This is a genomic window from Limoniibacter endophyticus, assembly GCF_014652835.1.
Taxonomy (GTDB): domain Bacteria; phylum Pseudomonadota; class Alphaproteobacteria; order Rhizobiales; family Rhizobiaceae; genus Limoniibacter; species Limoniibacter endophyticus.
Genome location: NZ_BMZO01000005.1, coordinates 172,508 through 230,178 on the forward strand (window position 1 = coordinate 172,508; position 57,671 = coordinate 230,178).

At 60.1% G+C, this 57,671-nt stretch carries 51 protein-coding genes and 1 pseudogene (2 of these 52 running past the window's edge); 27 read left to right on the forward strand and 25 right to left on the reverse strand.

What is annotated here, in order from left to right; translation table 11 throughout:
- The 3 genes in view from IE151_RS08810 to IE151_RS08820 are tightly spaced (at most 54 nt apart) and all read left to right on the forward strand, a layout consistent with a single transcriptional unit that may run on beyond the window.
- Nucleotides 1–1,032: the 3' portion of a site-specific DNA-methyltransferase gene (locus IE151_RS08810; protein WP_189489628.1), read on the forward strand. 984 nt of this gene lie to the left of the window's left edge; the window shows 1,032 of its 2,016 coding nt (coding positions 985–2,016); the start codon falls outside the window, past its left edge; it ends in the stop codon at nt 1,030–1,032.
- 7 nt (nt 1,033–1,039) lie between these two features.
- On the forward strand, nt 1,040–4,135 hold the full coding sequence (locus tag IE151_RS08815) for a type III restriction-modification system endonuclease (protein ID WP_189489629.1): 3,096 nt from the start codon (nt 1,040–1,042) through the stop codon (nt 4,133–4,135).
- 54 nt (nt 4,136–4,189) lie between these two features.
- The gene (locus tag IE151_RS08820) at nt 4,190–5,983 is read left to right on the forward strand and encodes a DEAD/DEAH box helicase (protein WP_189489630.1); all 1,794 of its coding nucleotides are present in this window, start codon (nt 4,190–4,192) and stop codon (nt 5,981–5,983) included.
- A gap of 39 nt (nt 5,984–6,022) precedes the next feature.
- On the opposite strand, the gene IE151_RS08825 is transcribed toward IE151_RS08820, so the two are convergent.
- Together IE151_RS08825 and IE151_RS08830 are read right to left on the reverse strand one after the other, a co-directional pair.
- Nucleotides 6,023–6,694, reverse strand: coding sequence for a HEPN domain-containing protein (locus IE151_RS08825; RefSeq protein WP_244636669.1), 672 nt, complete (start codon nt 6,692–6,694; stop codon nt 6,023–6,025).
- 20 nt (nt 6,695–6,714) lie between these two features.
- Nucleotides 6,715–7,698 carry a helix-turn-helix transcriptional regulator gene (locus tag IE151_RS08830; protein ID WP_189489631.1) on the reverse strand — a complete coding sequence of 328 codons (984 nt, stop codon included), beginning with the start codon at nt 7,696–7,698 and terminating at the stop codon, nt 6,715–6,717.
- 118 nt (nt 7,699–7,816) lie between these two features.
- Here IE151_RS08830 and IE151_RS08835 point away from each other — a divergent pair, with 118 nt between their 5' ends.
- The 6 genes from IE151_RS08835 (at nt 7,817) to IE151_RS08860 (ending at nt 18,229) form a co-directional block, all read left to right on the forward strand.
- Nucleotides 7,817–11,110 (forward strand): TM0106 family RecB-like putative nuclease, encoded by a 3,294-nt coding sequence (locus tag IE151_RS08835; protein WP_189489632.1) that lies wholly within the window; start codon nt 7,817–7,819, stop codon nt 11,108–11,110.
- Nucleotides 11,111–14,341, forward strand: coding sequence for an AAA family ATPase (locus tag IE151_RS08840; protein ID WP_244636670.1), 3,231 nt, complete (start codon nt 11,111–11,113; stop codon nt 14,339–14,341).
- Nucleotides 14,341–15,657, forward strand: coding sequence for an McrC family protein (locus IE151_RS08845; protein ID WP_189489633.1), 1,317 nt, complete (start codon nt 14,341–14,343; stop codon nt 15,655–15,657). Before IE151_RS08840 ends, IE151_RS08845 begins: the two co-directional genes overlap by 1 nt.
- Before the next feature lie 91 nt (nt 15,658–15,748).
- Nucleotides 15,749–16,837 (forward strand): hypothetical protein, encoded by a 1,089-nt coding sequence (locus IE151_RS08850; protein WP_189489634.1) that lies wholly within the window; start codon nt 15,749–15,751, stop codon nt 16,835–16,837.
- 22 nt (nt 16,838–16,859) lie between these two features.
- Entirely contained in the window at nt 16,860–17,357 is a 498-nt protein-coding gene (locus IE151_RS08855) for a TIR domain-containing protein (RefSeq protein ID WP_189489635.1), read from the forward strand.
- On the forward strand, nt 17,354–18,229 hold the full coding sequence (locus IE151_RS08860; RefSeq protein ID WP_189489636.1) for a DUF4231 domain-containing protein: 876 nt from the start codon (nt 17,354–17,356) through the stop codon (nt 18,227–18,229). The genes IE151_RS08855 and IE151_RS08860 overlap by 4 nt, the downstream gene beginning before the upstream one ends.
- A gap of 335 nt (nt 18,230–18,564) precedes the next feature.
- Here the strand turns inward: IE151_RS08860 and IE151_RS08865 are convergent, their stop codons facing one another.
- The 3 genes from IE151_RS08865 to IE151_RS08875 are packed head-to-tail and all read right to left on the reverse strand — an operon-like array spanning nt 18,565 to nt 21,903.
- Nucleotides 18,565–19,494, reverse strand: coding sequence for a plasmid partitioning protein RepB C-terminal domain-containing protein (locus IE151_RS08865; protein ID WP_210310877.1), 930 nt, complete (start codon nt 19,492–19,494; stop codon nt 18,565–18,567).
- Nucleotides 19,487–20,386, reverse strand: a complete 900-nt coding sequence (locus tag IE151_RS08870; protein WP_189489637.1) for a plasmid partitioning protein RepB C-terminal domain-containing protein — start codon at nt 20,384–20,386, stop codon at nt 19,487–19,489. The genes IE151_RS08865 and IE151_RS08870 overlap by 8 nt, the downstream gene beginning before the upstream one ends.
- A complete protein-coding gene (locus tag IE151_RS08875) occupies nt 20,386–21,903 on the reverse strand; it encodes a recombinase family protein (RefSeq protein ID WP_280517244.1) in 1,518 nt (505 codons plus the stop codon). The genes IE151_RS08870 and IE151_RS08875 overlap by 1 nt, the downstream gene beginning before the upstream one ends.
- A 169-nt stretch (nt 21,904–22,072) precedes the next feature.
- Between IE151_RS08875 and IE151_RS08880 the strand changes: the two genes are divergently transcribed.
- From IE151_RS08880 to IE151_RS08890, 3 genes are all read left to right on the forward strand, one after another.
- Nucleotides 22,073–22,714 carry a Fic family protein gene (locus IE151_RS08880; RefSeq protein ID WP_189489638.1) on the forward strand — a complete coding sequence of 214 codons (642 nt, stop codon included), beginning with the start codon at nt 22,073–22,075 and terminating at the stop codon, nt 22,712–22,714.
- Nucleotides 22,715–22,856: 142 nt separating this feature from the next.
- Nucleotides 22,857–23,771 (forward strand): AraC family transcriptional regulator, encoded by a 915-nt coding sequence (locus IE151_RS08885; RefSeq protein ID WP_189489639.1) that lies wholly within the window; start codon nt 22,857–22,859, stop codon nt 23,769–23,771.
- Nucleotides 23,772–23,969: 198 nt separating this feature from the next.
- A complete protein-coding gene (locus IE151_RS08890) occupies nt 23,970–24,713 on the forward strand; it encodes an SDR family oxidoreductase (RefSeq protein WP_189489640.1) in 744 nt (247 codons plus the stop codon).
- 259 nt (nt 24,714–24,972) lie between these two features.
- On the opposite strand, the gene IE151_RS08895 is transcribed toward IE151_RS08890, so the two are convergent.
- A complete protein-coding gene (locus tag IE151_RS08895) occupies nt 24,973–27,276 on the reverse strand; it encodes a UvrD-helicase domain-containing protein (protein WP_244636671.1) in 2,304 nt (767 codons plus the stop codon).
- A 21-nt stretch (nt 27,277–27,297) separates the two neighbouring features.
- On the opposite strand from IE151_RS08895, the gene IE151_RS17720 reads away from it, so the two are divergent.
- Nucleotides 27,298–27,654 (forward strand): hypothetical protein, encoded by a 357-nt coding sequence (locus IE151_RS17720; RefSeq protein ID WP_244636672.1) that lies wholly within the window; start codon nt 27,298–27,300, stop codon nt 27,652–27,654.
- 236 nt (nt 27,655–27,890) lie between these two features.
- Here the strand turns inward: IE151_RS17720 and IE151_RS08900 are convergent, their stop codons facing one another.
- From IE151_RS08900 to IE151_RS08925, 6 genes are all read right to left on the reverse strand, one after another.
- Complete coding sequence (locus IE151_RS08900) at nt 27,891–28,088, reverse strand: hypothetical protein (protein ID WP_189489641.1); 198 nt, start codon at nt 28,086–28,088, stop codon at nt 27,891–27,893.
- A gap of 10 nt (nt 28,089–28,098) precedes the next feature.
- A complete protein-coding gene (locus IE151_RS08905) occupies nt 28,099–28,296 on the reverse strand; it encodes a hypothetical protein (protein ID WP_136161880.1) in 198 nt (65 codons plus the stop codon).
- A 25-nt stretch (nt 28,297–28,321) separates the two neighbouring features.
- Nucleotides 28,322–29,122, reverse strand: a complete 801-nt coding sequence (locus IE151_RS08910; protein ID WP_189489642.1) for a DUF1883 domain-containing protein — start codon at nt 29,120–29,122, stop codon at nt 28,322–28,324.
- A gap of 167 nt (nt 29,123–29,289) precedes the next feature.
- Nucleotides 29,290–30,213, reverse strand: coding sequence for a PDDEXK family nuclease (locus IE151_RS08915; RefSeq protein ID WP_189489643.1), 924 nt, complete (start codon nt 30,211–30,213; stop codon nt 29,290–29,292).
- Nucleotides 30,214–30,294: 81 nt separating this feature from the next.
- On the reverse strand, nt 30,295–31,209 hold the full coding sequence (locus tag IE151_RS08920; protein WP_189489644.1) for a nucleotidyl transferase AbiEii/AbiGii toxin family protein: 915 nt from the start codon (nt 31,207–31,209) through the stop codon (nt 30,295–30,297).
- Entirely contained in the window at nt 31,209–32,057 is an 849-nt protein-coding gene (locus IE151_RS08925; protein WP_189489645.1) for a type IV toxin-antitoxin system AbiEi family antitoxin domain-containing protein, read from the reverse strand. Before IE151_RS08925 ends, IE151_RS08920 begins: the two co-directional genes overlap by 1 nt.
- A gap of 526 nt (nt 32,058–32,583) precedes the next feature.
- Here IE151_RS08925 and IE151_RS08930 point away from each other — a divergent pair.
- Nucleotides 32,584–32,751, forward strand: a pseudogene (locus IE151_RS08930) (tyrosine-type recombinase/integrase); the annotation flags it as partial.
- A 471-nt stretch (nt 32,752–33,222) separates the two neighbouring features.
- Here the strand turns inward: IE151_RS08930 and IE151_RS08935 are convergent.
- The 6 genes from IE151_RS08935 to IE151_RS08960 form a co-directional block, all read right to left on the reverse strand.
- A complete protein-coding gene (locus IE151_RS08935; protein WP_244636673.1) occupies nt 33,223–33,927 on the reverse strand; it encodes a GntR family transcriptional regulator in 705 nt (234 codons plus the stop codon).
- 82 nt (nt 33,928–34,009) lie between these two features.
- Nucleotides 34,010–34,843, reverse strand: a complete 834-nt coding sequence (locus IE151_RS08940) for an alpha/beta fold hydrolase (RefSeq protein ID WP_189489647.1) — start codon at nt 34,841–34,843, stop codon at nt 34,010–34,012.
- A 3-nt stretch (nt 34,844–34,846) separates the two neighbouring features.
- A complete protein-coding gene (locus tag IE151_RS08945) occupies nt 34,847–35,692 on the reverse strand; it encodes a carbohydrate ABC transporter permease (protein ID WP_189489648.1) in 846 nt (281 codons plus the stop codon).
- A 1-nt stretch (nt 35,693) separates the two neighbouring features.
- Complete coding sequence (locus IE151_RS08950; RefSeq protein ID WP_189489649.1) at nt 35,694–36,518, reverse strand: carbohydrate ABC transporter permease; 825 nt, start codon at nt 36,516–36,518, stop codon at nt 35,694–35,696.
- A 137-nt stretch (nt 36,519–36,655) separates the two neighbouring features.
- A complete protein-coding gene (locus tag IE151_RS08955) occupies nt 36,656–37,960 on the reverse strand; it encodes an ABC transporter substrate-binding protein (protein WP_189489650.1) in 1,305 nt (434 codons plus the stop codon).
- 49 nt (nt 37,961–38,009) lie between these two features.
- On the reverse strand, nt 38,010–39,092 hold the full coding sequence (locus tag IE151_RS08960) for an ABC transporter ATP-binding protein (RefSeq protein WP_189489651.1): 1,083 nt from the start codon (nt 39,090–39,092) through the stop codon (nt 38,010–38,012).
- A 315-nt stretch (nt 39,093–39,407) separates the two neighbouring features.
- Here IE151_RS08960 and IE151_RS08965 point away from each other — a divergent pair, with 315 nt between their 5' ends.
- The 13 genes from IE151_RS08965 (at nt 39,408) to IE151_RS09025 (ending at nt 51,886) form a co-directional block, all read left to right on the forward strand.
- Entirely contained in the window at nt 39,408–40,184 is a 777-nt protein-coding gene (locus tag IE151_RS08965; RefSeq protein ID WP_189489652.1) for an SDR family oxidoreductase, read from the forward strand.
- A 3-nt stretch (nt 40,185–40,187) separates the two neighbouring features.
- Nucleotides 40,188–41,324: a pyridoxal phosphate-dependent aminotransferase gene (locus IE151_RS08970; protein WP_189489653.1), complete on the forward strand. Its 1,137-nt coding sequence runs from the start codon at nt 40,188–40,190 to the stop codon at nt 41,322–41,324.
- Between the two features lie 39 nt (nt 41,325–41,363).
- Nucleotides 41,364–42,245, forward strand: coding sequence for an alpha/beta fold hydrolase (locus IE151_RS08975; protein ID WP_244636682.1), 882 nt, complete (start codon nt 41,364–41,366; stop codon nt 42,243–42,245).
- 4 nt (nt 42,246–42,249) lie between these two features.
- Entirely contained in the window at nt 42,250–43,503 is a 1,254-nt protein-coding gene (locus tag IE151_RS08980) for a hydantoinase/carbamoylase family amidase (protein WP_189489655.1), read from the forward strand.
- Nucleotides 43,503–44,432 (forward strand): cupin domain-containing protein, encoded by a 930-nt coding sequence (locus tag IE151_RS08985; RefSeq protein ID WP_189489656.1) that lies wholly within the window; start codon nt 43,503–43,505, stop codon nt 44,430–44,432. The genes IE151_RS08980 and IE151_RS08985 overlap by 1 nt, the downstream gene beginning before the upstream one ends.
- The gene (locus IE151_RS08990; protein ID WP_189489657.1) at nt 44,432–45,370 is read left to right on the forward strand and encodes a nucleoside hydrolase; all 939 of its coding nucleotides are present in this window, start codon (nt 44,432–44,434) and stop codon (nt 45,368–45,370) included. The genes IE151_RS08985 and IE151_RS08990 overlap by 1 nt, the downstream gene beginning before the upstream one ends.
- Before the next feature lie 347 nt (nt 45,371–45,717).
- Entirely contained in the window at nt 45,718–46,647 is a 930-nt protein-coding gene (locus IE151_RS08995) for an ABC transporter ATP-binding protein (RefSeq protein WP_189489658.1), read from the forward strand.
- A 19-nt stretch (nt 46,648–46,666) separates the two neighbouring features.
- Nucleotides 46,667–47,446: a class II aldolase/adducin family protein gene (locus tag IE151_RS09000; RefSeq protein WP_189489659.1), complete on the forward strand. Its 780-nt coding sequence runs from the start codon at nt 46,667–46,669 to the stop codon at nt 47,444–47,446.
- Nucleotides 47,447–47,493: 47 nt separating this feature from the next.
- Nucleotides 47,494–48,519 (forward strand): ABC transporter substrate-binding protein, encoded by a 1,026-nt coding sequence (locus IE151_RS09005; RefSeq protein ID WP_189489660.1) that lies wholly within the window; start codon nt 47,494–47,496, stop codon nt 48,517–48,519.
- The gene (locus IE151_RS09010; protein WP_189489661.1) at nt 48,516–49,313 is read left to right on the forward strand and encodes an ABC transporter permease; all 798 of its coding nucleotides are present in this window, start codon (nt 48,516–48,518) and stop codon (nt 49,311–49,313) included. The genes IE151_RS09005 and IE151_RS09010 overlap by 4 nt, the downstream gene beginning before the upstream one ends.
- Nucleotides 49,310–50,071, forward strand: coding sequence for an ABC transporter permease (locus tag IE151_RS09015; RefSeq protein ID WP_189489662.1), 762 nt, complete (start codon nt 49,310–49,312; stop codon nt 50,069–50,071). The genes IE151_RS09010 and IE151_RS09015 overlap by 4 nt, the downstream gene beginning before the upstream one ends.
- Before the next feature lie 7 nt (nt 50,072–50,078).
- Nucleotides 50,079–51,374 carry an LLM class flavin-dependent oxidoreductase gene (locus IE151_RS09020; protein ID WP_189489663.1) on the forward strand — a complete coding sequence of 432 codons (1,296 nt, stop codon included), beginning with the start codon at nt 50,079–50,081 and terminating at the stop codon, nt 51,372–51,374.
- 20 nt (nt 51,375–51,394) lie between these two features.
- The gene (locus IE151_RS09025; protein WP_244636683.1) at nt 51,395–51,886 is read left to right on the forward strand and encodes a flavin reductase; all 492 of its coding nucleotides are present in this window, start codon (nt 51,395–51,397) and stop codon (nt 51,884–51,886) included.
- Nucleotides 51,887–52,598: 712 nt separating this feature from the next.
- Here the strand turns inward: IE151_RS09025 and IE151_RS09030 are convergent.
- The 7 genes from IE151_RS09030 to nadE all read right to left on the reverse strand — a co-directional run.
- A complete protein-coding gene (locus IE151_RS09030; RefSeq protein WP_189489664.1) occupies nt 52,599–53,951 on the reverse strand; it encodes a GGDEF domain-containing protein in 1,353 nt (450 codons plus the stop codon).
- A 52-nt stretch (nt 53,952–54,003) separates the two neighbouring features.
- A complete protein-coding gene (locus IE151_RS17960) occupies nt 54,004–54,357 on the reverse strand; it encodes a DUF6636 domain-containing protein (protein ID WP_382344669.1) in 354 nt (117 codons plus the stop codon).
- A 123-nt stretch (nt 54,358–54,480) separates the two neighbouring features.
- Nucleotides 54,481–55,530 (reverse strand): ACR3 family arsenite efflux transporter, encoded by a 1,050-nt coding sequence (gene arsB / locus IE151_RS09035; RefSeq protein ID WP_189489665.1) that lies wholly within the window; start codon nt 55,528–55,530, stop codon nt 54,481–54,483.
- Between the two features lie 7 nt (nt 55,531–55,537).
- Nucleotides 55,538–55,963, reverse strand: coding sequence for an arsenate reductase (glutaredoxin) (gene arsC / locus IE151_RS09040; RefSeq protein WP_189489666.1), 426 nt, complete (start codon nt 55,961–55,963; stop codon nt 55,538–55,540).
- 69 nt (nt 55,964–56,032) lie between these two features.
- Nucleotides 56,033–56,395 carry an ArsR/SmtB family transcription factor gene (locus tag IE151_RS09045; RefSeq protein WP_189489770.1) on the reverse strand — a complete coding sequence of 121 codons (363 nt, stop codon included), beginning with the start codon at nt 56,393–56,395 and terminating at the stop codon, nt 56,033–56,035.
- A gap of 101 nt (nt 56,396–56,496) precedes the next feature.
- Entirely contained in the window at nt 56,497–57,078 is a 582-nt protein-coding gene (locus tag IE151_RS09050) for a cysteine hydrolase family protein (protein WP_189489667.1), read from the reverse strand.
- A gap of 48 nt (nt 57,079–57,126) precedes the next feature.
- On the reverse strand, nt 57,127–57,671 hold the 3' portion of the coding sequence (nadE, locus tag IE151_RS09055) for an NAD(+) synthase (RefSeq protein ID WP_244636675.1). It continues 292 nt past the right edge of the window; only the last 545 of its 837 coding nucleotides appear in the window; its start codon lies off the right edge, out of view; its stop codon occupies nt 57,127–57,129.

Consider the following 57,671-nt stretch of genomic DNA (forward strand, 5'->3'; position numbering starts at 1 on the left):
CTGTTGTCTGTATCTGATTCCGCAAAGGAATTCATAGAAAGCAACCTCGACAGGATCGCTCGTATCGACAGGCCGCCAGTCTCCGCCAGCAAACAATCTACTGAGGTTGGTTGCTGGATTGCCTTTGAAGCTGATCACCGCACCTATTACTTAACGACTTTGTCAAACGGGACGCTCCAAGCGCTAATGCCGCTATCCCTCAACTATCGCATGTCTGATGATTACAAGCCTCGGTTTGGGCGCACCGTAATTCGCGGTGATCTATGGAAGGGCTTTTATCAGGATATGGGAAATGTTGCGAAGGAAGGAGGCATTGCGTTTGCCAACGGGAAGAAGCCCGTACGACTGATAAAGCAGTTGTTGAAGTGGGCAAACAACACCAAGGATGGCATTGTTCTTGATTTCTTCGCTGGTTCAGGAACAACCGCTCATGCGGTTATGGAGGCAAATGCGGACGATGGTCAAAATAGAAAGTTCATACTGGTTCAGCTTGACGAAGTGCCAGATCAGAAATCAACGGCAGCAAAGGAAGGATTTGCGACCATAGCAGATTTGTCGGCGGAACGCATCCGCCGCTCTGGCAAGAAAATCCTCGAAGGCGAATGCCACCCAGATTGGAACCGCGATGTCGGCTTCCGGGTGCTGAAGGTCGACACCTCGAACATGAAGGACGTCTACTACCGCCCAGATGAGCTGCAGCAGTCCGACCTGCTCGACATGGTTGACAACGTGAAGGAGGGTCGCACGGCCGAGGACTTGCTGTTCCAGGTGCTGGTCGATTGGGGCGTGGACCTGACGCTGCCCATCCGTCGCGAGACGGTGCAGGGCAAGACCGTGTTCTTCGTCGACGACAACGCCCTCGTTGCCTGCTTCGACCGCGGCATCACCGAGGATCTGGTGAAGGAGCTGGCGGGCCACGAGCCCCTGCGCGTCGTCTTCCGTGACAACGGCTTTGTCTCGGACGCGGTGAAGATCAACGTCGAGCAGATCTTCCGCCAGCTCTCACCGACCACTGACGTCAAGTCGATCTGAGGCGGCCATGAAGCTCAAGTTCAAGGTCCAGCCCTATCAGACAAATGCCGTCAACGACGTGGTCGACTGCTTCGCCGGCCAGCCCATGACTTCTGGCCTAACCTACCGCATCGACCCCGGCCGCAAGGCGCAAGCCAGCGCCTTCGAGGAAGGTTTCAAGAACGCCGACCTCGCGCTGACCGATGCGCAGGTTCTGGAGAATATCCAGAAGGTGCAGAGGGGGCAGAACCTGCCCGTCTCGCAGTCCCTGACGGACTTCACGACCTTCAACGCCCGGGGTGAGCGGGTGCCTGTCACCGCGAACTACAAGCGCGACGCGCTAGCTGCGACCCGCGTTCACCTCGACGTGGAGATGGAGACCGGCACGGGCAAGACCTACTGCTACATCAAGTCGATTTTCGAGATGAACAAGCGGTACGGCTGGTCGAAGTTCATAATCATGGTGCCGTCGGTTGCCATTCGTGAAGGTGTCTACAAGTCGCTGCAAATTACGGCGGACCACTTCACCGAAAGCTACGGCAAGAAGGCGCGGTTCTTTATCTACAATTCCAAGCACCTGCATGAGCTGGAGAGCTTTTCGTCGGACGCCGGCATCAACGTGATGATCATTAACATCCAGGCGTTCGCCTCACGCGGTGCCGACAATCGTCGCATCTACGAGGAGCTGGACGACTTCCAGTCCCGCAAGCCCATCGACGTGATCGCCTCGAACCGGCCGATCCTAATCTTGGACGAACCGCAGAAAATGGAAGGCCCAGCCACGATGGAGGCGCTGCCAAAGTTCAAGCCACTGTTCATCCTGCGCTACTCGGCCACCCACCGGACCCAGCATAACCGCGTTCACCGGCTGGATGCGCTCGACGCCTATAACCAGAAGCTGGTCAAGAAGATCGCGGTGCGCGGCATCCAGACTCGCGGGCTCGCCGGCACCAACGCCTATCTCTACCTCGAAGGCATCGACATCTCGAAGAAGGCCCCCGTGGCCCGGATCGAGCTGGAAGTGAAGCTTAAGTCCGGCGAGATCAAACGCCAGCTCCGCCGGCTCGAGTTCCGCGACGACCTGTTCGTGGAGTCGGGCGAGCTGGACCAGTATCGCGGGTTCACGATCAGCCAGATCGATGCCGTCAACGACACGGTTGAGTTTACGAATGGCGTGGTGCTTGAGGCCGGCAAGGCTACGCGGGACCTTACCGAGCGCGATATCCGCCGCATCCAGATCCGCGAGACGATCAAGGCCCATCTCGACAAGGAAAAGCAGCTGTTTGCACAGGGCATCAAGGTCCTGTCGCTCTTCTTCATCGACGAGGTCGTGAAGTACCGGGACTACGGTCAGGCCGACGAGAAAGGCGAATACGCTCGTGTCTTCGAGGAAGAATATGAGCTGCTGAAGGATGAGTACCTCGCGGAACTCGCGATTGATAATGAGGCATACCGGACGTACCTTGCCGGGATCGATCCGGCCAAAACCCACAACGGCTATTTCTCGATCGACAAGAAAACGAACCGACTGAAAGATCCGGCGGTCGGCGCCAGGTCAGTCGATTCCGATGACGTCGATGCCTACGACCTGATCTTGAAGGACAAGGAACGGCTGCTGTCCTTCGCCGAACCCACGCGGTTCATCTTCTCGCATTCGGCGCTACGCGAGGGGTGGGACAATCCGAACGTCTTCGTCATGTGCATGCTCAAGCACAGTGACAACACCATTTCCCGCCGCCAGGAAGTCGGGCGCGGCCTTCGGCTGAGCGTTGACCAGCATGGAGACCGGATGGACCATCCGGCCGTCGTGCACGACATCAACGTGCTGACCGTGGTGGCGAGCGAAAGCTACAAGAATTTCGTTGCGGGCCTGCAGAAGGAGATTGCCGAAACCCTGTCGTCGCGTCCGCGGCAGGCGACGGAGGCTTATTTCACCGGCAAGACGATCACGACCGAACAAGGTCCGGTCGAGGTGAGCGCCGCAATGGCCAAGCAGATCTACCGCTATCTCGTGAAGAACGACTACACCGATGATGCCGACCAGATCGCCGACGCCTATCACGAGGCCAAAGCGGCTGGAACATTGGCTGAGCTACCCGACGAGCTGAAGCCTCACGCCGAGCAGGTATTCAGGCTCATCGATGGTGTCTTCAGCGACTCTCAGCTTCCGGACATCGGCGATGGCCGGAAGCCCAAGACCAATCCGCTCAATGCAAACTTCGAGAAGAAGGAATTCCAGGAGCTCTGGAAGCGGATCAATCGCAAGGCAGTCTATCGGGTCGAATTCGATTCCGCTGAGTTGATCCGCAAGTGCGTCAGCGCGCTGGATAGCCAGCTGCGGGTTACTCCGCTGCAATACACCGTTCAGGTTGGTGTGCAGAATGACGGTTTGACCGACGATCAGCTTCGCGGGGGCGACGGTTTTACCGTCACGAACACGACCACCCAGCAGGGGGACTCGATCCACTCGCTGGTGAAGTACGACCTCGTCGGGAAGCTGGCTGAAAATGCGCAGCTGACACGAGACACGGCCGCGACCATCCTTGGCCAAATCGAGGCTGCGATTTTCGGGCAGTTCAAGAGCAACCCCGAGCACTTCATCTCCGAGGCTTCGCGCATCATCGCCGAACAGAAGGCCGCCATGGTAATCGAGCGTCTGGCCTATGACGAAGTCGACGAAAGGTACGATATCGACATCTTCACCGCCAATCAGACCGGGCAGGATTTTTCGCGCGCCACGGCGAAGCTCAAGAATCATGTCTATGATTACGCGATCACGGACTCGAATGTGGAACGGGCGTTCGTCAAAGAGCTCGATACGAGCAGCGAAGTGGTCGTCTACGCTAAGTTGCCGCGCGGTTTCCTGATCCCGACCCCCGTTGGCGATTACAATCCTGACTGGGCCCTTTCGTTCAGGGCCGGCAGCGTCAGGCACATCTACTTCGTCGCGGAAACGAAGGGCACGATGTCGTCTATGAAGCTGCGGGAGATCGAGAACACGAAGATCGCGTGCGCCCGGAAGTTCTTCGATGAGATCAGCCGGCAGGTGACTGAAGATCGCGTCAAATATGACGTTGTTACCGACTATGGGAAGTTGATGGAGGTCGTGGGCGTTACTGCATGACAAATGGGGGCGGGGTGGGTTCTCGCGCATTGAAGTTGGTGGCCTGACCGACTCATGGCGATTACCCGACAATCCATACAGACTGCGTTGGAAGCAGAACGTCGTCTCACTCAGAAGGGCGGGGGCTTGGAGGTTGCCTCCGTTTTCTGGGAGGAGCACTATCTGGTTTTGAGCGTCAAGCCGCTCAAAGGCCGTAACCGTGTCGCCATTGACGAGGCCTTGGAAGGCGTGCGTGTTAAATGGGGTGCGGAACTCGAATATGCGGGCTTGATCAAGGTCGTCGATGCGGACCTCGAGCGCATCATTGTGTTGCCTGCGACCGGCGGGCAGCCCGACATTGGCGACACACTTTGGTTGTTCCCCGGAGATTTTCTTGGCCCGCTTATCGATATGTGGGGCGGGGAAATGGGCAAGCTGGCGGCGAAGCGATTGCGCCAGTCCAAGGAAGAAACCGAACCGCTTCAGCAAATTCGTCCGCTTGGTCCTGAATTCGACGAGCTGCGCGAGCGGCAGAAAACTGCCGTTCAAAATGCCGCATACCGGTGCTCGGTGGTAATTGGCCCGCCCGGAACCGGCAAGACGTTTACGGTTGGCGCGCTGGGCACTTATCTTCTGCGGCGGTTCAGCAAAGCGCGCATATTGGTCATTGGCCCGACCAACGTGGCGGTGGACACGGCTCTTCTGTCCATCGATGACTGGTTGGCCAAAGCCGGGCGCCCCGACATCGCCAAGCAGATGAAGCGGGTCGGCGCGCATTTCGATCCGCGCAAATATGTTGACCGTCCCCATCTTCTGGCCGCTGGTCTCGACCAGAAGGTCACGGAATTTCTGCTTTTGGAGGCATCCGAACCATCAAAAAGCAAGATTGCCGAGTATGTCAGATGGAAGGATCGCCTGGCGGCCGCACGCAAGGAGCTTGGTGCGGATATCGAAAGCGTCGCTCATAGCGCCCGTGTTGTCGGGATCACTGTCGCCACGGCGGTCAAGTGGCATCATGTCTTGAAGGCCGCAGGCCCATGGCCGTTCGTCATCTGCGACGAAGCCAGTCAGATAATCGGGCCGGCGGCCCTCATGGTTCCGGCGCTGGGGCAGCAAACGATTTTTGCCGGCGATCCCAAGCAGCTTTCGCCGATCGTCCAGTCTGACGGTCAGGTCCATCGGAATCTCCTCGCGAAGACTGCCTTTGATCTATTTGCCCACGTGCCCACTACATTTCTGAACGAACAGTCCCGTATGGCTATGGGGATTTGCCATGCGGTGAGCAGAACCTTCTACAATGGTGAGCTGACGGTTTGCCGCAAAGCTCGGCGGGACAAGGCCTGGAAGGTGTATCGCAGTCCATATTTTGTGAACGGCCGTGAAGTACCGCGCGTGTGTTTCGAGCAAGTGTCCGAGCCCTACCAGTACTCGCAGAATTACGGCGGCTTCATCCGTTTTCAGTCGGCCAAAATGGTTGAGACGATTATTGATCATCTCGCTGGCTCTTACATCGATGCGGATGACGTTCTGATCCTTACGCCTTTCCGTGCGCAACGGACCCTGATCAGGAGTTTCCTGAAACGCCGGCATCCGACGATCTCCGTCAGTACAGTCCATCGCGCGCAGGGTAGTGAGCGCAAGGTAATCATTTTTGATCCGGTCGACGCAACGTCCAGTTTTCTCCGTGGGAAGGAAGGTGATCGGCTGATCAATGTGGCGATCTCACGCGCCCAGGCCCACGTGATCATCCCCTATCATGCGTCCGAACTTACCAATCCAACGATTTCTCGCCTCCAGCATATTTCCTCAGGCATCTTCCAGGCCAGTGGCCGATATATGCGGCCGTTCTCCTTTGCGACTGCTGGATAAGGCTGCGAACGATCCGCTCCACCGATGCCTTGCTGGCTATCAAGGAACGACCGGATAGAAGGGCTTGCCCCAATCCTTCTCGGGATTGTCCATCATCAGGTCGGTGAAGACGGGCATCAGGAAGCCGAGGATCGCCGCGCCATCGCGGACCTGGGTGCGGTTGATGCCGCTGTTCCAGGTCGAGCCGCCATGAACGAGCTGGTTGCGCAACACATATAGCCGGTCGAAGACGAAGCTGAGCACGCGCTTGGTATCACCGCTCTGGATGGCCTGCGCGAAGGCGCGGGAGGAGACTTTGAAACGCTCTTCCCAATCCTCGAAGCCGGCAATCCCGTTATGGTGCTGCCAGAACGGATTGAAGACGTAGCGGTTCTCCATCAGCAGCCGCACCGGCCCCGAAAAGCGCTGCCAGATTGCCCCATAGATACGACGCTGCTCGTCGAGGTCGATCAACTTTCCGAAGAAGTCTGCAAAGGCGGCGCGTTCGCCAGGCTGGATGGTCTGGAATTCGCCCTCGTCGGCATAAGCGGCGTTGAACGCGATCCATAGGAAGATGAATTTGGCGTCGTCGTCGGCCCCGCAGGCCTCGGCGCGGCCGATCCAGCTGATGGCGCGATGGACGCGCAGGCCCATCGTTTCCGGAAAGCTGTCGCGGATCGCGCGCTGCTTGGTTTTCAGTTCTGCATGGGTGAGGCCCGTCTTTGTGGTCATTCCGCTTCGTTCCTGTTGCCTTATGGCAGGGCGCCAAAATCGCCCCTGCGGTGATTTTCGACCAGCGTGCGCAGCCCCTCGGGCGCGATAACTTCAACCGCATCGCCCCATTGATAGAGATGCCACGCCATCTCGAGCCAGCCCGCCGCGTGAAAGCGCACGATGAGCCCGCCATCTTCTTGCACCTCAACGGTTTGCTTTCGGTGAAAGCAGAACTCGGCCGCCCTTGTTGCGGCATGCGGCGCAAACCGCCAGATGACCTCGTCATATTGCGCCGGGTCCTGATAGACGCCGAAGGATTGCGCCGCATAGTCCTCCAGCGAAAAGCCGGGCATCAGGCTGAAGCTCTCATCCAGGGTCTGGGCGCTCAGGATCTGGTCCATCCGGAAGTTCAGCATGTCTTTGCCGCGCGCCGGCTGGCGTGCCACCAGATAGCTGCGATGCCCCAGCAGGAGCCCGTGCGGCTCGATGATCCGTTCAGGCGCATCCTCGTCCCGGTAGCGCAGCCGCAGACGAAACGGGCCGCGCAGTCCCTCGATCACGGCATCGAGCACCGCCGGCGCCAGATTAACGCGCGGGCCGGGCCGCGTCACCGAACCCATTGCCAACAGAACCGCCTCGACGTCGGCTTCGGTGCGCAGCGCATCCTTTGGTGTCAGGCGCGCCAGTAATCCGTCGCGCAGGTCTTCAAGGGCTGCCGCGTGGCGTAGTCGGCCATCGCCGCGCGCCGTTCGGCCGGCGATCTCCAGCGCTTCGACCGCCGTTTCCTGGCGGGTCTGAAGCCGGTCGAGCATGGGGTCGGCAACACGCCAGCGCCGCCGACGGTCGTCACCATCCACCGCTTCGACATTGGTGAACACGGTCTCCAACGCATCGGTCATGCGCTGCGCCGTGCGATGCGAAACGCCGAATTCCTCGCAGATCTCGTCGAGGCCGATCCCCGTCCGCCGCGTGGCAGCCAGACGCGCCAGCCTGATCAGGTCCTGAGCCTTGGCGAACGACATGATCCAAATCCTGGTCACAGACTATGTCAGATATTGACACCCACGCACGCTATGGCTGAACGTGCAATCTGTCGAGATGCAAGTCTTGTCGCGGATTGCGTTCGACGAGGGGGCAACAATGCGAACTATTGAGGGTGATCGGATACTCTTGTCCGCATCGGATCTGATGCGGTTCATGGGCTGCGCTCACGCAACCGCGCTCGATCTCGCCTATATGCATGGCACGGGGCCAGTTCCCCGCGAAGATACCGAAGATGCCGCGCTGCTCCAGAAGCAGGGCGATGCCCACGAGGCGGCTCACCTAGCCAAGCTCAAGGCATCGAATGTGTCGGTGATCGAGATCGATCGGTCCGACCTTGCCGAGAATGCGCAGACAACCCGGGCGGCTTTGGCAAGCGGGCCGCAGATCGTCTTTCAGGGCGCGCTTCTGGGCGACAATTGGGGCGGTTGGTCGGACTTTCTCGAACGCGTAGAGCGCCCGTCGGATCTCGGCCCCTTCAGCTACGAAGTCACCGACACAAAGCTCAAGCGGCGGCCCCATCCCAAACATGTGCTGCAACTGGTGCTCTACTCGGATTTGCTGACCGAGATTCAGGGTGTCGCCCCCGAATTTGCCCATGTCGAACTCGGTGATGGCAGCCGGGCGCAGCTACGGCTCGCGGACTATCAGGCTTATGCGCGCATGGCGCGTCAGCGGCTCGAGGCATTCCTCGAAAACCCGGTGCCGACCCGGCCGATACCTTGTGCCGATTGTGGGCTTTGCCGCTGGGGCGATCACTGCGAAAGCCAGTGGCAGGCCGAGGACAGCCTGTTCAACGTCGCCAATATTACCCGGACCCAGGTCAAGAAGCTCGAGGCGGCGGGTATCACCACCATGGAGCGGCTGGCCGGTCTCGATCATCCCATCCGCGGCATGGCCGAGACCACCCGGGCGCGATTGGTGACACAGGCGCGCCTGCAGCACGCCCGCAAGACCGGGGCGCCGGCCTTCGAGTTGCGCGACGCCGAGCCCGGCAAGGGCTTCGATCTTTTGCCCGCGCCGCAGCCGGGCGATCTTTTCTACGATATCGAGGGCGATCCGCATTACGAAGGCGGTCTCGAATATCTTCACGGCGTCTGGTTCGACGGTCAGTTCCAGGCTTTCTGGGCGCATGATCACGGCGCCGAAGCGCGTGCCTTGGCTGACCTTCTGGAGTTTTTCCGGCAAAGGCTCGCGGCCTATCCCGAAGCGCGCATCTATCACTATGCGCCCTATGAGATCACCGCCTTGCGGCGGCTGACTGCCCAATATGGAATCGGTGAGGCCTTTCTCGATCGTCTGCTGCGCGAGCGGCGTTTTGTCGATCTTTTCGCGGTGGTGCGCGGCGCGCTGATTGGCTCGGAAGCCAATTACTCGATCAAGTCGATGGAAGCCTTCTATGGCCGGGTGCGCGAAGGTGAGGTCAAAACCGCCGGCGGCTCGGTCGTTGCCTATGAACGCTGGCGCGAAACCGGCGAACAAACGATTCTTGACGAGATCGAAGACTACAATCGCATCGACTGTATTTCGACCGAGGAGCTGCGCGACTGGTTGGTGAGCATCCGCCCCGCCGCACCCTGGCCGGTGCTTGCGGTGGATGCCGGCGACAAGGAAGTCGAGGAGGATGCCGATACGCAGGCCTTGCGCGCGAGGCTTGCCGCATCCGGTCTGCCGCAGGAGCGGCAAGACATGTTGTTCAACCTTGGCCTGTTCCACAAGCGCGAGGCCAAGCCGGCGCAATGGGCGGTTTTCGATAGCGCTGGCAAGGACGAGGACGAGCTGATCGACGATCTCGATGCCTTGGCCGGCCTGGAAGCCATTGATCCGGCAGAACCCGTCAAACGCTCGGTGCTGCGCCGTTATCGCTTTCCGCTTCAGGAGACCAAGCTGCGGGCCGGCCGCAAAGCGACGGTCCCGGTTATCGACGGGCCGCCGGCCACGGTCAGCATCGAAGAGCTCGACCGCTCCGAGCGGATCATCGCGATCAAGGCGGGGCCGGCCAAGGCCCATCTTTTGACCGATCGCCTGACGCTCCACCCCGATTGGCCGCTCAATACGGACGTCATTGCCGCGGCCCTGCGCGATGTGATCGACGATCAATGCGGCGTGCGCCGCCTGACGGCACTCGATGATTTGCTTGCGCGCACGGCCCCGCATCTGGTGACGGAACAGCGCGCCGATCTGCTCGATGGCGCCGATCCCCTGACCGGCACGATCGCGGCGATCGTCGCCATGGATGGCACTGTGCTGCCGATCCAGGGGCCGCCGGGAACCGGCAAGACCTATGTCACCGCGCGGGCAATCCTTGCGCTGGTGCGCCAGGGGCACCGTGTTGGCGTGGCCTCGAGCAGCCATGAGGCGATCCGCAATGTGCTGATGGGGTGTCTTGCCGCGCAAGATGATGGCGATCCTGTCCCGGGCCTGTGCATCGGGCACAAGGTCAGCAGCGGCGAAGACAGTTATCCGGACGACTGTACCGGCGTCATCCGCTCGACGGCCAATGACGATTCCCTCTGGAGCCGCGCCCATGTGGTCGGCGGCACCGCCTTCTTTTTTGCCCGATCCGAGCACGAGCAGGCGCTCGACTGGCTCTTCGTCGATGAAGCCGGGCAAGTGGGGCTGGCCAATATGGTCGCCATGGGGCGCTGCGCGCGCAACATCGTCTTGGTCGGCGACCCGCGGCAATTGCCGCAGGTCATCCAGGGTGCCCATCCCGATCCGGCCAACCTTTCCTGTCTCGAGTGGATGCTGGGCGAGCACGCCACTATCCCGCCCGATCGCGGCATCTTCCTGCCGGTCTCACGCCGCATGCATCCCGATGTCTGCGGGTTCATCTCGCAGCAGGTCTATGAAGGCAGGCTTGTTAGCGCGCCCGATACAGCCGTCCAGGCAGTCCGCGGGACGGGCTTTCCTGAAGCGGGCGCTTTCTGGGTGCCGGTCGTCCATGAGGGCAATGCCCAGATCGCAGCCGAGGAAGTCGCTGCCATTCAGGCGGCGATCGACGATCTGCTCTCGGGGAGCTGGACCGATAAGGATGGGACACCGCGCGCCCTTGAGCCCGCCGATATCATCGTCGTTGCGCCCTATAATGCGCAGGTCAATGCCCTGCAGGACGCGTTGCCCGCTGGCATTCGTGTCGGCACGGTCGACAAGTTCCAGGGGCAGGAAGCACCCGTCTGCCTGGTGTCCATGACCGCCTCCTCGGTCGAGGAAACCCCGCGCGGCATGGATTTCCTGTTCTCGCTCAACCGCATCAATGTCGCTGTCTCGCGCGCCAAAGGCCTGGCGCTCGTCTTCGGCGCACCGCGGCTGCGCGAAGCAAAATGCAACACCGTTGAACAGATGCGCCTCGTCAACACGCTATGCGCGCTGCCTGAATTTGGAGACATTTGAATGTGGGAGAATTTCGAGGCGCGCCTCGATGAAAATGAGCGCGAAGGCTCCATTCCACTGCGAAGAGTGCTTTTCGAGGTATTGCGCAGCTCGGGGCTTCGTCCCGGCGCGGGTATCACCAAGAAGATGGTGTCGCTTGAATTTGGCGCTGGCGAGCGGCTCGTGTGGGAAATCCAGAATCCGTCCAACGTCTTTCTGCACACAAAATGGCGCGATTCTGTCGAGACGAATGGCTTTGCCACCGAGTTGCGTCCTTATCAGCGCGGCATGAAGGATGGTGGGCGGCATTCCGCCCTCAGCCGCGACTGGTCCTTTGGCGACGCTGACTGCTTTGTCGTGAGGATTGAAGATGCCGACAGCCTGCGCCGGCTGATTGCGGTGCTGTTGCAGTCCGGCGATGCGCTGATGCTCAATCCGGCTGCGATCACGCGCTGGATCGAGCGGCTACGCCATTTCTTTCCCGCCTTTGACCGTTTCGATCCGCCCGATCCGCATTTCGATGAGGCGGAGCGGACCTACAAATTGGCGATTGCCGCCGAGCTCAGGACGGCGATCGAACAGGCCGGTTCCGACCAGGAACTGGCCGATGCCGTCAACACCGCGCTGGCCAAAAGCAATCTGCTGCAATGGCGCGCTTATTGGCCGATGTCGCCCAAAGGCGACGCCGATCGCGAGCAGCTCTGGCCGGCCTTGCGCGCGCTTGTCGACGCCGCGCTTGGCGCAGCGGACGGTCACGCCTCGGCGCTGGAGGCCTTTGTTGACGCGTGGATTGCGGCCGTCCCCGATGGCAAACCCGATCCGGCGCGCCAGATCGCCGAATTCCTGTTCCTCCATCTCGCCCCCGATGATGGCATCTATATCCGCCATTCGGTGCGCCAGGATCTCTGGCTCGAAGCCGTCGGCAGCCGCTTTCCCGATCATGCGTCGATGGCCGACACCTATCGCGACGAATGGCGCTTCATGCAGGCCGTGCGCGCCGCTTTTGCGGATCGGGGCCTAGCGCCGCGCGACATGATCGACGTGCAAAGCGCGCTGTGGATCGTCTACAATTACAAGGAAGAAGATGTGGCGACCTTTTCGCGCGAAGCGATCGAGGCGGCGATGGACGCCTATGACAGCTACCGCAAGTCGGGCGAGCACGCCGCCATCTTCGAGGCTTTTGGCGAGCCGCGTGACTATTGGGTGCGCTCGACACGCGCGCGGCCGGGTCGCGTCTATCCCTCCAAGCCGATCGTCGGTTTTCTGCGCAGTAAGACGCAGCTCAATGGCGGGTGGGGACAGAAGGCCGATGCCGCCGCCCAGCTCCACAATGCGGGTTACATTATAGTCGATGCCGATGACGCCCCGGTCACCCCGCCCGAGCGCTACGAGCATCTGATCCGCGACGCAGATCGCATCCGGCTCTGTGCGCGAAACTATTATGTCGAACCGGCCCGTGAGAACGGCGCGGCAGACATTGCAATCCGCGCCGGCGATCTTGGCCGCGACATGGGGCTGCGTGACGCGTTCCCGGCGATCTGCAGCGCGCTCGGCGGCGAGAAATTTCAGAAGCTCGCCAATGTCCCGGCGCCCTCGCACACGCTGCCAAATCCCAGCAGTTCCACCGTCTTCACCTACCAGCTCGCCTCAGCGGAAGGGCACCAAACCATGACCTTTGAACCAATGACCGCGATGCCGGCGACCACCAATCTCATCCTTTACGGCCCGCCCGGGACCGGCAAGACCTATGCCACCGCCTGGGAGGCCGTGCGGCTTTGCCTGGGCGAAGTCGCGGCCGAACCCCTGCGCGGTGACCGCGATGCCCTGATGGCTGAGTACCGCCGTCTTGCCGGTGAGGGACGGATCGAGTTCGTCACTTTTCACCAGTCCTTCGCCTACGAGGATTTTGTCGAGGGGCTGCGGCCGACGACAGGCGTCGAGCAGGAAGGCGACGATGAGGCTGCCAGCACGTCGGGGGGCTTCAACCTCAAGCCTCATGCCGGCGTGTTCAAGATCATCAGTGAGAGAGCACGGCTCGACACCGGCGATGCGCCGGCCAAGCGGCTCGACCGCTCGCGCCCGATCTACAAGATCGCGCTCGGTCAGCGCGGCAGCCAGGAAGGCCGAATCCGCGAAGGGCTCGATGGCGGGCTGATCCATCTTGGCTGGGGCGGCGATATCGACTGGTCCGACGAGCGCTTTGATGATTTCGAAGAAATCCGGAAGACGTGGAACGATCAGAAGGATCCCGACGCATCCGGCAAGGACCCCAATATCGAGATGCTTTACGCCTTTCGCTCCGGCCTGCAGGTCGGCGACTATGTCGTCGTCTCCGATGGCCGTGACAGCTACCGTGCCTTTGGCCGGGTGAGCGGCGAGTATTATTTCGATGCCGACGCCGATTTCCATCCGCATCGACGCAGCGTCGAATGGATCTGGCGTGATGATAATGGCGCCGAGCGCGCGCCATTCTACGCCCGCAATTTCCGCCGCCAGTCAGCTTATCGGCTTGATCCGGACCGGATCGACTGGGATGCGCTCGAAGCGGTGGTGATCGATCCCAATGCCGAGCGGCCGGTGGCCGGCGCACGGCCGCATGTCCTGATTATCGACGAGATCAACAGGGCCAATATCTCCAAGGTGTTCGGCGAGCTGATCACGCTGCTCGAAACCGACAAGCGGCTCGGCTGTGAAAACGAGGTCCGCGTGCGGCTTCCCTATTCGGGGACGAGTTTCGGCGTGCCGGCCAACCTGCACATTATCGGCACGATGAACACGGCGGACCGGTCAATCGCGCTGCTCGACACCGCACTTCGCCGCCGCTTCACCTTCCGCGAGCTGATGCCCGATATCGAGGAACTGCGGCAGGCCGTGGCGGCTAGGGGGCTCGATGCCGCAAATCTCGAGGGGATCGATCTGTGCAAGCTGCTGCACACGATCAACGAGCGGATCGAATATCTCTTCGATCGCGAACACCAGATCGGCCACGCCTATTTCACTGGCTGCCGTAGCCGCGCCGATGTCGAGAGCGTCATGCGCCACAAGGTCATACCGCTCTTGGCGGAATATTTCTACGAGGACTGGTCGAAAGTCGCCGCGGTTCTCGGCGATGGCGACGGCACCAATGGCTCCCATTTCGTCGAAGCGCGGCGGCTGACGGCGCCGGCGGGCTTTGCCGATGATGAGCTGGGCGGCGACAAGCTGCGCTGGAGCGTCAAGGCGCGCTTCGACTTTTCGGAGTTTGCCGCCTGATGCCCGCCTATACGGTTCGGGAATGGGACAAGCTCGCCTATGGCGAAGGCGCGGGGCAGATTCTCGATGGCCATGCCGAGAAGCTGGCGGCGCTGGCAGCCCGCTCGACCTTCGCTGGGCGCGGCGGCAGTGGTGTGCTCGAACATGGCCGGCATGCCTTGCGCGCGCGCGGCGTTGTGGGAATTCTGGCAGCGGGCGATGCCAGCCTGGAGATCCTGCCCAAGATCGATGTGGCGCCCGGTGAAACAACCGATTACCAGAACGCGGCGATCCGCAAGCGCCTGGTGCATATGCTGGCGGTTGCGCTGGATTTGAAAATTGACCTGGGCGTCATCACCGATCTCGCCTGGCAGCGCGAGACCCTGCTCGAAATCCTGATCCGCATCTTTTGCGACAAGCTGACCGAAGCGCTGCGCAAGGGCATGCCGCGCCGCTATATCACCTGCGAAGACGATCTGCCGACCTTGCGCGGCCAGCTCGACATTACCCGCCAGTTCACCCGCCATGCGGTCAATCCCTCGCGCCTTGCCTGCCGCTTCGATCTTCTGTCCGAAGACACGCCGCTCAACCGGATCATGAAAGCGGCAGTGCTGCGCCTGGCGCGGCTCTCGCGCCGGCCCGCAAACCAGCAACGTCTGCGCGAGCTGGCTTTCGTCTATGCCGATATTACCGACGTGCCGGTGGCCGCGCTGCGCTGGGATCAGGTGATAATCGATCGCACCAACCGGTCCTGGCAAGAGCTCTTCGCCATGGCTCAGCTCTTTTTGCAGGACCGCTATCAGACGACGACCGGCGGCGCCGGCCAGGGCACCGCCATGCTGTTCGAGATGAACGCGCTGTTCGAGGAATATGTCGGACGCTTGATCGCGCGCGCCTTGGCGGGGACCGGGTTTACCGTTTCGCTGCAAGGCGGGCGGCTATTTTGCCTGAGCGCACAGGATAGTGGGCGCGCCCTGTTCCAGACCAAGCCCGATATCCTCATCCGCCAGAATAGCAAAGTCGTCCATGTCATCGACACTAAGTGGAAGCGGATATCGGCGCGGATCGATGATCCCAAACAGGGCGTCTCGCAGGCAGATGTCTACCAGATGATGGCCTATGCCCAGCTCTATGACGCGCCGCGCCTGACGCTGCTCTATCCCCACCATCCCGGCCTCGGCGGCCAAGACATGGTTCATGGGCGTTATGCGATCACCGGACACGCCACGATCCTGGAAACCGCAAGCATCGACGTGGCCAACAGCACCGACATGCTGGGGCGGCTTCGCCGCCTGATCCTGAGGGAAGAGCCGGTGGATCTGGAACCGGTAGGATGATGGGCTGGCGATCTCAGGGAACGAAGCTTGGTCCAACCGGCGGCGGTTACGCACTCATCCGGGCAATTTACAAGCGTTGCGAGGGACGAAAATGAGCAATTTCCACTTCCGGCGTCTTGAGCGCCATAGAACAGGAGGGACGCGCGATAAGATGCAGCTTTCCTACCCGCTGCCCCGCAGTCCTTCGGGCAAGGCCTACCAATATTCTCCGAATCCGAGCGCGGCGCCCCGGCTATTTCTGATCGGGGACGCTCCAGAGACACGTGCGATATCGGAAGAACACCGTCTGGCCATCCGACGCGAGCCGGGCCCAGGACAAACGGTATGTCCCTATTCTGGCTTTGTGGCCGATGACGATGAGTTCATCCATTTCTCCGACATCGAGGCCGTCAAAAAGCAAGTGGCGTGGGAAGCAACAGCGGACGTCGAGGATCATATCGCCGATCTGGCGAAGAGCTTTAACCGACGTCAGGGCAAGAGCGGGCTGATCTCGATAAAGATGGATTTCAAGCCGAGCAGACGACCGCAGCCTCTCGCCATCCGTGAAGACCTCCTGCGAGAATTGACCTGCAGTGTCTGCGCGCGAGAGTACGCCGTCTACGCCATTGCGCTGTTCTGCCCGGATTGTGGTGCGCCGGGCTACGGTCAGCATTTTGAGCGGGAAGTCGAGCTGGTGCGCGAACAGGTTACCCTAGCTGACGCGCAGTATGAAGCCGGACGGCGCGAGACGGCGTATCGCCTGATGGGAAACGCCCACGAAGACGTTCTGACGGCCTTCGAGACTGCTTTAAAGACGCTTTACCGTCATCTTGTTCGCGAACGCCTGCCGGACAAAGCCGAAGGACTGCTGAAAAAGAAGCAGATCGGTAATGCCTTCCAGAACATCGAGCGTGGACGTTCCCTTTTCGAACGGATCGGTATCGATCCATTCCATGTCCTGTCTGAAGGCGACCTCGAACTGCTGCGCCTGAATATCGAGAAGCGCCACGTCATTGGGCACAATCTCGGAATCGCCGATGAGCATTACGTCGAACTCACGCAATCAGACCAACCAGGCGAAACGGTGCGACTGATCGGCGGCGAGATCGAGCGCTTCGCCGATCTGTGCCTGCGGGTCGTGCTTGATCTGGAAAGATCCCTGCTGCCCGGCCAGTCTGAGGCGCGCGAAACAATCAGTTGATCACCAATAACAGGGGGGAGCGATGGGCTACCGGAACAAGACCTATGTGATTTTTGATGCCGACAGCGACATGTGGGCCTATGGCTACATGAAGGGTTGGAATAAGAACAAGAACATCGAGTTCAACTTCCATGACGCCCATGATCTGAACACGATCACAAATGCGTCGAGTGAGGAAAATACTAAGCGGAAACTCCGCGAGCGGTTCTCCAGCGCAAAGCAGGCTGTTGTGCTGATCGGTGAGTCGACAAAGAACCTGTATCGCTTCGTCCGATGGGAGATCGAAGTCTGCCAGAGGCTCGGCCTACCGATTGTGGCCGTAAATCTGAACAAGATGCGGCGCTATGATGCTGACCTCTGCCCGCCGATCCTTCGTGATGCAGACGCCGTGCACGTGTCTTTCAATGCTCGGATCATCAAGTACGCCCTTGATGATTTTTGTGCGAACTACAGTAAATATCAGGGCAAAGGGGACAACTGGCATTATAAGGATCAGGTTTACAAGGATCTCGGCTTGTGACGCCTGAAGATTATCCCGCTCTGTTCCATTCCGCCGACGAGTCCTCTGTCGCCGCGCAGTCGAGCTACCTGTGGCTGATCCGGCTCCAATACGGGCTGTTGATCACGGCCGCGACAGTCGCGCTCTGGTTCGACAATGCGCCGGCGCTTCTGCTCGTTTACGCGTTTATCGTTGGAGCATCGACGGCGCTGCTGATCTATATGTCGGTCAAGAAACCGGAGAAGGACTGGTACGGGTGCCGCGCGCTCGCCGAATCCATCAAAACGTCGACATGGCGCTACATGATGCGCTCCGAGCCTTTCGAAGACGTTCCCCAGGTCAGTTCGGTCAAGCAGAAGTTCGCAGCGTTCCTCAAAGGGATTCTGGACGCGAACAGCCATGTGCGCGATTCAATCAGCCGCCGTCCGAAGATGGGTGATCAGATTACGCCCAAGATGAACGAAATCCGTGCTCTTCCTCTTGAGGAGCGGCGCGAGTTTTACCGGACCAAGCGCATTCTCGAACAGCGCAACTGGTATGTCCGCAAGGTAAAAACCAACCGACGGCATTTTTTGGGCTGGATCGCCTTCTGCATCCTCATTCAAGGCAGCGCTATCGTTCTTGCGCTCATCCGTTCGCGCTACACTGAAGGTTGGTCGATCTGGCCGGCAGAACCGCTGCTTGTCGTCGCGTCTGCCGCGATTGGTTGGATTCAGATCAAGAAATTCAACGAGCTGGCCTCGGCATATAGCCTCACGGCTCATGAGATCGGGATCATACAGACCCGGATTAGCGATGTTACCAGCGAGTCTGAATTCTCTGAATTCGTGAACGAGTCTGAGCGCGCATTTTCGCGCGAACACACCCAATGGGTGGCGCGTCAGAACGATTGAGATAGTGGTTATTCGGCCAGTGCCTTCACGTACTTGAGTCGGGTATGGAACTCTGGCCGTTTGACGAGTGTCCTACCGCCTGGGACATCTGGCCGACTCTGACTAGCCGCGCTTCGAGGAAAGCAAAGTCGGCGTGCCGGATGGCGTCCTCCGGCACGCCGAGCTGAGATACGGGAGCTTGTCGTGCTTCCGCGTGCGGCTGGACCTGATGGCGGCCAGCCTGGTGGGCTCCATGCGGGTTCGCCGCCATTCCCACCGCCATGCTCGATCCGCCCCAGCGTGCGGCGTCTCCCATGGTCCCCGCGCTTATCGGGTCCGGGTCCCCATTGGTTGGCTCAGGCGTCCTGCTCGGCCAGCGGCGCGAGCGTGTCGATCTCGGCGATCTTTTCGAATTCGCCGAGATATTCCTGGCGGTGGCTGGCGAGCCAGCGCGCCACGCGGCCATTGGCCAGGAGCTTGGCGATATAGCCGCGCGCCACCGTCAGATGCAGATTGTCGATACCATAGGTTTCCTCGACCGATTTCACCTGCGTCTGCAGCGCCGCCAGCTCGCGCTCCATGCGCGCGATCTGCTGGCCCGACGGGGTCGGGGCGGCCGCGCCCTTGCCCTTCTTAACTGCAGCCAGCTGATTGTCCGGCGTTGCCGCGCGAAGGGCGCGGGCAAACATGATCGAAAAGTTGTTCTGCCCGATCATCAGGTCCGCAGCCTCGATCTGGCGCACCGCCGACATCTGCCGCAATATGTCGAACACCCTCATCGAGCAGGGCGTGTCTTTCAGCATCTCGGCCGCTTCGGCGCTGATACCGTCGAGCAGGCGAAAGCGCCGGATGACCGATTCCACCTGCAGGTTCAGCGCCTCGGCAATGTCGGCCGCCGGCACGCCGCGCTCCATGGCCCGCGCGATCATCCGGTGCTCCTGGATCGGCGGGATCCGGTTGACCCGCTTGTTATAGGTATAGGTATCGTCTTCGGTCGCGATCAGGCATTCGACCTCTTCAATGCCAAGTTGCTTCAGCGCCTCAATCCGCAAATGCCCGTCGAGCAGGAAGTAGGAGCCGGTCCTGGACGTGTCGGCCATGACCACCGGGGCCTCGACCAGCCCAATCGCTTTGATCGAAGAGAGCACCTGCGCGAAACTCCGGCCCTCGCGCGCGCCCTCAGGCAGCGTCTTGAGCGGCACGATGCTTGCCACCGCTATGGTCATAAACTGGCTATCGAACCCCTGACGGATGCGCTCGCCCGAATCCTCGATCCGTTCAGCCATCGCTCTCTCCTGAAATCCGCATCGCCAGCGCCCGCGGCATTGTTGCCAGACCCTCGGCCCGGAGCAGGTTGAGGAATCCCTCATCGCCGAGCAGGTCTTTGAGCGCCTCGACGATGAACAAGAGCCGGGTCTGAGTGAAATCGGACTTCTTGACCAAGAGCCGCTGCTTTTCCGCCTCGCGTTGATAGACCTGCATCAGATCGTTGGCGGTCATCCGCCTCCCGCTGCCCTTGCGCCCCAATCGGCCCGAAGGTAGGCCCTTGCGCTGCGCCCGCAGGCGCATGTCGAGAATGCGCCGCGCCGCCGCTAGCTTCTTGCCCCTGAGCTTGCCGGTCTCATAGGCGTCGAGCAGCAGGGTCTGGGCTTCCTCGCTCTCGGCCTTGGAAATCTCCATCGCCAGCGTGATCGGGATAACGCCGGTTTCGACCGCTGCGACCAGACGCTCCTCGCCGCGCTCAAGCAGCGAAGCGATCATGTTGACCCAGGACGCGCCGACGCCGAGCTTTTCGCCGATCGCCGTGTCGTTAAAGCCGCGGGCGCGCAAGGCGCCGATCTCGCGCATGATATCGATCGGACGCGGCGTGCGCCGGGCAATGTTTTCAACCAGGCTCATCACCAGGCATTGGCTCTCGCTGGCCTCGATCACCACGGCCGGGATTTCGCTCTGGCCGAGCATCTGGAAGGCCTCAAGCCGGCCTTCGCCGCAGACCAGATCGTAGCGCGCGCCGCCCGGGCCATCATGGCGCGCCACCGTGATCGGCCGTTTGAGCCCGATCGCCTCGATATTGTTGACGATCTCGCGGTGCTGGCGCTTGTTGCGCGCCCGCGAATTAAGAACCGTGATCCGCGAGATCGGGATCATTTCCACCTGTGTCGAACGCACGGCAGGCATCAGGCAGCCTCCGGTAAGGGGATGGGAGCGGCGATGGTGTAGAGAAGATCGAGGTCGTCGAAGCGGTAGGCGTCGAGGACAAGCGCATTGTCTTCGCTCAGCCGGACCTTCTCGGAAAGCGTCTCGATGCGCGGGAAAAGATAATAGTCGAATGGCGCGCGGTTGGTACGGTCCATGCGCACGACCACGGTGATGTCGGGCGCAAGCGAAGCATCGAAACGCAGCTTCCAGCGCAAAAGCCCCGTCGGGGTCTCGAAACAGCGCGCGATCACCACCGAGACGCTGAATTCGCCATTGACGATCACCCGGTCGCTCTCGTCCTCCTGCCAGCTCTCGCTGCCCGTGGCCGTAAGCCCCGCAATCAGCTCGGTCACAATGCCGGGATGAAGCTGGCGCAGCTGCCGGTTGATTTCGATGTAGCGATAATCCCGCTCTGGCGTGAACCCGACCAGACTATAGGCCCTGAGCAGACTGCCGAACCGCGAACTGTAAGCGCTGCTCGAGGCCATGGCTTCGCATTCGTCGATGATGATCCCCGAAAGCATGCCCTGACGCTGGTAGAGTTCGGCCAGGGCCTCAAGCATCTCCTCATTGCTCAAGCGGAACGAGCGCGCGGCGATGATCGTGCGCGCCGCCTCGAACAATTCGCGTTCGACAATAGCCTCAAACGCGCCATCGGCGCGGATCCACATCTCGGGCGCATTGCGCACCCGCTTCTTCTTGAGCTTGAACGAACGGCGGTTCCAGACATTGTCGCCAACATATTTCTCATTGATCAGGACCTGATGGACCGTGCCGCGCGTCCAAAGCCGGCCAAGATCGGTTTTGAAGCCGCGCGCATTGAGGTCGGCCGCGATCGCGCTTTCGCTGCGGCCTTCATGGACAAAGGCGCGGTAAATCTCGCGCACCAGCGCGACCTCTTCCTCCGGTCCCGGCGTCAGGATCACCCGGTCGGTCTGGATGCTCTTGTGCTCGCCGCGCGAAAGCGCCCCCTTGATGGCGCCATGCTCATCGATCAGCATGCGCCTCAGACCAAACCCGGCCGGGCCGCCCTGGCGATAGCCCTTTTCGATCAGCCGGCCTTGCCCGGCAAACACCTTGGTCGAGAGCTCGCGGCTATATTCGCCCGCCATGGCGCGCTTTACGCCTTTGACGATGGTCGAGACCGGGCTGCCATCATTGTCGAATTGCTCGGCGCAATATTGCACGGCAATCCCGGCGCGCCGGCAGATATATTCGTAGTAGGCGCTCTCATCGGCATCCTGGAACCGGCCCCAGCGGCTGACATCATAGACCAGCACCAAGGTGAAATCGGCCGTGCCGGCCTCAACATCCTCAATCAGTTGCCTGAGCGCATCGCGGCCCTCGATCTTGAGTCCGCTCTTGCCGGCATCGGCATAGGTGCGCACGATCTCAATCCCGCGCGCCTCGGCATAGTGCCGGATCGCGTCGGACTGGTTTTCAGTCGAATATTTCTGATGATCGGTCGACATGCGGACATATTCGGCAGCACGCACAGGCGGTGCCGGATCTGATCGGTCGTCGTTGCTAAGCTCCCATTTCGGCAAACTTTGCCCTTTCCTCTCTCTGGCTGAGATGGTCCGGGCACCCGACCGCCTCAGCCGGTGGCAAATTTAGGCCACCCCTTCCGCAGGTTGATCAGTTTAACTGCGGAGGAACCGGAAGATGTTGCAGAAAAAGGGCAGGAAATTACCGCCATGGAAAGGCGTTCTCGCCACGCGCCAGGTCTATGCTCAAACGATGGCCGAGCTTTTGCGAAAAGAGCACGGTGATAGCCACCGCGCGATTAAGCAGATCATGCGCCAAACCCATGCGAGCGAGCGCGCCGTCAAGCATTGGCTGTCAGGCCAATATGGACCCAACACAGTGTATTTCTTGCGTCTGGTCGTGTCCTCGCCGGTCATTCGCGCCTTCATCCTCGGGTTGATTGAAGGCCCGGTGGCCGCCAAGCTGTCAGGGCCCGTCGATCGCTACGCGCTGGCTGCGACCCGAGCTGCTTATGCTGCAGGCGAGATCGCCGGCGGCAAGCCAGCAGCCGGACACCGGCGAAATGACCCTATAGATGGCTCTGATCGCGACCCTATGAATGACCCTGATCCGGTCGAACTCAACGAACGGCAATACTGGTTCCTGGCCAGAGTCGAAGAAGGCAGCCGCTGCGGGGCCAGCGAGATCATGGCCTTGTGGCAGGTCAGCCTCAAAACAGCGCGGCGCGATATCGCCACGCTGAAAACGGCGAACCTCATCTGCTATGTCGGATCGCGTCGGAAAGGACGCTATCGAAGAATCGTCGGCGCTCCCGGCTAGCGACGCGCGTCTGCGGGAAGAAGGGTGATATGATCTTCGGCCGCGCCGACGTCGGCCACTCGGCGCAAGTGAGAAGACTCTAGGCAGCCAAACGCGGACTCTCTATGATAATGAGAGCCTATCCACTTATGGATCGTCCAGCATGGATCCCCTTAGCGACGTCATCGCGCTGCTCCGGCCAAGCACAGCGATTGCCAAGCCCATCACCGGTCGGGGTCGCTGGGGTGTGCGGTATGCTGCACATAATGCGCCTGGTTTCACGATCATTCTGAAGGGCGAGTGCTGGATTGCGTTCGACAGCCAAGAGCCAACGAAGCTGCAAAAGGGGGACTTTGTTCTTTTGCCGTCATCGCCGCCATTCACCTTGAGCAGCCATCGAGGCATCGAATGTGAACCGCGCGATCCCTTGGACACTCCGGTTCGACATGGCGAGCAAGATGGCGAAGCCGATTTCGAGTCGCTTGGCGGCACATTTCGTGTTGAGCAGGTCAATGCGCCTCTGCTCCTTTCGCTGCTACCGCATGTCAACCACATACCGGCGTCGGAGGGTCGTACGGGGAAGCTCAGCGGCGTAATCGAACTGATCATGAACGAATGCGAAGGCGACGAGCCCGGCAAGGAAATGATCTTACAGCGCATGCTCGAGGTGCTTCTTATCGAAGCCCTTCGCTGGCGTGGCATGGCGCCTGACGACGTTCGTGCCGGCCTTCTCAAGGGTATGCAAGATCCCAGCCTGGCGCGCGTCCTTCGCGCGATGCACGCAGACGTACGCGCCGGCTGGACCGTCGCGGGTCTTGCAAAAATCGCCGGGCTCTCCCGCTCGGCTTTCGCTGCGCGCTTCAGCGAGGTCCTCGACTGCGGTCCAATAGAATATCTGGCTCGCTGGCGGATGGCCTTGGCGAAGGACGCCCTTATCCGCGGCGCGAAAACGCTCGACAGGATCGCCGACGAAATCGGCTACGAATCCGCGAGCGCATTCAGCACAGCATTCCGAAAGCGGCTGGGCTGCTCGCCTGGAAGGTTTGCCCGAAGCGGCGCCGTCGCTGAGGCTCCTTAGCTAGCCCCGGGATTGAGCCTCTGGATCGCGGCTGCACGCCGCTGGGCCACGTCGTCATTGACCTGCCATCGCGGTCGCAGCGATGAACCAGTCATCGAAGTGCTTCTGGACAGTCGGACAACAATAACGGACTTCTAATTATGGTCCGTCCAATTGGTTGGGCTTATCAATGGCCATCGCAACCAGATGGAGATTCCAATGCAAACGATCCTGATTACCGGCACCTCCTCGGGCTACGGCCTTGAGACTGCTCGTCACTTCCTGGCCAATGGCTGGAACGTCGTCGCCGCCATGCGGACACCGAACCTCGAGCTTCTGCCGCGCTCGGAGCACCTGCGCATCCTGCCGCTGGACGTTACGAGCGATGAAAGCATCGCCGCCGCCGTCGACGCCGCTGGGCCGATCGATGTTCTCGTGAACAATGCGGGCATCGGTGTCGTCGGTGCCTTTGAAGCGACCCCGATGTCGCACATCCGCAAGGTTTTCGACACGAACACCTTGGGCGTTATGGCAATGGTGCAGGCCGTAATTCCGCAGATGCGGGAGCGTCGCTCCGGTGCCATCATCAATGTTACTTCCAGCGTCACCCTGGCCGCGATGCCGTTGGCAGCTGCCTACACGGGGAGCAAGCAGGCCATCGAAGGCTTCACCGGCTCGCTGGCTCATGAACTTGCAAACTTCGGCATCCGTGCGAAGCTCGTCGAGCCCGGCTATGCTCCGACGACGCGCTTCGCGCAGAACACTTCGGTTCGCGTCGAAGATCTGATCCCGGCGGCCTATGCTGACTTCGCTAGGCCTATTTTCGCGGCATTCGCTCAGCCAGCGCTGTCTACGAAAGAAACCGATGTTGCCGAGGCGGTCTGGGCTGCGGTGCACGACACGTCTGGCCAGCTCCGCTTTCCCGCTGGCTCGGATGCGGTTGCGCTGGTCAACGCCGCCTAGAGCCGCCAGCCCGCGCTGATAGAGCGCCCCACAGCTCGGCGCGGGCACCAATCAGGCGGTAAAAGGCCATCCCAAGCCTTGCCGTCCGTTGGAACTGGCCGAACTGCGAGCTATCGCCGAACCTCTTCAAGCTGCCGCACAATGCCTAATCGTTTCTTCGCGCTCTGTCTCGGTGGGAGCGGGAAGTAGTCGCGGCACGCACTGGTTCACCAGGTGGCGCCCCGGGGACGCTGCAAATGATCTTCGCGGTGGGCCGACTTCATGCGCGCCTGCGTTGCTGCGTCCTTGACTGCGCCGGCCATTCTTCACTGTGTTTGCAATCGGGAAACTGGTTGCACCCGCTGAACACCGTGCCGTTCCTGTTGCGCTTCTCGACCATCTGCCCGACCAGACACTTGGGGCATTGGCGCAGCGCTGCGCCTCCGATCGTCTCAAAGCGGATCTCGTCGCCCGCGATCTCGCACAGCTCCCGAATATAGCGCGACGGTTGCCGGCCATTGGTGATGAGATACGCGCCCCGGCTAGCACGCGTCAGCGCAACGTAGAACAGACGTCGTTCTTCCGCATATGCGTAAGTCTCAGGGCGCGGAATAACCAGATTGAGCAGTTCATCATCCTCGATGCGGCTCGGCACGCCGTAATCGCCCTCGCTAACGTCGAGCAAAACCGTGTAGTCCGCCTCGAGCCCCTTGGCCCGGTGAAAGGACATCCCCGAAACCGCGATATGGGCAAAGACGGGCGGACGTCCTGCGAACGGGTCGAGCAGATTGTACCGCCATAAGACCAGAACCTTGAGTTTGGCGTTCGGCTCCTGGCGCCACTGGGCGGCCATGCCGCCCAAAGCCGTGTCGAGCCGATCGAGTAGGCGATGGCAAGCCAGAGCAAAATCAGGTCTGCCGCGCTCGTCATCGATAGGAATGACCCGGATCGAGCGCGCGATGGCGGGCCGCGCCGAGCGGACCGCCTTGACGATTTGTTCCGGATTGCGCTGGACGAATTTTGCGGCCGTCTCGGCGATCAGCTGATTGCAGCGATAGGTCTGTTCCAGCCGCCCCTGCCAGCTTGCTCCGAAATTGGCCTCGAACTGGGTAAAGATCGTGATGTCCGATCCGGCAAAGCGGTAGATCGACTGCCAATCATCGCCGACAGCGAATATCTTGCTGAACGCCTTCTGCTGCTTGAGCGCCTTGATGAGATTGGCGCGCGGCTCGGAGATATCCTGGAACTCGTCGACAAGGATCAGCGAATAAGGGCTTTGATAGCGGCCGGTTTCGACGAGCCGTACCGCGTCGGCGATCATGGAATCGAAATCGATCCGATCGGTCTCTTCCAGACGGCGGGAATAGCCTTGCGCGATCGACCAGACGACCCGAGCATAGAGCTTTGCCCGCTCCTTGTCGTGCAGGGTTTTGGCGCGTTCGAGCAGCATATCGAGCGTCAAATGGCTGGCGCGAATGTGCTTGATGCAGATCGATATGAGCTTGTGATAATGCTTGATCACCACCGGCTCGAGCGCCTTGGTGATCTCGGCATAGTCCCTGCGCTCCAATGGCACGGCGCGCTGCGCCAACTCGGCTTCGAGCGTGCTCAAAAGCGTTTCGCTACTGGCCTGGGCTGACGTCGTTTCGAAGAAGTCGATACCTTTGCGGCGATAGGCCTGCCGCTTGCTTTCGGCATGCACGGCATAGTCGGCAAACGGCGAGGTCCCATCGTGGTTGAGCGCGAAGTGCTCATGCACCGTGTCAGCCTGCGGATAATAGAAGTCGGGATGGAGGTGGCGCAGTGTGCCATCATCGTCTTCGACTGCGATCTGCCGCTCGTATTCGAAGGCAACCGAATGCAGCCACAGCCAATTGACGATCTTCTGCTCCTGCAGGGACTTGACGATAGTGCCGGCAAGCGAACCGATCGTGGCAGAGCCCTTCCTGAGGCGATCGGTGACATAGCGATTATAGTTGGTTTCGGTGTCGAAGGCCTCGACCGGAATGTCGGCCTTGGGATGCACCACCAGCAGATCGCTCCACATCCGCGCGAACTCCGGATCGCTCTCGACCAAGGCCTGGATGATATCTTCGATAACCTTGGTTTCGCCGGCAGGGTGCTCCACCCAATTTGCCAGCTGGGGCGGCCGCCCCTCGACTTTCTCGATTATGCCGCGTCCCAGCGCATGAAACGTCGTGACGCGGCAAGCCAGCTCGCTTTCCTCGACCTGCAGCTGCCGGGCGATCCGAGTTTTCAATTCGTCGGCAGCACTCTTGTTGAAAGCCAGAAGCAGGATCTCCTCAGGCCGGTAGAGCTGCTTTTCCAGGACATAGGCAACCTTGCCGACCATGGTTGCGGACTTGCCCGAGCCCGCCGAGGCGACCAGCAAATTGTTGTCCTCGAGGCGAATGCAGGCTTCGCGTTGCTGATCGGACAGGGAACGCCCGTCGAGATCGTCGAAGAAGTCCTGGAATTTTTGCAGCTCCGCGGTGACGAATGTTTCATTATAGGCTTGGCGAACGCCCGGATCCGTCAGGAAGATGAACGAAGGCGGCAGAGACGCCTTGAGCCTGGCCGGCATCAACTGTGAATTCAGGAGCGGATGCGCGAGGGCGGCCGCCGCATCGCCTGGCACGCTGGCAATCGCCCGGCCAAGATCGGCCTGAGCGAGATACTGCTTGCTGCCTTCGGTGATTTTCCGAAGCCGAGCATCGACATCGTGCAAGCGGCCCGTTTCGGCGCCAATCAGGCCGAAGAGATGGGTATTGATGAAGGCGTGAAGGTCGGCGACCAATTGCGCGGCTGCTTCACCCGTCAGGCCGGACAGACCATCCGTTCTGCCGCGAGAGCGGATCTCAACGCTGTGCCACAGCAGAGCCTTGCTGGCCGAAATCGATACGATATCGAGGCAGACAAGCTCGACATCACCGTCCTGGCGCAGCCGGATGCGCCCGGATGATTTCGGATCCAGGGTCAGCTTCCATTTTCCGGAAGCAAACAACCGTGCAAGAAAGCCGGGGCGGTATGTCTGCGCTCGGCTGGATAACAATTTGCTCAATGCCACATTCGATATGCCCGAACATCCTGATTCAAATGTCTGATTATCAGCAACTTGTTGAGATGTTCCAAACCGGTGGCCGGCAGATTTCTGAATGAACGATCATGAGCGCCGCTGCGCAGGCGACACTTTGGCTGCTAATCGATGCGGCGCACGCGCACTGCCTTGGGCATGCCCTCGACATGCATATACCGGCCCTCGATCACCACACGCGGCCGGTACTTGTTCTGATAGCGATAATAGTACTGATCCTGGCGCCAGACCGTCCCATTGGCGAGTTTGACAATGGTATCGCCGCTCCAGCCCGTCCAGGCTCCTGCAGTGCGTGTCTGCACCATTGTTCTCCTAGTCGATCCGGCGGACGCGGATGCCGCGGCTCATGCCCTCGACATGCATGACGTTGCCGGACAGGGTCACCGAGGGGCGGTAGGCGTAGCGATACTCATAATGATACTCCTCCTGGCGCCACACCGAACCGTCGGTCAGCCGGACGATGGTGTCGCCGTCCCAGCCGCTCCATTCATCCTCAATCTGCTTTCTCATCTGGTCTCTCCTGGCGCCTCTGGCGTCACGCTGCGTTCGGCAAGCGCACGACGTCCGCGATCTCCGCGGCAATCTCTTCGACGGTGTGGGTGGCGGTGCTACGCGCCAGTCGATCAGCGAGCGAAGCCGAGTAGCCGATCACCTCGCGTTTGGAGACGTTGTGCCAGATCGGCAGCAGGATCTGCTCACCCGACACGGCGCGGGTCACGAGCCCGTCGAGCTCGTATTCGGGCCAGCCTTTGCCAAAGAACGCCTGCGACAGCACAACCACGCCGAAACGGCTGCTTCCCAGCCCCCGGTCGATTTTGCGCCGAAGGCTGTCGCCGATCCGCAATTCGAACTCGTCGTACCAGACCGACAATCCTGCTTCGCGCAGTGCATTCGCCAGGGGTCGCACGACTTCATCCTTGTCCTCCGATGCGTGGGAGATGAAAACGTCGAACACTCGGCCATCGGGCGCCTCGGGGGGCGGCGCGAGATCATCCTCGGCGTCGCGGACGAGTGTGGGGATGCTACGCAGCGGTGCCTCGTTGATTGTGGGCAGAGGGTGGAACGCTTCCCCTGGGATCACCTGAACACCGGACCGCACCGATCCGCGAAGCCCCTGCATGTCGACGGCGACATGCCAGGTGCCGGAATGCGGCACCGGCAGCCGCACCGGAGAACGTTTGGCAAGTCCGCCGACGTAGCGATGCTGGCGCCCGGACTTGTAGCTGCTGAAATTCGAGCCATCCATGAGGCGGACGTTGGCCGCACTGCCGCTGAGCGTCACCACGACGACACTGCCCCGTTCGACGTGCCCCAGATTGTAATGCGTGAAATTCATCGAGCTCTCCCGATCGCGGTGTCCAGCAGTCCGAAGTGCAGGTTGCGCGGGCGGGCGAGCCACTCGAATCACCTGTCCTTCAACAGGAGCAGGTTCGCACACGAGGGCGTCAAAACATGTCACCCATGGGCTGTTTGGGCGAGCCGCCGATACGGCCGCTCCGCCGCCTATATGGTGGGAATGCCAGTGCCCTGGAGAACCCGGTTTAAGTCATCGAGGCATCGCTGCCGTAGCTCTTCAAGATAACGGGCAAGGGCTGGCTCTCGAATGTCTAGGTAGGTGCCGACTGTCCGGATCGTTTTGTCCTTGAGTCCTTGCTCAAGATGAGTCCGCAAGATCTTCAGATTCTTATCAACCTCGCCGAGACTCGCACGTGCGTCACTATCATCCAATTCATGGTAACCGCCGATCGCCTTGCGAATGACATGTCTGCTTTCGCGATCGACCAGCTCGCCGGTGCGGAGAGCCTTTTGCGTATCCTTCAACGCTTGAAAGAAGTCGCTCGGCGTTTCGCAGTGAAGCGGCACTTCGAACGCAGGGCGGGCGAACGCCATGGCAATGGTGCGCAAGATAATCTCGTCGAGATCCTTCGGCGCGCAGACCTGGATCACGTCCCGATAATATTTGCGTTGAAGGTTGGGATAGCTGTTGAGATGGGAAATGCACTCATCCCACGTCCAGACGATAGCGATCCTGTCACGGCCGGCCTGTTGCCACTCGTCGTTTAATTCTTCCACCCACTCTTGAACCTTTGTGTCCCGGCGCGCGGTGGTAGCAAGGATCCAGAGTTTGAGGTCGTGTTTGAAGGCCAGCGCCTTCTTCGCTTCTGCGCGAAGAAAGGCGCGCGTGATGGGCCCGCCCGGATAGGGATTGTTATGCTCGTCAAGGTCGGAAAGTCGCTTGCACTGAATCCCGATCCTGCCGTGCCGCGCCGACTGCCCGAATACATCAATCCCGTTCTGTGCCTGCCCCGGGCGGCCCACTTGCTGGGCATTCGGGACATCATAGACCTCGCCAAGCAACTCGACGCAAAGCTCCTCGAATTGCTGCCAGTAGAGAGGTGGTTGGAAATACTGCCAAACACTACTCACGGATCATTCCCTCCCGATAAACCCCGTGACTAAAAAGGAAACGTCGCGTTTCCGTTCGCGCCGATGTGCCGCACTAGGCATCTACGTGGTCAGCACCTCTTCAAGTTGCCGCACCAGCGTGTCACGCTTATCGGCTTTCAAACCATCAAGGTTCTGTTGCCGCCATCGCACGGCTGGCAAATCGGCGGCGGACTCTAGGTCGAGCACCGCCCAGTCGGGTTCACCGCGCTCGAACGCCAACAGGAACTGGCGGTGCGCATCGGGCATCGCGCCGACAATGTCGGCGATCAATGCTTCACGCGCCGCAAGCAGAGTCTCAAGTTCGACCGGTTGCCGGGTCATGCCGACAAAACCGCGCGCGAATTCGGTGGCGATGTCCTTGCGCCGAACGGCCAATACCTCGGCCATGGGACGATCATGGCTGATGAGATAGATGAGAAAGGCCCGGCGAAGGGCCTCGTCGATGCCTTCGTTCGCCAGTAGGTCGCGGACGTCGAACAGATCGCGCGGATGCTGCCTGTCGAGCGCGGCGACAATCTTGCCGGCATAAAGATCGGGGAAGGAGACGATCCGCATTTCGGCAAATCCGAATTCGTCTTCCACGCTGGGCGAGACCGAGCGTATGGCGGGCTCGAACACGCAGCCACGCAGGACCGGCGTCACCTCAATCTTGATTTGCGCGCCATCGCCACGGACCACGAGCTTGGTGGTCACGTTCTCGCGTGAGCGTGACGGAGCGACACGGGAGCCGCGGACTGTCTCGGTAATGCGCTCGGCGATACGCGCCATCGCCGCATCGATCGTTGCAAGCGAGGTCGCGCGATCCTGCACTGGCAGGTAGGTAAGGTCGATATCGACCGAGAGACGCGGCAGGTCGCGCACGAACAGATTGATCGCCGTGCCACCCTTCATCGCGAAGCACTCTTCAGCAGCCACCGAAGGCAGTGTGCGGATCAGTAGTGCGACCTGTTTTCGGTAAGTGTCCGCAAATGCCATCAATACGCCTCGGCCAGTTCCTTGGGAACAGTGATCTCGTAGGTCGGGTCGTACCTGCCATCCTTGACCAGCATGCGCTTGCCCGATCCCAGATCGATTGCGGTCCGGTCGACATGCTTGAGCCATGCATGGCGATGCCGATCGGCAAAGAAGAAGAACAAGCGCTTCACCTTCACACTGCGGCAGCGGACAAGCAGCTTCTGGAGCCGCCTCGGCGCAAGATCGCTCAGACCTTCCATCAGCACGTCGACCTGATCGAAGCTTTCATGCTGCGGGAGTTCATCGAGAAGTTCGAGAACCGCTCGTTCGGGCGTCGATACCGTCAACGGCCAGTCCCATTGGCCCCAGGGCAGAACGCGAAGTCCGGCATCCTGAAAAGATCCCGCATCTCGCGCGTCAGGTGCGCGGTCCGAAACGAGGGAAGGGAAGCTGATACCTTCCAGGTCGGCCCCGAAAAGTGGCGTGCTGTTATGATACACGAACCGTTCCGTCAGCGGCAGCGTCGTGAGCCAGCTGGGTGGCCTTGCTGGACCGTGAAGGTGGATCTCGGAACGATCCTGTGAGAGGTAATGGGCATAGCCTTGCAGCTCGAGGGCTGTCCGGCCGCCAACGGTGAGACGATAGCCTAGAAGCGTCTGCAGCGAGACGACCACCTGCTGCCAGCCAAGCTGTCCGCGAGGGCGCCGATAGACACGGCGAGCCGGCTGTTTGAGCCAACCAGAGGCGACATATTTGGTGCGCAGCGAGGTTGAGTAGCCGTGAGCAGAAAGCCACGCGGCATCGACGAGCAATCCCTCTGGCAGGAGGTGCTCCAGCTGCTTTAACTTCCCTGTTGTTTGCTCACTCATGGTGAGTGTTTTAGCATGTTTTCAAACTATGCGCCAGTTTGAAGGAGCCGTAATTTGCTGCGCTGTGGTTGGCAAATCGGCACAAACGTAAACTGACCTCTTGTTCGAGGCAGGCCGCTCATTGTGGTCAGCGGTGTTTTCTGATACAAATTGGCTATTCCGTGGGGTGGCCTTCACAGGGTCCAAACGGGCGATAGACGCCGATTGACCTTGAAACTCACAAATTTTTTTTCGACCCTTTTTCCCTTTAAAATCAAAAGCGTAGCATTTTGACTAGCCAGTAGTCGGTTTTTGCGCGCCTGAAGGTCATAATTACATGTGATATCAATGACTTAAGGTGGATTTGGACGATTGAGTGGGAATGATTCAGGCCTATCCCAATGCCGCCGACTGTGCGCCAGAACTCGACGTAACACACTGAAATAAAATAATTTTACGACGATGCCTATCGATATCTATCGATAGGCATCAATCATATGTACCGTCACGGTTGACGGCCCTCGCATCAATCCAGAAAGTACCGTTACAGGCGCCGGCGATCGAGAAGCAGCGCGAAAAGCGACGGATCAAGGAAGCAAAGAGTTTCGGCCGGTTCGGCGAGAAATGGCTGACCAACGCGACCACGGCCGACAGCACCAGGGCGATGCGGCGCTCGATCTTCGAGCGCGGACTACTTCCCGTGTGGCGCAATCGGGCCCAGGCGCCTTCGCTTCAGGCTTTTGTTTCGTCGAACTCCTTTTCGAAGCGCAAAATCGCCGCCAACATGAATTCTGCGATCAGCACCGGCGTTGATCCCGCGGTCGCACGTTATTACCGAACCAGCTATCAGCCGCTAGGATAGACTTCGATTCCGATCGATTGAACCTGAACCCATTTCAGACTGTTGGGCGCCCGCCAGTCGGCCGGCATTTCTTTCCAATTCGCTTATGGTGCCGGTCATCCGGACGTTGGCGCCTTCCGGCAGCCTTCGGGGCCGGGCGAACTCGGGTCGTCGATTACTTCCGGTTTCGATGCATGGCGGCCAAGGTGATGCCGATCTCGGGGCTAAGATGATTGACGAGCGCAGGGCGACGGGTTGTGGCCGCTCCTCTTGGCTGGCCTGTCACACCGGCGGTGCGATCCGTCAAGAGGGGGCCGGATTCGGAGTGCGGTAGAGGCGGGCTTATTAAGCTCGGGCCATCTGCGTGGGCAGAGATGATATAAAATCGGTCAACTGATCGCCGAGCAGTTGGACGTGATCGCTCGCCGCCTTCTGGGCGGCTTCCGGGTCGCCCGCATCGATGGCGTCCATGATTCGGACGTGTTCGCTTAAGGTGCTCAGCATGCGGCCAGGCTGGTAGGTGGCGCGCATGCGATAGGCGCCTATGCGGCGACGAAGTTGCAGCGCCTGGTCGGCTATGAAATGCGTATGGGCCGATTCGTAGAGCAGGTCATGGAATTTTTGGTTCACCTTGTAGAAGGCGACTGGGTCGCCGGCTTCGAAGGCTTGGACCAACTCTTCGTGGACCGCGCGCATGGCGGCGCGTTCGGAAGGAATGGCGCGACGGGCGGCAAGACGAGCACAGAGTCCCTCCAGCGCCGACATCACGTCAAACATCTCGATCAGGGCTGGGATGGACAGAAGCGCGACATGGGTGCCTTGGCGGCCACGGGTCTCGATCAGGCCGATCGCGAGCAGCGACTTGATCGCTTCCCGCACGGGTGTACGGGAAATACCGAAGCGACGGGCGAGTTCCATCTCGTCAAGTCGCTCGCCGGGCGCCAAGCGGCCGTCGAGGATCATCTGCTCGAGCTGATCGCGTAATTCGTCGGAACGGGTCGGCGCACGCCCTGCGGAATTCGCCGGCGTCGGGGCATCATCCTGATCCAAAGCGAAGGCTCCTATCGTTTGTCGGCGTTTCGTCACGCGTGACCTTGTAGGGAGCATATGTACTTTTCTTTCAGCTCTGCATTCAATGCGAGGTTTTAGCGTATACGAACTTGGCGAGGCTGCTTCGCAGCTTTTCCACAATCATTGCGGGCGATTCGACCATCGGGAAATGGCCGGAATCGTATTCGACGATCTCGGTGCCCATGAAGCAGGGCATCGGCTTGGGATGGGCGAGGCGCGCTACCCAGGTCGAATTGAGTAACAGCGCCTGACAGGAAACGAGGGGAAAGCGCTCTTCGGCATTCCAGGCGAAGAGCGCATCCTTGATGTCGAGGGCGAAGGCGACCTGCGCCGCGGCGATCATCCCATTGGTGATTTCCCGGCGCATCACTTCGGCGGTGGTCGGATGAACGATGTTGTCGACCATGGCCCGCATGTTGCCGGAATAGTCGAGCGCAAAATCATCGTGACGACGGCGAATTTCCTCATCCGGCACACGGCCATAATAGCCGCGATCCGACAGCGTATCGAGACCGATCAGTCCGGCGATCCGGCCCGGAGCTGCAATCGCGACCTCTATCGAGATCGGACCGCCCATGGAATGACCGATCAGGATGGCATCGCGGATGTCGAGATGGGCTAGCACGCTTGCGACTGCCAGGCCCATGGCCTCGATCGTCTCGCCGCCTTTCGGGGGCGGCGCCATGCTGCCAAAGCCCGGATGGGAGACAACGAGCACGCGGTAGTCGCGGGCTAGCTCCGGAGCGATGATGCTCCAGTGCTTGGCGCTGCCGCACCAACCATGGATGAGCACTAGCCAAGCGCCTTCGGTGCCGAAAGTCTGGTGACCAATCCGGCCTCCGTGCGGGGCATCAAGAGTGAAGAGGGGCGCAGGAGTGGTGCCACTGATGTCCATGCGTCAGCCCTTGATCCCGCTGGTAGTCATGCCCTGGGTGAAATATTTCTGCAGCAACAGGAAGAGCAGGATCAGCGGCACGGTGGCGACCGTCGCGCCGGCAAAAGTTTCACCCCAGTTGGGAAGCTGCGTCGGAGATCCCTGCTGGGCGATCGCTACCTGGATGATCTGGTTTGCCGGATCCTGGACGATGACCAGCGGCCAGAGGAAGCTGTTCCAGGAGAAGAGGAAGGTGATGAGACCGAGCGTCAGCATGGGTACCTTCACGTTTGGCAGCACGATCGAGAAGAAGATGCGGACATGGCCCGCGCCATCGATGCGGGCGGCATCCTCGAGTTCGACGGGCAGTTCCTCGAAGGCTTGCTTCAGGAGGAACAGGCCGAAAGGGCTGGCGATCCAAGGGATCATGATACCGAGCAGGGTGTTGGACAGGCCGAGGCCCGAGACGACCTGATAGAGCGGCACCATCATCGCCTCGATAGGCAGCAGGAAGGTGAGCAGGATTAGGACGAAGACGATCTTGGCGCCCGGGAACTTGATGCGTGTCAGTGAATAGGCGGCCATCGAGCAGAGAAGTAGGGTCAGTGCGACCTGGCCGCCGGAGACGATCGCGGTATTCAAGAGCGCGGTCAGGACATTCGTGCGTTCGAACAGCGTCTGGTAATTCTCGATGGTGCCGTTGACCGGGAAGAAGGCCTTCCAGGAGAGCGGCGTCACGTCGTTGAACAGCGTCAGTTGGTTCTTGAACGACGAGGAGACGATCCAGGCATAGGGGGCCAGAAAGCAGCAGAGGATCAGAGCGATGACGAATGCGACCAACAGGCCGCGCTTTACCGTGAGCGTCTTCATGTCAGTAATTCCAGCGAGAGCGCAGAAGGGCCATCTGGGCCATGGAGATGCCGAGCACGACGAGCAGCAGCGCGACGGAAAGCGCCGACGCGTAGCCGGCCTGCTGCATGATGAAGGCCGTGTTGTAGATGTGGTAGACGATCAGGTTGGTGCTCTCCTGCGGTCCGCCCTGGGTCATCAGGAATGCCGGCGCGAAGGCCTGCAGCGAAAATACGGTCATGATGACGACGACGAAGAGCGTCGTGCGCGAGAGCAGCGGAATGGTGACATTCCACAGCACCTGCCGGCGAGTGGCTCCATCGATGCGCGCGGCTTCGGTCAATTCGACCGGCAGACCTTGGAGACCGGCGAGGAAGAGGATGGCGCCGAAGCCGACCTGCTGCCAGAGTGTCATGGCTATGAGTGCGGGGAGCGCCTGGCTGGTCGAGGTGAGAAAGGGCTGGTTGGTGACGCCGAGGATGTTCAGCACGCCGTTGATCAGGCCGTTCGATGGGTCGAGCAGGAAGGACCACATGGTGGCGACGACGACGGAGGAGGTCACCACCGGCAGCATGATCATGGTGCGGACGAGGCCGCGGGCCGGCAGTTTCGAATTGAGAAACAAGGCTAGCGAAAAGGCGACCGGAATGACGAAGAGCACAACCCCGAGCGCGAAGGCGAAGGTGACGCCGAAGCTGATCATGGCGTCGTCATATTCGATCATGTCGGTGAAATTGCGCAATCCGACGAACTTTGCCGTCGCCGGGTTGAGCAGGGAGTAGTCATAGACGCTGTTGCGGGCCATGACGAGCAGAGGCACGTACTGGAAGACCAGCAGCAGGATCATGAACGGAGCAAGGAAGCCGGCCGCAAAGAGCCAGTCCCGCTTCTGCCGCGTGGTTGCGGGTTTGCGGCTCTTTGGTCTTGCGGGAGCCAAAGACGTAGAAAAGATATTTGAAGCCGACATTCTTGCGTCCATTGCTATTAGCGGTCGAGAATCCGCTGAACCTTCTTCTCGGCATCCGCCATGATGTCGGTGGGCTCACCGCCGAAGGCGACTGCGCGCAGGGCATCGGTGACGAGCTTGTCGTACTGGGCAAACTTCGGACCCGGCGGGCGCGGCTGGCCCCATTCCTGCAGCTGGTCGACGAAGACCTTCATCGGGTAGCTGTTATAGATCTCGAAGCGCGGGAACAGACTCTTCAGGGTTGGCAGGTTACCGCGCTGGCTGACGTTCATGTAGGCATATTCGCCCCAGGACATGTCGACGACAAACTTGGCCGCGATCTCCGGGTTCTTCGAGCGGGCCGTCGCGCCGATCGTGGTCGAGCCGGTGTGAACGACCGGAGACTTGAAATACGGCATCGGCGTGATGCCCCATTCGATCTTCGGGTCCTTCAGAAGCGCGTTTCCGGCGGCTGGCGTGTCGATGTAGAAGCATGCCTTGCCGTCGAAGTATGCATTCGGAATGCCGACCTTGGGCGCCACGCCTTCGGAGTTGAACAGCGACTGATAGAATTTCAGCGCTTCAACAGTTTCCGGCGTGTTGAGGTAGCCCTCGACGCTTTTGCCGTCGGGCGAAAGAGCCCAGAAGGTCTTGAAGGCGCTGCTTTCCGGATCGGCCGTCGGGTCGCCGGCAGAGCGCTGATAGATGAGGTCCTGATAGGTTAGGCCCGGCTGGCCATTGCCGAAGCGGGTCGGGCCGAGGCCCCAGATGGTCGGCGAGCCGGCTGGGCCCTGTTGGCAAGCCTTGAAGGCTTCGAGTGCCTGCGGCCAGGTCCAGGCATCCTTCAGATCCTGCGGCGGCTTGATGCCGGCGGCTTCGACGAGCGCCTTGTTGTAGTACATGGCAATCGTAGTCTGCTCGATGCCCGGCGAATAGACCTCACCCTCATAGCTGTGTTCGGCCTTGGTCGCTGGCAGGATGTCATCATCCCAGCCATCCGGCAGATACTTGGTGATCGGCAGCAGGATACCGGAGGCGGCATAGGACTGGGTGTTGGGGCCGTCATAGACGATGATGTCCGGCGGGTTGGAGCTGGCAGCCTGGACGGAAATCGTGTCTGCGAGCTGGGCGAATGGAACTTCGTTGATTTCGAAGGTTACGCAGGGATTTTCTCTCTGCCAAGCTTCCATCGGCGCCGGGTAGGGGTAGTTGCCGGGCGTGCGCAGGATACGCAGCGTCACCGGTTCGCCGGCGCAGGCTGGTGCATCCTGGGCATAGGCGCCGGTGCCATAGAGCGCGGTGGCGCTCAGCAGGCCGGCGAGAGCGAGATTGCGGGCATCCATCAGCTGTTCTCCTTATTATGGTATTGTCGACATCAGAGTGTCGGTCACGTCAAAGCGCGTATCCGCTGTCCGGATCGAAAAGCGACATGCGGTCGGATGCGATACGAAGAGGTTGGGGCTCGCCCTCAGCAACGGCCAGTTCGGGCGGCAGCATGGCGGAACAGGCGGTCCCGGCCACAGTAAAGTGAACCAGAGTAGTCGGACCCAGCAGCTCGGCCATCTCGACGGATGCCGTCAAGTCCGGCGCGCCATCGGCAAGGAAGTGTTCCGGACGCAGGCCGAGTTCGACCTTGCGTCCGATGTACGGGCTGACGGCGTCGATCTTGTGGGAGGGAACCGGAACGAGCGCCGTGCCGACTTTCAGCATCAGCGTCCGGCCTTCGCCGACAACCTCCGCCGGGAGAAAATTCATCGTCGGGCTGCCGATGAAGCTGGCGACGAAGCGGGCTGCCGGGCGCTCGTAGAGTTCCTGGGGCGTGCCTTGCTGTTCGATCTTGCCCTTGTTGAGGACGACGACCCGATCGGCAAGCGTCATGGCCTCGACCTGGTCGTGGGTGACGTAGATCGTGGTGGCCTTCAGGCGCTTGTGCAGACGGCGGATTTCTGCGCGCATTTGGCCGCGCAACTGGGCGTCGAGGTTGGACAACGGCTCGTCGAACAGGAAGACGGCCGGATCGCGGACCATGGCGCGGCCCATGGCGACGCGTTGACGCTGGCCACCGGAAAGCTGCTTGGGTCGGCGCTTCAGGAGACCTGAGATGTCCAGGACCTTGGCGGCATCCTCGACGCGGCGGCGGATCTCGGTCTTGTCCATGCCGGAAAGACGCAGGCCGAAGCTCATGTTCTGGGCAACGGTCATGTGCGGATAGAGCGCGTAGTTCTGGAAGACCATGGCGATGTCGCGTTCGCGCGGCTCCAGCTCGTCGACGCGGCGAGCGCCGATCCAGATCTCACCGTCCGACAGTTCCTCGAGGCCGGCGATCATCCTGAGCGTGGTGGACTTGCCGCAGCCGGACGGGCCGACCAGGACGACGAATTCACCGCTTTGGATTTCCAGATTAAGGCCCTCGATGGTGTTGGCCGAGGCATTTTCGTAGGTTTTTCCCACAGATTTGAGGGACACATCTGCCATGAGGATTTCCCGCAGTCCTTTTTGCTTGGCCCTCCCAGGCCATTTCCGCGACATTGGTGTGAATTTCGTATTCGCGCAATACCAATAGGTATACAAAAAATACATTTTATCCAAAATCCTATGTGTAACGGTATTTTTCTGCATTATGCATAAAAACTAAGCAAATGTGCGCAAAAACTAAGCAGATTATGGAAATCTGTTCTCATTATCCTATTTTTTAAAGAAATACTGAGGGAATAACCAAAAAAACCGTGGACACGAATAACAAATTGCGTATGCAAGAAAGTGAAATATGTATTCAAATAGGGGACGCAGGTGGAACTCAGTCTTGCTGGAAAGACGGCTCTGATCACCGGAGCTTCACAGGGCATTGGTTACGCGATCGCCAAGGTACTGGCGGCCGAAGGATGTCATCTTCATCTTGCTGCACGCAATGGTGCGGCGATGGAGGATCTGAAGAAGGAACTCGCGCAGTATCCGGTTAATGTGACCGTGCATGAGGCAGATCTCGGCACGACCGAGGCCATGGTCGCCCTCGACAGGGCCTGCGGCGACTATGACATCCTGATGAACAATGCCGGCGATATCCCTGCCGGCTCGATCGAAGACGTCACGGATGAATCCATCCGCCGCGGTTTCGACCTCAAGGTCTTCGGCTACATCTCGCTTGCCCGCGAATTCTGGAAGCGCCGCAAGGGCAAGGGTGGCGTCATCATCAATGTCATCGGCAATTCCGGCGAGAACTGGGATGCGGCTTACTTCGCCGGCTCCACCGGCAATGCAGCGCTGATGAGCTTTACCAAGGCGATCGGCGGACGCAGCATGGACGAGGGCATTCGTGTCGTCGGCGTCAATCCGGGTCCGGTCGATACCCCACGCATGTTCAAGATCATGAAGCGTAAGGCGATCGACATGCTTGGCGACGAGAGCCGCTGGGAAGAGCTTTACGACAAGTATCCGGGCAAGCGTCCGGCAACGGCCGAAGAAGTCGCCGACCTTTGCGTCTTCCTCGCCTCGCCGAAGGCCGGCTATATCAGCGGGACCGTCGTTACGATCGACGGCGGCATCGCGGCTCGCGGTTCGGTGATCTGATCGATGGCCGACGCTCGCACCCGCAACCGCTATTTCGACGATCTGTTCTCCACGCCGGACCTGGCGTGGATGGGGCAGAATACCAATCACGTGTCCGCTCATCCGGCGGTCACCGATGCAATGATCCGTTCCGTCGAGGCCGGTGAATTTAATGCCTATGCGCCGCCGATGGGTTTCGAAGCCCTGCGCAGCGCCATCGTTGCCGATCTCGGAGTGGCTGGGTCGGGCGCCGAAGCTCTCGTGAGCGAGGGTGGCGTAAATGCACTCGCCATGATCTGCAAGGCGCGTGCCAAGCCTGGCACGACGCTGGTCACTACCGATCCGACCTGGAAATGGCCCTGCATGTTCGCCGAACAGGCAGGTGCCGAAGTTATCCGAATCCCAATCTACGATGCCTCGGTCAACTACAAGCTGACCCCGGAAGCGCTTCGCGCCAACGTAGATGAACGTTGCGCGATTATCTACATCGTCGATCCCAACAACCCGCTCGGCATCCGCTATGACCGCGAAGAGATCGAGGCCTTTGCCGAGATCGCCCGTTCGGTCGGCGCGCTGATGATCCACGACTGCACCTATCGCGATTTCGCCGACGGCCATACGCCGGTTCTGAAAGTGGCGCCGGAAGGTACGGTGGTTTCGCTTAGCTTCTCCAAGTGGCTGGGTCTCGCCGGCATGCGCATCGGCGCACTCGTCGCCGAACCAAAGCTGATTGACGAGTTCGGCGCAGCCTCCACCTCGGTTCTCGGAGCATCGGTCGTCGCCCAGCGCGCGGCCATGGCTGGCCTCGCAGTCAAGGCGGAGTGGATGGAAGATGTTCGCCGCGCGGATCGCACCAACAAGGCGATGATCATCGAAGCGGCCAAGGCTTCGGGTCTTTCCGTGCCGATCCCGGTTTCGCACGGCAACTTCCTGGTTCTCGAAACGGCTGCGACCGGCGTTTCGCCGGAAGCGATCGTCGAAGCCGCCCGCCGCGAAGGTGTGATGATCCGCCAGGGTCGCTATCACACGGCCGCCTTTGGTGATCGCTTTATCAAGGTCTCAACCTCGGTGCCGACCGGCTGGGCCGAGCGGTTATGCGAAGGCCTGCCGCGCTACATCCAGACGGCGCGCACCCTCAACGACGTACCAGCGCTGTTCTAGGGCTGGCATTTCTTTCGATCAGACGAGGCAAAGAGGCTCATCATGTACGCGACGGCCAAGGATGGAACGAAGCTCTACTTCGAGACGGCTGGAGAGGATGGAACCCCGATCCTGTTCATCCACGAGTTCGGCGGAAACTACGATGCCTGGGAGCCGCAGATGAGCTTCTTCGCCCGTCGTCATCGCTGCATCACCTATGCAGCGCGCGGCTATGCGCCATCGGACATTCCGGCCGACACGGAAATGTATTCCCAGGCGATCGCCGCGGACGACGCGGTCGCGGTACTCGATCATCTTGGCATCGAGAAGGCGCATATCGTCGGCCTGTCCATGGGCGGTTTCGCTACCCTGCATTTCGGCCTGCGTACGCCGGAGCGGGCGCTGTCGCTGACGGTTGCCGGAGCCGGCTACGGCACGGAACGGGAAACCGCGGATTATTTCCGCAACACCTCGCTGAAGGTGGCGGAGAATTTCGCGAAGGATCCTGCCGGCTTCTCGAAGATCTATTCGCTCGGCGCCAGCCGGGTGCAATTCCAGAACAAGGATCCGCGCGGCTGGGCGGCCTTCGCCGAGCGCCTGTCGCATCACTCCGCCGTCGGCGCGGCCAATACCATGCGCGGCGTCCAGTGCCGCCGTCCGTCTTTTTGGGACCTTGAAGATCAGCTCACGGCGCTGACGGTTCCGACGCTGGTGATGACCGGCGACGAGGACGATCATTGCCTGCAGCCGTCGATCTACCTGAAGAAGATGATCCCTTCCTCTGGTCTGGCGATCCTGCCGAAGACCGGTCACACGCTAAACCTTGAAGAACCGGCGCTGTTCAACTCGCTGGTCGCCGATTTTATCGCCCAGGCCGAGCATGGCGCGTGGAAGCTGCGCGACCCGCGGGCAGATCCCGGCCAGGTCATGCGGACGGAATAAGATCATGGCGCTGCCCCGGATTTCTCCCGATAGGCTCTGGGCGCGACTGATGGCGCTCGGCGGGGACGGTGCGCTGCCCGGCGGTGGCGTCAATCGCCAGGCGCTGTCGGCGGAGGAAATCCTGGCTTGGCGGCGCATGATCGCCTGGGGTGCCGAGGCGGGTCTTGAGCCCTCCACCGATGCCGCTGGCAATCTTTTCCTGACTCTCAAGGGCGCACGTCCCCACCTCGCGCCCGTCGTTGCAGGCAGTCACATCGACAGCCAGCCGACGGGCGGCCTTTTTGACGGAGCCTTTGGAACGCTTGCGGCTCTGGAGGCCGTCGCCGCGATTGCCGAAGCCGGCCTGACGCCGGAGCGCTCGATCACCGTCGTTGGCTGGATGAACGAGGAGGGCAGCCGTTTTGCCCCCGGCATGATGGGTTCGGAACTGTTTGCCGGCCAACGCACGTTGGAGCAGGTCATGGCCGTGCGCGATGCCGATGGCGTCAGCGTCGGCAAGGCGCTTGAGACGGTGCACGCCGCCTTCCCAGAGATCGAGCGCAGGCCACTCGGGTTTCCGATCCATGCCTATGTCGAGCCGCACATCGAGCAGGCGGATGTGCTGGAAACGGAAGGTGCCGTCATCGGCGTCGTATCCGGCATCCAGGGCAAGAAGACCTACGAAATCACGGTGGTCGGCCGCGAGGCCCATGCCGGGACGGAGCCGATGGCCCGTCGTCAGGATGCGGTGCGCAGCTTTGCGCGCATGACCGCCGCCATGCATGAGGCGGCGGCGGACGACGCTGTGGTAAAGTTCACCATCGGCCGCGTCGTGGTCGAGCCGAATGCGCCCTCCGTCGTTCCGGCCAAAGTGACGTTCCGCATCGACCTGCGCCACCCTGACAATGACGTTCTCGATGCTTTCGGCCTGGCGCTCGAAGAGATCGCGCTTGCCGAAGCGGGCGCTTGCAAAGTCCATGTCCGCCGCCTGGTCGATGCGCCCTCGAACGGTTTCGACGAGGGACTGAAGGCACAGATCCGCGCCTCGGCCGAGCGACATGGCCATTCCTGGCTCGACGTGCTGTCCGCCGCCGGCCATGATGCGCGCCAGATGGCGCCACTGACGCGCAGCGCGATGATCTTCATTCCCTGCCGGGGCGGCGTCAGCCACCACCCGGACGAATGGGCGGAGCCCGCCCATGTGGCGGCGGGTGCCGCCGTTCTTCTCGACCTGCTGCTTCAAGAGGCGGGTCTTTCGTTCAACCAAGGAGATGCATGATGAGCACAGCCAACGACATGGCAGAAATGCCGGTTCAACTGCCGCGTAACCCCGCCAATGCTGCGGAGGGACGCAGCCGTTACTTCAACTCCGGCAATGCATTCAACATCAAGCTTCCTCCTGTTCCGGGCCACATCTTCCTCGACGAGCCGGCCCAGGCGATGAAGATGGAGAAGACTGGCTTCATCAATTGCGATCAGTCCGACAAGATGCAGTGCAGCTTTGCCGCGACGACGCCGCTGATGCTGGCGCGTTATGCGGTGGTCAAGGCGGGTGAGACGCTCGACACGACGCTGATCAACACTGCCTCGATCTGGTATGTCATCAAGGGCAAGGCCAAGCTCGTTGTCGGTGCGGAAAATGCTTCGCTCGGCAAGGCCGATGTCTTCCTGCTGCCGGGTGGCGTCGAGTCGCAGATCACCGCGGAGGAAGACAGCGTCTTCTGGGCGGTCGGCAACGATCCGCAGTTGAAGTTCGACACCTCTTCTCCTGTTACCGGTAAGGATGCCGCCGTCCAGTTTGTCCATTACCCGGCGGACGAGATCGTGCATCAGCTCGACGTGGTCTACGGCTCGAACGCCAATGCATCGACCTCCGGCCACGCACTGATCTTCTCGGCGGAAAAGTCGGAAGCGGCGCGCAACATCACACCGACCATGACGCTTTCGCTCAACACGCTGAAGCCGAAGAGCGAGCAGCCGCCGCACAAGCACAATTCGGCGGCGATCACGCTCGTCGTTGCCGGCGATCCGGCCTATTCCATGGTTGCTGACCAAAAATGCGACTGGTCTCCCTGGGCAACGCTGATCACGCCGCCGGCCGCCAAGCACAGCCACCACAACGACGGCAATACGCGGGCCGAATTTCTCATCGTCCAGGACGGCGGCTTCTACTATCACGCGCGCACCATGGGCTTCGAGTTCTACTGATGCGGCTGATCATCGACACCGATACGGCAGGGGACGATACCTATTCCATGCTGCTGGCGATGAAGACGCCGGGATCGACGCTCGAGGCGGTGACCGTCTGCGTCGGCAACGTGCCATTCGACCAGCAGGTCGAAAACGCGCTGGCGACGATCGAGGTGGCCGGCTTCTCCGGCAAGATTCCGGTCTATTGCGGCGCGCGGCGTCCCATGGTGAAGCCTTGGGAACCCTCCACCATGCATGGCAATGACGGGATGAGCGGTGCAAACCTGCCGATTGCCCGCCAGCGCCCGGAGACCTTGCATGCCGTCGACGCCATTATCGAGAAAGTGATGGCAGCTCCCGGTGAGATCGACATCCTTGCCCAGGCGCCGCTGACCAATATCGCGCTCGCGGTGATGAAGGAGCCACGAATCGCTAAGGCGGTGCGTCATCTTTGGATCATGGGCGGAACGGACAATTCGGTGGGCAACATCACCCCTTGCGCCGAGTACAACTTCTTCATTGATCCGGAAGCCGCCAGGATTGTCTTTGAGGCTGGGTTCAACATCACCCTGTCCACCTGGACATTGACGATGCGCTCCAGCCTCTTTGAAGCCGACCAGCTTGAAGAGATCTTCGCGATGCAGACGCCTCTGTCGGAATTCTACCGCAAGGTTTCGGCTGTGCCGCGCCAGACGGCGGAAGCCCGCTACGGTCGTCCGATCAGCACACATCCGGATTCATTGACCTGCGCGATCGCGTTAAACCCCGATCTCATCGAAAGTGCGCGCGATGCGGTGGTGCGGATCGAGACGATGGGCGAAATCACCCGGGGGTTCTCCGCCGTGCATCCGCCGGTGCTCGGCAATCGCTGGCCTGACTTCAAGGTCAATGCACGCGTGGTTGAAGTGGCCTCGAATGACGGCTTCTTCTGGATGATGAAGCAGGCGTTCTCATAAATCCGACGCCATCTCTCATGTCTGCCGGCCGGCTACGGGAACGTAGTCGGCTTTTCTTTTGGATCGATGACCCGCGTTGCACCTTTCGTCGGGTTGCCTGATATATGAACAGTGGATGCACTTTATTTAGCATCTTATGAATTCAAATAACGAAAAACTGAATACATTTAATCCAAAATGGATTATTTTTTGATTTTGATGTGGCATTTCCAGCATCTTGAGTAATAGCGCAGCCTTCTCCCTGCGTAGGAGGAAAAGTAAATCTGATTTTTCTTTGAATTTGAGTCTGGCACGGCAATTGCTTGTATTCTGATATCGAATAAATGCATACACGCAGGAGTGAGGGTATGACCGACACCACGATGGCCTTGACCGAAGAATATCTCCGTGGTCCTGCGGCTGGCGGCATAGGGTTGATCGAGCTTTTTAAGGCGAGGAAAACCAAGGTAGCGGCTACCGCGAAGCTTGAGGCCGCTGAACCGATTGCGGAAGGAAAGCCGTTGATCGAACTGCGCAACGTCTCGAAAACCTTTGGTTCGGTCAAGGCCCTCAATGATCTCGAGGTCGCGATCCAGCCGGGCGAACTGGTAACGGTCGTTGGACCCTCTGGCTGCGGCAAGAGCACGCTGTTCAATATTCTCGCCGGTCTTGAAGAGCCGGACCCGGGTAATATCCTGCGGTTGAAGGGGAAGAGCTCGATAGCCTCCGACCTGCTTGGCCAGGTTTCGTTCATGCCGCAGCGGGATCTGCTGCTGCCGTGGCGCAATGTGATCGACAACGCTATTCTCGCGCTCGAGATCGAGGGCATGTCGCGAAGCGAGGCGCGCAAGCAGGCGATGTCCATGCTGCCGGAATTCGGTCTGGCCGGTTTCGAGAAGCAGCACCCCAACCAGCTTTCAGGCGGCATGCGCCAGCGCGTGGCGCTGATGCGCACCTTCCTGTTCAAACGCGACCTGATGCTGCTCGACGAGCCCTTCGGCGCACTCGACGCGCTGACACGCACGATGATGCAGCGTTGGCTGCTCGATGTCTGGCAGAAGCACAAGCGTACCGTCCTGTTCATCACCCATGACGTCGACGAGGCGATCTTCCTGGGCGACCGGGTGCTGGTGATGACGGCGCGGCCCGGCAAGGTGAAGCTCGAGCAGGTCGTCGACCTGCCGCGCCCGCGCAAGCCGGACATCGTGACATCGCCTGAATTCATCGCGCTGAAGAAGACCCTCCTTGATGCCATCGAAGAGGAGAGCATGAAGTCCTTCCAGGTTGCTGGACACTGATAGACGAAAGGAAATGACGATGACTGATCATTATTCTGGCCGCCCTACGCATATCTCTGAAACCGAGTGGGAGGCACGCGTCGATCTCGCGGCCTGCTATCGGATGGTGGCGCGGCTGGGCATGGACGACCTGATCTACAACCACATTTCCATGCGTGTTCCGGGTCATGACGGCCAGTTCCTGCTCAACCCCTATGGCTTCCTGTTCGAGGAAATCACCGCCTCAAGCCTGGTGCGCATCGACACCGAGGGCAACAAGCTCGATGACACGCCCTATGCGGTGAACAAGGCCGCCTTCGTCATCCATGGAGCGATCCACAACGCAAGCCATGACGCGGCCTGCGTGCTGCACACCCATTCGGACGCCAGTACGGCGGTGTCGTGCCAGGAGGGAGGGCTTCTGCCGCTCAGCCAGTTCGCCATGCGTTTCTACCAGCGCCAGGCGTTCCACGACTATGAAGGCGTGGCGATTGATCTCGCCGAACAGGAGCGGATCATCAGCCACCTGGGCGACAACCGCGTCATGCTGATGCGCAACCACGGCATCCTGACGGTCGGCCGTACGCCGGGCGAAGCCTTCATGCTGCTTTACTATTTCGAGCGTGCCGCCCGCATCCAGCTGGACCTGCAGGCCGCGACCGCTTCGGGTACTTCCCTGGTCATCCCGCCGCACGACGTCTGCGAAAAGGCGGCGCGGCAATTCTGGGAAAGCAAGGGCGACATTCTCATTGCTGGCGAACGGGAGTGGCCGGCTTTCCTGCGTCAGCTCGACAGGGAGGGTTCAGATTACCGGCAGTGAGACTGGGTGGAGGTCAATAATAATCAAACGACCAACAGAGAGGTTCCATGCTTAACAGACGTAACGTATTCGCTGCCTTTGCTGCCGCCGCGATCGGTTTCCAGGGGCTCGGCATGACCGTCGGCCAGGCAAGCGCCCAGGACCTGGTCGACGCCAGCCTGCGCCTCAAGTGGCTGACCCAGGCCCAATTCGCCGGCTTCTATGTCGCCCTCGAAAAGGGCTACTATACGGAAGAAGGCATCAACCTCACGATCAATCCGGGCGGTCCGAACCTTCTGACCGAAAACCTGGTCGCCACCGGAGCCGACACCTTTGGGCTTTCGGGCGGCACGGACAGCGTTTTCGCCGCTCGCGATAAGGGCCTGCCGATCGTTTGCATCGGCGTTTCCCACCAGGAAACCCCATTCGTCTTTGTCTCCCGCAAGGATGGCGCGGTGCAGGACGTGGCGGACTTCAAGGGCAAGACGATCACTACCTGGTTCACAGGCGCAAATCACGTCTTGTCGGCGATGCTGTCTAAGGTTGGCATCGACGCCAAGGAGGCCGATATCCAGCCTCAGCAGGTTTCTGTTACACCGTTCGTCGACAAGCAGGTCGATGTCGTGACAGCCACCCGCTACAATGAGCTCTATGTGATCAACCAGCGCGTCGGCAAGGAGAACCTCAACCTCTTCGTTCCGGAAGACAGCGGCGTTTCCTTCCCGCGCGATACCCTGATCGTTTCCGAGCAGACCACCCAGGAGAAGCCGGAACTGGTAGAGAAATTCCTGCGCGCCAGTGTCAAGGGCTGGAAGGACGCCTTCGCCAACGAGAAGGAAGCCATCGACATCATCATGAAGATCGCGCCGACGCTTGACCGCGCCCAGCAGGAATTCATGCTGGGCGAGATCAAGGTGCTGATGACCGCAGGCAAGGCGAAGACCGATGGGATATTCACCATCGACAAGGCTGCCGTCGGCTCGGCCAACGACCTGCTCGCCCGGTATGGCGTAATCTCCAAGCCCGTCGATCTCGACGCCGCCTTCGATGCGAGCTTCATCGACAAGATCCCGGCCGCGGATCGCAGCCTATGAGTGGTACGGCAACCCCTGCTGCGGACCTGCCCGTCGTTTCGGCGGGCAGGATTTATGCCGTAATCAAGCCGATGCTCTGGCTCGCAGTCGGCCTGCTGGCGATCGAGGTGATCGTCATGGGCTTCAATATCGAACCCTATTACCTGCCCAGGCCGAGCGCGATCGCCGCCAACATCATGGCAACGCCCGGAGCCTATCTCACCGGCCTCTGGCGGACGTTCCTGGAAACTGCACTGGGTTTCGTCGCCGGCGGCCTGTTCGGCGTGGCCGTGGCGGTCGTCTTCCACCGCTGGACCGTGTTGAAGGAGCTATTCTTTCCGCTCTTCGTCGTTTCGCAGACCATCCCGGTCATCGCCTTCGGCGCCGTCGTGGTTCTCTGGTTTGGCAATACGCTGTTCGCCAAGGCTGTGATCTCCTTCTACATCAGCTTTCTGCCGGTGACGGTAAATACGATGCTGGGCTTTTCCGCCGTTGATCCGCGTCAGGTGCAGTTGATGAAGAGCTTCGGCGCCGGTGACGGCCAGATCCTGCGCCGGCTCTATCTGCCGGCCGCCCTGCCGCAACTGTTCGTCGCCCTGAAACTCGCATCCTCGCTGGCGCTGGTCGGCGCGATCGTCGGCGAATGGTTCGGCGACACGACCGGTCTCGGCGTACTGCTGCTGCAGGCCATGTACAACGAAAACGTCGTCGGTATCTGGGCCACCATCGTCGTCTCCGCCTGTCTCGGGATGGGGCTTTATGGGCTTGTCACCTATGCCGAGCGCAAGATCGTTTTCTGGGGGAACGAGCAATGAGCGCATTTCTCGAAAATGACAGCGCCCGTCAGATTGGCCGCGGCATCGCAGGCGCCCTGCTGGTCGCCGTCATCTGGGAGCTTTCTGCCCGCGGGCTGAACCTTCCGGCCTATGTGCTGCCGTCCGTCTCCAGTATCCTGAGCGGCATGGTGGGCGATGCGGCTAATCTGCTCGCCGCGGCCCACTTCACTGCGGCAGAGGCGCTGTCAGGATACGCGATCGGCTGCCTGATAGGCATCGCGGCCGCCGTGCTGGTGACCATGATCCCGGTCGCCAGAAGCGTGGTGCTGCCGCTGGCCACAGCGATCAACTCAGTGCCGGTGGTCGCCTATTCGCCGCTGGTGCTTCTCTGGTTCGGCATGGGCATGGCCTCGAAGATCGTCATGGTCGCGGTTGCCGTCAGCTTCACCATCTTCCTCAGCACCATTGCCGGACTCGACCGGGTTGATCGCAAGTCTGTCGACCTGATCCGATCCTTCGGCGCCGGTCGATTGACGGTTCTCTGGCGTCTCCGCCTGCCCACGGCCTTGCCGTTGATCATCGCCGGCATGCGTGTATCGACCGTGCGCAGCGTCATCGTCGCCATCGTCACCGAGATGCTCGGCGCCTATGGCGGGCTCGGCTGGGTGATCTATCAGGCGGTGCTGCAGATCGATTTCGTCAAAGTCTGGGCCGCCATCATCGTCGCTTCCGCGATTAGCCTCACCTTCTTCGGCGCGATCAGCTTAGTAGAGCGTCGCTGCATTTTCTGGAGATAAGCATAGCATGAAACGCATGATGCATTTTGGTCTCTTCCTGCTAGGCACTGGCAGTCATGTCGCGGGATGGCGCGTGCCTGGGGCGATCGACAGCTTCCAGGATATCGAGATGGTCAAGCGGATCGCCCAGGAAGCGGAGCGCGGACTGTTCGATTTAATATTCATGGGCGACAATCTGCATGCCGATCCGGCGGCGCATCCATCCTACACGGCCCGCCTCGAGCCGCTGACGCTGTTGTCGGCCGTTGCGGGCGCCACTCAGCATATCGGTCTTGGCGCCACGGTCTCGACGACCTATAGCGATCCCTTCACGGTCGCGCGCGTCTTCGCCTCGCTAGATCACTTGAGCGGTGGGCGCGCAGCCTGGAACGCGGTAACTACGGCAAACCCGACGGCGGCCGCCAATTTCGGTACGGTGCATCCCGATCATTCCAAGCGCTACGAGATCGCCGAGGAGTTCCTCACCGTGGTGCGCGGGCTGTGGGACTGCTGGGCTGACGACGCGATCATCGCCGATCGTGAAACTGGCGTCTATATCGACCCGGCAAAGGTCCGTGCGCTCGACCATGAGGGCGCGCATTTTAAGGTGAAGGGACCGCTCAATATCGGTCGCTCGCCACAAGGCCAGCCGATCATCCTGCAGGCCGGGGGCTCTGGTCCGGGTCAGGAGTTGGCGGCGAAATCGGCCGATGTAGTGTTTTCCGTCACCCAGGACCTCGAGGAGGCGCGGATCTTCTACCGTTCGGTTAAGGACCGGTTGCCGAAATACGGCCGCGCAGACAATAGCATGGTCATCCTGCCGGGCATCATGCCCATCGTCGGGCGGACCGAGCGTGAGGCCCATGATAAGCTCGCACAATTGCAGGGCTTCATCAGCGAGACCAATGCACTGTCGCTGTTGTCCGATCGCTTCGGCATCGACATGAGCGTCTATGATCTCGATGGCCCGATCCCCGAGGGTCTCAAGCCGTCCGACAACTACCACGCCTTCGCCAAGGTCATGCTCGACAAGGCGCGGCGCGAGAGCATGAAGCTGCGTGACGTCTATAACCTGATGGCGGCGGCGCGCGGCCACTGGGTCCTTTGTGGTACGCCGAACTATATCGCCGACACGCTGGAAACCTGGTTCCATACGGGGGCGGCCGACGGGTTCAATATCATGCCCTCGCATTTCCCCGACGGATTGACCGACTTCGTCGACATGGTCGTGCCGCTTTTGCAGAAGCGCGGACTTTACAGGGCAACCTATGAAGCTGGGACACTACGCGACCGAATGGGCTTCGACCGCCCGCAGAGGGCCTGAGGACAACGGTATTGGGTGCCATGGATCATCGTTTCGATATCGTCGACAGCAAGGCGTTCCGGTCCGGGATGTCGAGGCTTGGGGCCGCTGTCAACATCATCACCACGCAGGGCGTGGACGGCCCTCATGGCTTCACCGCCTCTGCGGTCTGCAGCGTCAGCGACTCGCCAGCGACGCTACTTGCCTGCATCAACCGTTCGGCCTCCTGTTTCCCAGCCTTTGAGGCTGCGCGCTACTTCTGCGTCAACACGCTTGCCCCGCATCATGAGCCGATCGCCGATCTCTTTGGCGGCAAGACACCTATGGCGGAGCGCTTTTTGGCGGGTGGATGGGAGGCGGGCAAGTCCGGTGTGCCGGTGCTTGATGATGCCTTGGTGAGCTTCGAATGCTGCCTGTCGCACTTCATCGACCAGGAGACACATCGCGTGTTGTTCGGCTCGATCATTGGTATCCGCGCAACTACCGAGAATTCAGCCCTTCTTTATCAGGACCGTCGGTACGTTAGAATATGAGGCCGCCTATGTTTTGCTCGGGGTGCTATTAGCAATACCACCTGCGCGGAACGCTGGCTCCACGACAGCCGGTTGCACTTCGACTTCCTATCTTTGCTTCAAGGTCGGACACAGTTAATTGCGTCTAACGGGAGATGAGTTCCGCTTCAGCACTGGGATTGGGGCCAAAAATGTACATCTCTGCAGACACAGGCCCCGCAACTAGTTCCTACGCTACACTGTGTGCAGTAGCCCAAAAATTGTGATCCAGTGTGTAAAAAACGCTACGAGCGTCAGAAGACCCCCATGAAACGAAGACACTCTGCGTGAACTCAAAAGGATTCGTCCAGTTCGTCGGTGTGCTCTCCCGTCCGTCCGCTCCAGCACCTGAACGGCGGGTTCCGCACTCACCGTCTCCGCGAAATTCGAAGAAGCCTGTCCGTTGATAGATCTGATCCACGAGGCGAACGATTAGTGTTGATGAGGTAAAGATCGGATCCCTGGCATGAACGATGCCTCCATGGCCTCCGTCATTAGGCGCTCTCCGGAGGCGGCGAAGGAGAAGCCGTAACATTCGGCACCTCGCATGATTGCCGCTCCGTGAGCCGCGTTGATCATCGGGACTGCAGCCCACGCGCTCGACTTCGATGATACCGGCGCTAACCCGGTAAAAATACTTTTAAATCAATATTCAAACAAAATTGGCTTTTGCTTTGTACCGTTAAAGGACTTGCTAGGCCGCGCAGGCCTCGATCACGCGGTTGCGGCCGCTACGTTTTGCCTCGTAAAGCGCCCTATCTGCCGCGTTGATCAGATATTCGTAATCTGGGTGCCCTTCGAAGGTTGCAACGCCGATCGATGCCGTGATTTTCAGGTTTTCGTGCTCTGATAGCGGGATATCAAGGGCGGCCAGTCGCTGCCTGATGCGTTCGGCGATTGTCAACGCCTCAGTTCGACCTGTTTCGACCAGGACAATGAGAAACTCCTCGCCACCATATCGGAAAACGAAATCGCTTACCCGGACGAAGTCGAGAAGGGTTGCTGCCGTGTGGCTGAGCGCTATGTCTCCAACCGAGTGGCCATGGGTATCATTGATAGACTTGAAATGATCGATATCGACCATGAGGACGGACAGTTCCGAAGGTCCTTCCTTTGCGAGGGTGATCTCGCGGCTGAGAACCGAAGGCAGGAAGCGCCGGTTCAAGGCTCGCGTCAGCGGATCAGTGCCGTTCTCGACGTTTGCTGCTGCCTGGAAGAGATCATTCAGATGGAACTTTACCTCGTCCATACGCTCCTGAAGAGCGACGATGGAGGAGGGCGTCTCACTGTCGATCGACGGGAGCAGATCTTCATCAACTTCGATCATGAGCTTTTCGATGCTACGGAGGATAGGCGAGCCTTGGAACAAGAGTGCCGCACGGTGGCGGACCCAGAGGCCGAAAGGGGAAGCTGAAAGAGAAACCGGGAGTGTTTTGTTGCCGCGACCCAGAAGCCCGAACAGCACCGACTGGCTCCATTCCATCAGTGCCGCGCGCTGGGTTTCTCTTTCCAGGTTGATATCCTGGCCGAGCGAAAACAGGCGGAAGGCTTCATCCGTTTGGACGCGACGGGTCGTGTCGGTGACGTAGGATCTCGTCATCAGACGCATGGAATAGTCGACCAACTCGCCGAGGAGAATGAGCGTCGTCGCAACCTGTACAGCATCGGGATTGTTTTGCGCCACTCGCCTTGAAATTTCGCTCTTGAGAAGGGTCATTCCTTCCATCACCAGATGGTTCGGAATCTTCAGCCGGGCATGGACTTCACCGATCTTGATCTGGCGTGCGTCGAAGCCTGAAAGATCTCCGTCTGGATCAGTCTGAACTAAATCCAGAAGCCAGCGGCGGAGCGAGGAATGAAGGCGGTCGTTGACGACGGAATGGCTGAGGAAAGTCGAACCTTCACTATGGGTGAGGAATACTGAATAAAATTTGCCGACGAGCGCATCCACATGCTCGTGGACGATCTGCGTAAGAATTCCGCGACTTTGAACAAGAGATGCCTCCGGCGTGCTTTCCCAAATGGATAGTCCTGGCTTCTCAGTCATTTGTATTTACCCCGATTCAACGAGGACTGCGTAACCAGTGGTTGCTTCCGGATCAAGGCGTGAACTGTTTAAAAGAAGACGATCTCGTTTCCCCTGAACGAGGAGACTGCTGGCGGGCGTAGTCGTCGGCGAAGATGCTTTCAGAATAGACGCTGCTTTCGGCGCGATAGAGTAAAAGCCGCGACCTTCGCCATTGATGCAGGTGGATGCCCTGCGTCTCGGAGTGGCGGGTGAAACCTTGTGCGCGAATAACCTCCCCATAACGCAGAACCGTCGACTGCGGATTGATAATTGTGTCTCCGGCGCAAAGAGCTTTGCCAGGACCTTGCGGGGAAATCGCAAAAGCGTTTCCCCAATCCAGTTCGCAATCATCGGGACGAGGCAGGCTGGACTGCGCCGCGATGATCGCATCGCAGCTGGTCCGGCTTGGTCAGGATTACGCACTAAATATTGCCGCCGGGAGTTCTGAAATCCTGCCCCAGCGCAGCCACTGGAATGAGTGCGACCGGAAATGGAAGTGTAGGCCGCATCAATGTCTGGTCCCGAGCGCGGCTTTGTCACCGCGTTCATACCATCCCTTGGAGCGGTTGACGATCCAGACAACTGAAAGCATGACAGGCACCTCGATCAACACGCCCACAACAGTGGCGAGCGCAGCACCGGAATGAAAGCCGAACAAACTGATCGCCGCTGCAACCGCCAGCTCGAAAAAATTGGATGCGCCAATCAAGGCAGACGGACCGGCGACGCAGTGCTGCTCCCCCGAGATACGGTTGAGGAGGTAGGCCAGCCCGGAATTGAAATAGACCTGGATCAGGATAGGCACGGCGAGGAGCGCAATAACCATGGGCTGTGCGATAATCTGCTCGCCCTGAAAACCGAACAACAGGATCAGCGTCGCCAGCAATGCCACAAGTGAAATCGGCCCCAGACTGCGAAGCGCCCGGTCAAGTGCTGCTTGTCCGTCCGCTGCGAGCAGGCGGCGGCGCAGGATCTGGGCGATGATGACCGGAATTGCAATATAAAGCATCACCGATAAGACGAGCGTTCCCCATGGCACGGTGATGGCGGAGAGGCCGAGCAGAAGGCCGACGATGGGCGCGAATGCGATCACCATGATCGCGTCGTTGAGCGCGACTTGGCTTAGAGTGAAATGTGGTTCACCTTTGGTGAGATTCGACCAGACGAATACCATCGCCGTACAGGGAGCGGCGGCAAGGATGATGAGCCCGGCAATATAGCTGTCGATCTGGCCGGCCGGAAGCAATGGCCGGAACAGCCAGCCAATGAACAGCCAGCCAAGCAGCCCCATCGAAAAGGGTTTTACCGCCCAATTCACGAAGAGCGTCACGCTGATGCCGCGCCAATGCCGACCGACCTCGCCAAGGGCGGCGAAATCGACCTTGAGCAGCATCGGAATGACCATAAGCCAGATCAGCGCGGCCACCGGAATATTGACCTTGGCGATCTCTGCTGCGCCGACCAGTTGAAATAGGCCGGGTATGAAATGACCGAGCGAAATACCCGTGACGATGCAAAGGGCGACCCAGAGAGTCAGATAGCGTTCAAAGATGGACATAGCTTCTCTATACCTTCGGCGTGTAGCCGCTCCGCTCATCGACGACGTGCTCACCGTCCTCCTTGATGAATACCGCTTGTTGCGGCGGCAGCAGCTCGAGAACTTCCTCAGACGGACGGCAGAGCTTCACGCCTTTGGGACTGATGACGACAGGACGGTTGATGAGGATCGGATGCGTCATCATTGCATCTAGAAGCTGGTCATCCGTCAGTCCCGGATCATCCAGTCCGAGCGCGGTATAGGGAGTGTCCTTTTTCCGCAGCAGAGCACGAAGGTCAGTACCCATTCGCTCTATGAGTTGCACCAGCATTGCCCGGCTTGGTGGCGTCTTCAGATACTCGATGACGTGCGGTTCGATACCCGAATTCCGGATCATGGCGAGAGTGTTGCGAGACGTGCCGCAATCGGGATTATGATAGATGATAATGTCCATGGCAGACCCGTATAGCAGTGGTTGGAGAAGAGGGACGTGGAACGTTAGAGAACCCTTCCGCAGGTACGGTCAGGCGCAACCGGACCCCTTCGGGACTTCGCAGCAGGAGGACAGAGCGGCAACAGCGGGATTGCACACCTCTGGATGGCCTTGGCAGCAATCGCGCATCAGGAATTCGATTAGCGCCGCCAATGAGGGCAGGGCGGCGCTATAGATGATCGATCGCCCGTCACGACGTGAAATGACCAACCCCGCCTGCTCGAGATGGCTCAGATGAAAAGACATGCGGGAAGAGGATGCACCGTCCATCGCCTCACCGATCGCGCCCGCGGACATTCCTCCAGGGCCGGCCGCTACGAGCAGCCGCACGATCCGCAAGCGTGTTTCTTGCGACAGGGCCGCAAAGGCTTCAAGAGCTTTTCCTTCGTTCATCATCTCAATATCTCAATAAGTGTTGAGATATTGAATACACCACGAAATTGTCCTGCGCTAGTCCTAAATATTCCGGCTCTGATTGGCGCGGCGTGATGAGTTCAGGCCTCTGCGTCCATATCCAGAAAATCCTCGGTTGTCATCAATCGCAACTGAACGGAAAAGCGATCTCCAAGCAGCTTGATGGAGGCATCATGCGTCTCGTCTGCACCGCTGCAAACGGCGTCGGTGAGGAGGATGACGTGATAGCCCAGATCAATCGCACCAAGGACCGTTGCGAGCACGCAGACATCCGTCTCGCCTCCGCTTATCGCCAGCGTGTCAACGCGGGTCTCCTGAAGGTGCGCATTGAGTTCGCCTCCAAGCCAAGGGGAAAAGGTGGTCTTGGCAAAACTGCGGGCCGGAGGGGTGTGTCGAGCCATGGCAGGAACAAGCTCAAGCATCTCAGGGGCAAGCATTTCCCCCGTCATTACGCGCCATTTTTCATAATAACTCCGCCATGCTCCTGGAGCATCCTCAGCCCGTTTGGGCGGAATGAATCGTGTGAAGATGGTTTTTTCGGGAGCACGGCCAACAAGCTCCTCCAATTGCGGCGTTATCTTCATCAGCCATGGCACCTGCCAGGGTGTGTCTTCCGCAAACATTCTTTGGACGTCCACGCAAATATGTCGCCACTCAGCCATTGATTTTCTCCAGATGCTGGCTTGCTACCAAAGCGCGTCGCATTCGCTTTAATTCCGATCAGAAGGCCGGATCGATGTCATCGTTACCGGAAGCGCCCGCTTGTGTGCGGTCTTCCGATACGCTTCCGCGATACGTTCCTTTGAAGCGGGTGCAATATTCTTCCCCTCCAGAAAGTCGTCGATTTCGTCATAGGTTACGCCGTAGACGTCTTCGTCGGGCAGTAAGGGTTTGTTGGTCTCCAGGTCTGCCGTCGGAACCTTGACGATCAGATTCTCCGGTGCGCCAAGATGTCTTGCAATCGCCCGCACGCGACGTTTGTTCAGGCCGGCCAGCGGTAGGATGTCCGCTGCTCCATCGCCGAATTTCGTATAAAATCCCATTAGGGCTTCAGCCGCGTGGTCAGTGCCGATCACAAGGCCTCCCAATGCTCCGGCAATGGCATATTGCGCGATCATGCGCTGACGTGCCTTCACATTGCCGGCGATAAAGTGCTGCGGCGCACCGTTCTGCAGCACGCCCGTATCCGCTACCGTCTCCATCATGGCGTCCGTTGCGGGCTGGATATTGATAGTGTGAAGCTGGTCAGGGCCGA

Excerpts from the sequence above, each read along its gene's own strand:
- IE151_RS09000 (WP_189489659.1), top strand. The coding sequence starts at position 46,667 with ATGACTGATCATTATTCTGGCCGCCCTACGCATATCTCTGAAACCGAG.
- IE151_RS08880 (WP_189489638.1), top strand. The coding sequence starts at position 22,073 with ATGTTGCAGAAAAAGGGCAGGAAATTACCGCCATGGAAAGGCGTTCTC.
- IE151_RS08910 (WP_189489642.1), bottom strand. The coding sequence starts at position 29,122 with ATGAATTTCACGCATTACAATCTGGGGCACGTCGAACGGGGCAGTGTC.
- IE151_RS08980 (WP_189489655.1), top strand. The coding sequence starts at position 42,250 with ATGGCGCTGCCCCGGATTTCTCCCGATAGGCTCTGGGCGCGACTGATG.
- IE151_RS08925 (WP_189489645.1), bottom strand. The coding sequence starts at position 32,057 with ATGAGTGAGCAAACAACAGGGAAGTTAAAGCAGCTGGAGCACCTCCTG.
- IE151_RS09025 (WP_244636683.1), top strand. The coding sequence starts at position 51,395 with ATGGATCATCGTTTCGATATCGTCGACAGCAAGGCGTTCCGGTCCGGG.
- IE151_RS08845 (WP_189489633.1), top strand. The coding sequence starts at position 14,341 with ATGCCCGCCTATACGGTTCGGGAATGGGACAAGCTCGCCTATGGCGAA.
- IE151_RS08870 (WP_189489637.1), bottom strand. The coding sequence starts at position 20,386 with ATGCCTGCCGTGCGTTCGACACAGGTGGAAATGATCCCGATCTCGCGG.
- IE151_RS08990 (WP_189489657.1), top strand. The coding sequence starts at position 44,432 with ATGCGGCTGATCATCGACACCGATACGGCAGGGGACGATACCTATTCC.
- IE151_RS08815 (WP_189489629.1), top strand. The coding sequence starts at position 1,040 with ATGAAGCTCAAGTTCAAGGTCCAGCCCTATCAGACAAATGCCGTCAAC.
- IE151_RS08955 (WP_189489650.1), bottom strand. The coding sequence starts at position 37,960 with ATGGATGCCCGCAATCTCGCTCTCGCCGGCCTGCTGAGCGCCACCGCG.
- IE151_RS09050 (WP_189489667.1), bottom strand. The coding sequence starts at position 57,078 with ATGGCTGAGTGGCGACATATTTGCGTGGACGTCCAAAGAATGTTTGCG.
- IE151_RS08995 (WP_189489658.1), top strand. The coding sequence starts at position 45,718 with ATGACCGACACCACGATGGCCTTGACCGAAGAATATCTCCGTGGTCCT.
- IE151_RS08820 (WP_189489630.1), top strand. The coding sequence starts at position 4,190 with ATGGCGATTACCCGACAATCCATACAGACTGCGTTGGAAGCAGAACGT.
- IE151_RS08825 (WP_244636669.1), bottom strand. The coding sequence starts at position 6,694 with ATGACCACAAAGACGGGCCTCACCCATGCAGAACTGAAAACCAAGCAG.
- IE151_RS08830 (WP_189489631.1), bottom strand. The coding sequence starts at position 7,698 with ATGTCGTTCGCCAAGGCTCAGGACCTGATCAGGCTGGCGCGTCTGGCT.
- IE151_RS09045 (WP_189489770.1), bottom strand. The coding sequence starts at position 56,395 with ATGAACGAAGGAAAAGCTCTTGAAGCCTTTGCGGCCCTGTCGCAAGAA.
- IE151_RS08840 (WP_244636670.1), top strand. The coding sequence starts at position 11,111 with ATGTGGGAGAATTTCGAGGCGCGCCTCGATGAAAATGAGCGCGAAGGC.
- IE151_RS09020 (WP_189489663.1), top strand. The coding sequence starts at position 50,079 with ATGAAACGCATGATGCATTTTGGTCTCTTCCTGCTAGGCACTGGCAGT.
- IE151_RS08945 (WP_189489648.1), bottom strand. The coding sequence starts at position 35,692 with ATGAAGACGCTCACGGTAAAGCGCGGCCTGTTGGTCGCATTCGTCATC.
- IE151_RS08920 (WP_189489644.1), bottom strand. The coding sequence starts at position 31,209 with ATGGCATTTGCGGACACTTACCGAAAACAGGTCGCACTACTGATCCGC.
- IE151_RS08905 (WP_136161880.1), bottom strand. The coding sequence starts at position 28,296 with ATGAGAAAGCAGATTGAGGATGAATGGAGCGGCTGGGACGGCGACACC.
- arsC (WP_189489666.1), bottom strand. The coding sequence starts at position 55,963 with ATGGACATTATCATCTATCATAATCCCGATTGCGGCACGTCTCGCAAC.
- IE151_RS09010 (WP_189489661.1), top strand. The coding sequence starts at position 48,516 with ATGAGTGGTACGGCAACCCCTGCTGCGGACCTGCCCGTCGTTTCGGCG.
- IE151_RS08885 (WP_189489639.1), top strand. The coding sequence starts at position 22,857 with ATGGATCCCCTTAGCGACGTCATCGCGCTGCTCCGGCCAAGCACAGCG.
- IE151_RS08865 (WP_210310877.1), bottom strand. The coding sequence starts at position 19,494 with ATGGCTGAACGGATCGAGGATTCGGGCGAGCGCATCCGTCAGGGGTTC.
- IE151_RS08855 (WP_189489635.1), top strand. The coding sequence starts at position 16,860 with ATGGGCTACCGGAACAAGACCTATGTGATTTTTGATGCCGACAGCGAC.
- IE151_RS08850 (WP_189489634.1), top strand. The coding sequence starts at position 15,749 with ATGAGCAATTTCCACTTCCGGCGTCTTGAGCGCCATAGAACAGGAGGG.
- IE151_RS08960 (WP_189489651.1), bottom strand. The coding sequence starts at position 39,092 with ATGGCAGATGTGTCCCTCAAATCTGTGGGAAAAACCTACGAAAATGCC.
- IE151_RS17720 (WP_244636672.1), top strand. The coding sequence starts at position 27,298 with ATGCGCGAGGGCGGCCGCCGCATCGCCTGGCACGCTGGCAATCGCCCG.
- IE151_RS08970 (WP_189489653.1), top strand. The coding sequence starts at position 40,188 with ATGGCCGACGCTCGCACCCGCAACCGCTATTTCGACGATCTGTTCTCC.
- IE151_RS08895 (WP_244636671.1), bottom strand. The coding sequence starts at position 27,276 with ATGCCGGCCAGGCTCAAGGCGTCTCTGCCGCCTTCGTTCATCTTCCTG.
- IE151_RS08940 (WP_189489647.1), bottom strand. The coding sequence starts at position 34,843 with ATGGACATCAGTGGCACCACTCCTGCGCCCCTCTTCACTCTTGATGCC.
- IE151_RS08985 (WP_189489656.1), top strand. The coding sequence starts at position 43,503 with ATGAGCACAGCCAACGACATGGCAGAAATGCCGGTTCAACTGCCGCGT.
- arsB (WP_189489665.1), bottom strand. The coding sequence starts at position 55,530 with ATGTCCATCTTTGAACGCTATCTGACTCTCTGGGTCGCCCTTTGCATC.
- IE151_RS09005 (WP_189489660.1), top strand. The coding sequence starts at position 47,494 with ATGCTTAACAGACGTAACGTATTCGCTGCCTTTGCTGCCGCCGCGATC.
- IE151_RS09015 (WP_189489662.1), top strand. The coding sequence starts at position 49,310 with ATGAGCGCATTTCTCGAAAATGACAGCGCCCGTCAGATTGGCCGCGGC.
- IE151_RS08890 (WP_189489640.1), top strand. The coding sequence starts at position 23,970 with ATGCAAACGATCCTGATTACCGGCACCTCCTCGGGCTACGGCCTTGAG.
- IE151_RS08835 (WP_189489632.1), top strand. The coding sequence starts at position 7,817 with ATGCGAACTATTGAGGGTGATCGGATACTCTTGTCCGCATCGGATCTG.
- IE151_RS08950 (WP_189489649.1), bottom strand. The coding sequence starts at position 36,518 with ATGATCCTGCTGCTGGTCTTCCAGTACGTGCCTCTGCTCGTCATGGCC.
- IE151_RS09030 (WP_189489664.1), bottom strand. The coding sequence starts at position 53,951 with ATGACTGAGAAGCCAGGACTATCCATTTGGGAAAGCACGCCGGAGGCA.